At 57.8% G+C, this 57671-nt stretch carries 47 protein-coding genes and 2 pseudogenes (1 of these 49 running past the window's edge); 23 read left to right on the top strand and 26 right to left on the bottom strand.

Annotated elements, in window-relative coordinates:
- The 4 genes from EE949_RS13635 to EE949_RS13620 form a co-directional block, all read left to right on the top strand.
- A protein-coding gene (locus EE949_RS13635) for a methyl-accepting chemotaxis protein (protein WP_122664762.1) crosses the window boundary here: on the top strand, nt 1-530 show its end. 1090 nt of this gene lie to the left of the window's left edge; 530 of the gene's 1620 nt are visible here — the last part of the coding sequence; the start codon falls outside the window, past its left edge; the stop codon is at nt 528-530.
- A 94-nt stretch (nt 531-624) separates the two neighbouring features.
- Nucleotides 625-2676, top strand: a complete 2052-nt coding sequence (locus EE949_RS13630) for a hybrid sensor histidine kinase/response regulator (protein WP_122664761.1) — start codon at nt 625-627, stop codon at nt 2674-2676.
- Between the two features lie 26 nt (nt 2677-2702).
- Nucleotides 2703-3140, top strand: coding sequence for a YqaA family protein (locus tag EE949_RS13625; RefSeq protein ID WP_122664760.1), 438 nt, complete (start codon nt 2703-2705; stop codon nt 3138-3140).
- Between the two features lie 89 nt (nt 3141-3229).
- Complete coding sequence (locus EE949_RS13620) at nt 3230-3361, top strand: YHYH domain-containing protein (protein ID WP_122664759.1); 132 nt, start codon at nt 3230-3232, stop codon at nt 3359-3361.
- 56 nt (nt 3362-3417) lie between these two features.
- Here EE949_RS13620 and EE949_RS13615 read toward each other — a convergent pair whose 3' ends face one another.
- Nucleotides 3418-4269 carry a CAP domain-containing protein gene (locus tag EE949_RS13615; protein ID WP_122664758.1) on the bottom strand — a complete coding sequence of 284 codons (852 nt, stop codon included), beginning with the start codon at nt 4267-4269 and terminating at the stop codon, nt 3418-3420.
- A 125-nt stretch (nt 4270-4394) separates the two neighbouring features.
- Entirely contained in the window at nt 4395-4802 is a 408-nt protein-coding gene (locus EE949_RS13610) for an SRPBCC family protein (RefSeq protein ID WP_122664757.1), read from the bottom strand.
- Between the two features lie 220 nt (nt 4803-5022).
- Here EE949_RS13610 and EE949_RS13605 point away from each other — a divergent pair, with 220 nt between their 5' ends.
- Complete coding sequence (locus EE949_RS13605) at nt 5023-5928, top strand: serine hydrolase domain-containing protein (protein ID WP_122664756.1); 906 nt, start codon at nt 5023-5025, stop codon at nt 5926-5928.
- A 2-nt stretch (nt 5929-5930) separates the two neighbouring features.
- On the opposite strand, the gene EE949_RS13600 is transcribed toward EE949_RS13605, so the two are convergent.
- Together EE949_RS13600 and EE949_RS13595 are read right to left on the bottom strand one after the other, a co-directional pair.
- Nucleotides 5931-6674: an NUDIX hydrolase gene (locus EE949_RS13600; RefSeq protein WP_122664755.1), complete on the bottom strand. Its 744-nt coding sequence runs from the start codon at nt 6672-6674 to the stop codon at nt 5931-5933.
- Nucleotides 6675-6709: 35 nt separating this feature from the next.
- Nucleotides 6710-7518: pseudogene (locus tag EE949_RS13595) on the bottom strand (RNA repair transcriptional activator RtcR family protein); the annotation flags it as partial.
- Nucleotides 7519-7845: 327 nt separating this feature from the next.
- On the opposite strand from EE949_RS13595, the pseudogene EE949_RS13590 reads away from it, so the two are divergent.
- Nucleotides 7846-8109 (top strand): annotated as a pseudogene (locus EE949_RS13590) (RtcB family protein); the annotation flags it as partial.
- A 1603-nt stretch (nt 8110-9712) separates the two neighbouring features.
- Here the strand turns inward: EE949_RS13590 and EE949_RS13575 are convergent.
- Nucleotides 9713-11353, bottom strand: coding sequence for a methyl-accepting chemotaxis protein (locus tag EE949_RS13575; protein WP_122664753.1), 1641 nt, complete (start codon nt 11351-11353; stop codon nt 9713-9715).
- A 628-nt stretch (nt 11354-11981) separates the two neighbouring features.
- On the opposite strand from EE949_RS13575, the gene EE949_RS13570 reads away from it, so the two are divergent.
- The 7 genes from EE949_RS13570 (at nt 11982) to EE949_RS13540 (ending at nt 18590) form a co-directional block, all read left to right on the top strand.
- The gene (locus tag EE949_RS13570; protein WP_240350654.1) at nt 11982-14060 is read left to right on the top strand and encodes a TonB-dependent siderophore receptor; all 2079 of its coding nucleotides are present in this window, start codon (nt 11982-11984) and stop codon (nt 14058-14060) included.
- 115 nt (nt 14061-14175) lie between these two features.
- Nucleotides 14176-14610 (top strand): GNAT family N-acetyltransferase, encoded by a 435-nt coding sequence (locus EE949_RS13565; RefSeq protein ID WP_122664751.1) that lies wholly within the window; start codon nt 14176-14178, stop codon nt 14608-14610.
- A 117-nt stretch (nt 14611-14727) separates the two neighbouring features.
- Complete coding sequence (locus EE949_RS13560; RefSeq protein ID WP_122664750.1) at nt 14728-15351, top strand: hypothetical protein; 624 nt, start codon at nt 14728-14730, stop codon at nt 15349-15351.
- 1 nt (nt 15352) lies between these two features.
- Nucleotides 15353-15931 carry a hypothetical protein gene (locus EE949_RS13555; protein ID WP_122664749.1) on the top strand — a complete coding sequence of 193 codons (579 nt, stop codon included), beginning with the start codon at nt 15353-15355 and terminating at the stop codon, nt 15929-15931.
- 153 nt (nt 15932-16084) lie between these two features.
- Nucleotides 16085-16345, top strand: coding sequence for a hypothetical protein (locus tag EE949_RS13550; RefSeq protein WP_122664748.1), 261 nt, complete (start codon nt 16085-16087; stop codon nt 16343-16345).
- 269 nt (nt 16346-16614) lie between these two features.
- Nucleotides 16615-17352 carry an SDR family oxidoreductase gene (locus tag EE949_RS13545; RefSeq protein ID WP_122664747.1) on the top strand — a complete coding sequence of 246 codons (738 nt, stop codon included), beginning with the start codon at nt 16615-16617 and terminating at the stop codon, nt 17350-17352.
- A 140-nt stretch (nt 17353-17492) separates the two neighbouring features.
- Nucleotides 17493-18590, top strand: coding sequence for an SMP-30/gluconolactonase/LRE family protein (locus EE949_RS13540; protein WP_122664746.1), 1098 nt, complete (start codon nt 17493-17495; stop codon nt 18588-18590).
- 233 nt (nt 18591-18823) lie between these two features.
- On the opposite strand, the gene EE949_RS13535 is transcribed toward EE949_RS13540, so the two are convergent.
- From EE949_RS13535 to EE949_RS13510, 6 genes are all read right to left on the bottom strand, one after another.
- On the bottom strand, nt 18824-21109 hold the full coding sequence (locus EE949_RS13535; RefSeq protein ID WP_122664745.1) for an Orn/Lys/Arg decarboxylase N-terminal domain-containing protein: 2286 nt from the start codon (nt 21107-21109) through the stop codon (nt 18824-18826).
- Nucleotides 21106-22515, bottom strand: coding sequence for a putrescine-ornithine antiporter (gene potE / locus EE949_RS13530; protein WP_122664744.1), 1410 nt, complete (start codon nt 22513-22515; stop codon nt 21106-21108). Before potE ends, EE949_RS13535 begins: the two co-directional genes overlap by 4 nt.
- 321 nt (nt 22516-22836) lie before the next feature.
- Nucleotides 22837-23166, bottom strand: coding sequence for a hypothetical protein (locus EE949_RS13525; RefSeq protein WP_122664743.1), 330 nt, complete (start codon nt 23164-23166; stop codon nt 22837-22839).
- Between the two features lie 111 nt (nt 23167-23277).
- Nucleotides 23278-24108 (bottom strand): DUF1206 domain-containing protein, encoded by an 831-nt coding sequence (locus EE949_RS13520; protein WP_122664742.1) that lies wholly within the window; start codon nt 24106-24108, stop codon nt 23278-23280.
- 94 nt (nt 24109-24202) lie between these two features.
- Nucleotides 24203-25399 carry a GGDEF domain-containing protein gene (locus EE949_RS13515; protein ID WP_122664741.1) on the bottom strand — a complete coding sequence of 399 codons (1197 nt, stop codon included), beginning with the start codon at nt 25397-25399 and terminating at the stop codon, nt 24203-24205.
- A gap of 129 nt (nt 25400-25528) precedes the next feature.
- The gene (locus EE949_RS13510; protein WP_122664740.1) at nt 25529-26614 is read right to left on the bottom strand and encodes a tartrate dehydrogenase; all 1086 of its coding nucleotides are present in this window, start codon (nt 26612-26614) and stop codon (nt 25529-25531) included.
- Nucleotides 26615-26722: 108 nt separating this feature from the next.
- Here EE949_RS13510 and EE949_RS13505 point away from each other — a divergent pair, with 108 nt between their 5' ends.
- The 3 genes from EE949_RS13505 to EE949_RS13495 all read left to right on the top strand — a co-directional run bounded on the left by EE949_RS13505 (nt 26723) and on the right by EE949_RS13495 (nt 30691).
- Complete coding sequence (locus tag EE949_RS13505) at nt 26723-27634, top strand: LysR family transcriptional regulator (protein ID WP_122664739.1); 912 nt, start codon at nt 26723-26725, stop codon at nt 27632-27634.
- Between the two features lie 303 nt (nt 27635-27937).
- Entirely contained in the window at nt 27938-28975 is a 1038-nt protein-coding gene (locus EE949_RS13500) for an ABC transporter substrate-binding protein (RefSeq protein ID WP_122664738.1), read from the top strand.
- Between the two features lie 9 nt (nt 28976-28984).
- Complete coding sequence (locus EE949_RS13495; RefSeq protein ID WP_240350645.1) at nt 28985-30691, top strand: GMC family oxidoreductase; 1707 nt, start codon at nt 28985-28987, stop codon at nt 30689-30691.
- A 370-nt stretch (nt 30692-31061) separates the two neighbouring features.
- On the opposite strand, the gene EE949_RS13490 is transcribed toward EE949_RS13495, so the two are convergent.
- A complete protein-coding gene (locus EE949_RS13490) occupies nt 31062-32489 on the bottom strand; it encodes an aldehyde dehydrogenase family protein (protein ID WP_122664768.1) in 1428 nt (475 codons plus the stop codon).
- Between the two features lie 151 nt (nt 32490-32640).
- Between EE949_RS13490 and EE949_RS13485 the strand changes: the two genes are divergently transcribed.
- The 3 genes from EE949_RS13485 to EE949_RS13475 all read left to right on the top strand — a co-directional run bounded on the left by EE949_RS13485 (nt 32641) and on the right by EE949_RS13475 (nt 35780).
- On the top strand, nt 32641-33576 hold the full coding sequence (locus tag EE949_RS13485; protein WP_122664737.1) for a LysR family transcriptional regulator: 936 nt from the start codon (nt 32641-32643) through the stop codon (nt 33574-33576).
- A gap of 155 nt (nt 33577-33731) precedes the next feature.
- Entirely contained in the window at nt 33732-34436 is a 705-nt protein-coding gene (locus EE949_RS13480; protein ID WP_122664736.1) for an HAD-IA family hydrolase, read from the top strand.
- Between the two features lie 60 nt (nt 34437-34496).
- Nucleotides 34497-35780: an NAD(P)/FAD-dependent oxidoreductase gene (locus tag EE949_RS13475; RefSeq protein ID WP_162874605.1), complete on the top strand. Its 1284-nt coding sequence runs from the start codon at nt 34497-34499 to the stop codon at nt 35778-35780.
- A 57-nt stretch (nt 35781-35837) separates the two neighbouring features.
- On the opposite strand, the gene EE949_RS13470 is transcribed toward EE949_RS13475, so the two are convergent.
- The 14 genes from EE949_RS13470 to EE949_RS13405 all read right to left on the bottom strand — a co-directional run bounded on the left by EE949_RS13470 (nt 35838) and on the right by EE949_RS13405 (nt 52523).
- On the bottom strand, nt 35838-36329 hold the full coding sequence (locus EE949_RS13470) for an Lrp/AsnC family transcriptional regulator (protein ID WP_027900155.1): 492 nt from the start codon (nt 36327-36329) through the stop codon (nt 35838-35840).
- A 40-nt stretch (nt 36330-36369) separates the two neighbouring features.
- Nucleotides 36370-37056, bottom strand: a complete 687-nt coding sequence (locus EE949_RS13465) for a haloacid dehalogenase (RefSeq protein WP_122664735.1) — start codon at nt 37054-37056, stop codon at nt 36370-36372.
- Nucleotides 37057-37164: 108 nt separating this feature from the next.
- Nucleotides 37165-38454 (bottom strand): 4-aminobutyrate--2-oxoglutarate transaminase, encoded by a 1290-nt coding sequence (gabT, locus tag EE949_RS13460; protein ID WP_122664734.1) that lies wholly within the window; start codon nt 38452-38454, stop codon nt 37165-37167.
- A gap of 287 nt (nt 38455-38741) precedes the next feature.
- Nucleotides 38742-39827 (bottom strand): ABC transporter ATP-binding protein, encoded by a 1086-nt coding sequence (locus EE949_RS13455; protein WP_122664733.1) that lies wholly within the window; start codon nt 39825-39827, stop codon nt 38742-38744.
- A 130-nt stretch (nt 39828-39957) separates the two neighbouring features.
- The gene (locus tag EE949_RS13450) at nt 39958-41418 is read right to left on the bottom strand and encodes an NAD-dependent succinate-semialdehyde dehydrogenase (RefSeq protein WP_122664732.1); all 1461 of its coding nucleotides are present in this window, start codon (nt 41416-41418) and stop codon (nt 39958-39960) included.
- Between the two features lie 225 nt (nt 41419-41643).
- Entirely contained in the window at nt 41644-42441 is a 798-nt protein-coding gene (locus tag EE949_RS13445; RefSeq protein ID WP_122664731.1) for an ABC transporter permease, read from the bottom strand.
- Nucleotides 42442-43371 carry an ABC transporter permease gene (locus EE949_RS13440; protein WP_122664730.1) on the bottom strand — a complete coding sequence of 310 codons (930 nt, stop codon included), beginning with the start codon at nt 43369-43371 and terminating at the stop codon, nt 42442-42444. It abuts the gene before it with no gap.
- Between the two features lie 415 nt (nt 43372-43786).
- Entirely contained in the window at nt 43787-44839 is a 1053-nt protein-coding gene (locus EE949_RS13435; RefSeq protein WP_122664729.1) for an ABC transporter substrate-binding protein, read from the bottom strand.
- Between the two features lie 281 nt (nt 44840-45120).
- Nucleotides 45121-45909 (bottom strand): ABC transporter ATP-binding protein, encoded by a 789-nt coding sequence (locus EE949_RS13430; protein WP_122664728.1) that lies wholly within the window; start codon nt 45907-45909, stop codon nt 45121-45123.
- Nucleotides 45906-46991, bottom strand: a complete 1086-nt coding sequence (locus EE949_RS13425) for a FecCD family ABC transporter permease (RefSeq protein ID WP_122664727.1) — start codon at nt 46989-46991, stop codon at nt 45906-45908. Before EE949_RS13425 ends, EE949_RS13430 begins: the two co-directional genes overlap by 4 nt.
- Before the next feature lie 13 nt (nt 46992-47004).
- Nucleotides 47005-48147 (bottom strand): ABC transporter substrate-binding protein, encoded by a 1143-nt coding sequence (locus tag EE949_RS13420; protein WP_122664726.1) that lies wholly within the window; start codon nt 48145-48147, stop codon nt 47005-47007.
- 273 nt (nt 48148-48420) lie between these two features.
- Complete coding sequence (locus EE949_RS13415; protein WP_122664725.1) at nt 48421-50217, bottom strand: methyl-accepting chemotaxis protein; 1797 nt, start codon at nt 50215-50217, stop codon at nt 48421-48423.
- A gap of 107 nt (nt 50218-50324) precedes the next feature.
- Nucleotides 50325-52019, bottom strand: a complete 1695-nt coding sequence (locus EE949_RS13410) for a sensor domain-containing diguanylate cyclase (RefSeq protein WP_122664724.1) — start codon at nt 52017-52019, stop codon at nt 50325-50327.
- 75 nt (nt 52020-52094) lie between these two features.
- Nucleotides 52095-52523, bottom strand: coding sequence for an NUDIX hydrolase (locus EE949_RS13405; protein WP_122664723.1), 429 nt, complete (start codon nt 52521-52523; stop codon nt 52095-52097).
- A gap of 486 nt (nt 52524-53009) precedes the next feature.
- Between EE949_RS13405 and EE949_RS13400 the strand changes: the two genes are divergently transcribed.
- From EE949_RS13400 to EE949_RS13385, 4 genes are all read left to right on the top strand, one after another.
- Entirely contained in the window at nt 53010-53573 is a 564-nt protein-coding gene (locus EE949_RS13400; protein ID WP_122664722.1) for a TRAP transporter small permease, read from the top strand.
- Nucleotides 53570-54850, top strand: coding sequence for a TRAP transporter large permease subunit (locus tag EE949_RS13395; protein WP_122664721.1), 1281 nt, complete (start codon nt 53570-53572; stop codon nt 54848-54850). The genes EE949_RS13400 and EE949_RS13395 overlap by 4 nt, the downstream gene beginning before the upstream one ends.
- A gap of 52 nt (nt 54851-54902) precedes the next feature.
- Entirely contained in the window at nt 54903-55928 is a 1026-nt protein-coding gene (locus EE949_RS13390) for a TRAP transporter substrate-binding protein (RefSeq protein WP_122664720.1), read from the top strand.
- Nucleotides 55929-56102: 174 nt separating this feature from the next.
- Entirely contained in the window at nt 56103-57356 is a 1254-nt protein-coding gene (locus EE949_RS13385; RefSeq protein ID WP_122664719.1) for an OprD family porin, read from the top strand.
- Nucleotides 57357-57671 lie beyond the last annotated feature (315 nt).

Raw genomic sequence — 57671 nt, 5'->3', positions numbered from 1 at the left:
CCGACAGCGTGCGCATCGGTAAGGTGCTCGAAGTGATCCGTGGCATCGCTGATCAGACCAATTTGCTGGCGTTGAACGCGGCCATTGAGGCGGCGCGCGCCGGTGAGGCCGGCCGTGGTTTCGCGGTGGTTGCAGACGAAGTCCGTACACTTGCACAGCGCACTGCGGTGTCTACCGCCGAAATCAACCAGATCATCGATTCGGTGCAGACCGGTGCCAGCGACGCGGTTATTGCGATTCAGGGCGGTCAGGCCCGCAGCGAACAGAGTGTCGAGCAGGTGAACAACGCCAGCGCCACCTTGCACCGGATTACCACGGCGGTGGAGGCGATTCGCGACATGAACCGGCAAATTGCCACGGCGGCTGAGGAGCAGACTTCAGTGGCTGAGGACATCTCGCGCAATCTCACTGAAATTACCGCCATTGCCAGTACCAATCAGGACAACGTGAAACGTACCCAGGCCGCCAGTCATGATCTGCACGGGTTGTCTGTGGGCTTGAACGATGTTATTTCGCGATTGAGCGCCTGACATCGGTCCCGGCTTGTATTACATCGCCCGCACCGGCACCATTCATGGCATTCGGCCGGTCGGGCCTTGGTATTACGATGGACAGTAGCGGGCGATGAGCAGCGATTTTAAGGAGTGGCCGGAGGACAGCGAGCCGCTGGAATTCCCGGCAAAAGATACCGCTGAGCGTTTGCAACTTGCGCTGGATGCCGACGCCATCGTCGGCACTTGGGTGTGGCATGTGCAGGATAACCATGTCATCGGTGACGAGCGCTATGCTGCTGCATTTGGCCTGACGCCACGGGAGGCTGTGGAGGGCCTGCCGCTGGAGAAAGTCACGGCCTCGATTCATCCTGATGACCGTGCGCGTGTCGAAAGCGAAATCGGCATCACCTTGCTGCGCGGTGGCGCATTCAGATGCGAATATCGCGTGCTGCACCGTGATGGCAGCTATCGCTGGCTCGAAGCCAAAGGCCGTGTCGAGTTCGATCAGGACGCCAGGCCCACCCGTTTTCTGGGTGTGCTTATGGACATTGAGTCGCGTCGTGCGGCGGAAGTTGAGCGCGATCGCATTACCGCGTTGCTGCGCACGTTTACTGCCGCAGTTCCTGGTGTTGTGTACGCCAAGGATCGTCAAGGACGCATGCTGGTTGCCAATCACGGCACCACGCAATTGATCGGCAAGCCACCCGGGTTTTACATCGGCAAGACCGACCTCGATTATCTCGAGGACAAGGATCAGGCCCGGGTGATCATGGCGACCGACCAGCGCATCATGAACGGTGGTGTGTCGGAGCAGGTTGAAGAACAGGTCCGGCTGGCGGACGGTTCGGCAGCGACCTGGTTGTCGGTCAAGGCGCCGCTGTTCAGTGAGTCCGGGGAAGTCATCGGGCTGATCGGTTCGTCCATTGATGTCACGGCAAGGAAGCAGGCTGAAGCTGCCGTTCAGGACCTCAATCTGACCCTTGAACAACGCATCCGTGAAGCGATCAGCGAGCGCGAAGTGGTTGAAGAAGCACTGCGCCAGTCACAAAAAATGGAAGCCGTCGGGCAGCTCACCGGTGGCATCGCCCACGACTTCAACAACTTGCTGGCAGGTATTTCCGGCAGCCTCGAATTAATGCAGATGCGCCTTGGGCAAGGCCGGGTCGCGGATGTTGATCGTTATCTGGTGGTTGCTCAGGGAGCGGTGCAGCGGGCGGCGGCGCTGACCCATCGCCTGCTGGCGTTTTCGCGCCGTCAGACCCTTGCGCCGATCCCCACCAACGTCAATGCTTTGATCATGGGGATGGAGGAGTTGATCCGCCGTACCGTAGGTCCTTCCGTTGATATTCAGGTCCGTGCCGCCGCCGATCTCTGGACAGCCTTGATCGACCCCGCCCAGTTGGAAAACTCTCTGCTCAACCTGTGTATCAATGCCCGGGATGCCATGCCTCATGGCGGCAGCATTCTGATCGAGACGCGCAATGAAGTTCTGGATGAGAACAGCGACCTCGATCCTGAAGTGCGCGGCGGTGATTACCTGAGTATTCGCGTGACTGACAGCGGCTGTGGCATGACGGCAGACGTGGCGGCCAAAGCATTCGAGCCGTTCTTTACCACCAAGCCGGTGGGTGAGGGCACGGGGCTGGGTCTGTCGATGATCTATGGTTTCGCCCGGCAATCCGGGGGGCAGATCCGGATTCGCTCCGAGGTCGACCAGGGCACGATGGTGTGTCTGCAGTTGCCACGTCACGAGCGGGAAATCGAGGCTGCACAGTTTCCGGCGCCGGTCAGTAGTGGCGCATTGTCAGGGCAGGGTGAGACTGTTCTGGTGGTCGATGACGAGTCTTCGGTACGCATGCTGGTCACCGAAGTCCTGAGCAGTCTGGGCTATGTGGCCATTGAGGCTGCTGACAGCCTGGCCGGGCTGCGCATTCTGCAATCGGACGTAAGAATCGATCTGCTGGTAACCGATGTCGGTCTGCCAGGCGGTATCAATGGGCGGCAGATGGCTGATGCCGGCCGGGAGTGTCGGCCAGGCCTGCCGGTCTTGTTCATCACCGGTTACGCAGAAACCACAGTGCTCGACAAATGCCACCTTGAGCCGTTGACCGATGTGCTCACCAAGCCCTTCGCCTTGGAGGCCCTGGCTTCCAGAATCAGGGAATTGATCAAGGCTGTTTGATGAGTCATTGATGGGGCTGTGCGCGAGTGTTTGAGTTTTCCAGCTACGCAGGTTTGTTCATTGCCGCATTCGGTGCGGCGACGCTATTGCCGATGCAGTCAGAAGCGGTGCTGGTGGGCATGCTGCTGTCCGGGCATTACGTCGTTGCGACGTTATTGTTGGTCGTGACGGTGGGCAATGTGCTGGGTTCGCTGGTCAACTGGCTACTGGGCCGTTCGGTCGAGCGGTTTCGCCACAAACGCTGGTTTCCGGTCAGCGAGGCTCAGCTGGAAAAAGCGCAAAGATTTTATCTGCGTTACGGACGCTGGTCGCTGCTGTTGAGCTGGGTGCCCATCATCGGTGATCCGCTGACCATGGTTGCTGGCGTGATGCGGGAGCCGCTGTGGAGTTTTCTATTGATCGTGACCTTGGCCAAAGGTGCGCGGTATTTGCTGCTGACAGCGGTGACTCTGGGATGGGCGTGATCAACAGCGCTCTATGCGTGATGATATCAATGAGCCATACTTCGTAACTGGTCTTCCCATTCCCGCTATTTAGCGTAGAGAACCGTTTTATGAAGCTGCTTGCCGTTGTGATCGTCGCACTCCTGTCCATGGCCTCCGTAACCGCGCTGGCGCACAGCGGCGGCACCGACTCCAAAGGTTGCCATCGCAATCACAAGACTGGCGATTATCACTGCCACTGAATACCTTGATCTCGTGGGACGACGCCCGGTCCCACGCCGTTAAATACGGTGACGTGTTACTGCGCCCCGAACACCCCCGTCCAGTAAATCCCGGCATCACTCTTGGGGTCTACCGCGTAGGCGGCGCCCAGTTCGTGGAATGCAGGGTTCATGAGGTTGGCGCAGTGACCAGGGCTTGCCAGCCAGCCATCCACGACTTTGCGCACATTGCCCTGTCCGGCGGCGATGTTTTCGCCGATCTGCTGGCCTGAATAGCCGGCCAGTTCGGCCCGGTCACCCGGCATGCGGCCGTCGCGGTCCATGTGGTCGAAGAAATTATTGTTGGCCATGCCCCGGCTGTGGTTTTCCGCGGCCGATGCCAGGGCTGGGTTCCAGGTCAGCGGGGTGGTCGCGGCAAGGGACTGAGTGCCGCATTGTCGCGGCTGAGCCCTTGCCGAATTGATCAGTGCCAGTAATTTCTGGCCTTCCGCCTGCCAGTCGCCAAGACGGGCAGTGAGCAGTGGCCGGGCCAGCACTATTCGCCAGTCGCGACCTTCGCGGCTGACACCGATATCGACAAACTGCGGGTCGAGCACCACTCTGCAGAAGCTTTCCTGAATCGTGCTCATGGCTGATTGCGCATCACGAGGACCGGACAGGCTGATGGCTTGTACGTTGACCATCGGGTAGGTGGCGCGAGCCATGGCCTGTTGCAGGTCCACCGGGCTGGTAGCGGAAAGCACCAGTCGGGTATCGACGTTCAAAGGTGGCAACTCTTGTGAAACCTGATCGCCGCAACGTTGAGATTGATTGCGGAAGCTGTTGATTGAATCGACCAGTTGTGACTCTTCGGACGCCACGGCGGTGGCGGTGAATACCAATCCCAGTGACAAGGTGGCAAAACGCAAAAAAGATAAAGTAACGCGCATTAATGTCTCCTTGAACTGACCGCGCCCATAATGCGCGATTTTGCGCTGTGCTGCGAAATGCCATTTATCGAAGCAATATTGAGGGTGAAGAGCGCTGTCAGTTCAGTCCCGCTGGTTCACAAGGGTCAGAAATTGGCTTTAAGGGCGTCCAGTCCGCCTTGATAGACCTCTTGGAACAGTGCTTCGGCCTCTGCATCAGAGATCCCGTCGGGGGTGAAACTGCCGGACCAGGTAACGACTGTCTCATGATCGCCATTGCCAGCAACCTGCACCGTAGCGAGGTAGTTAGTCACCGGGAATGGGCCTTTGACGATCGAATAGCTGTAAGTGCGGTTGGCTTCATCGAAGGTTTGCAGCTTTTCGACAATTACTGCGCCGTCAGCGGTAGTCAGCGTGCGTAGCCGCCCACCTTCGCTGGCTTCACTGCTGGCAATGAACGGCAGCCAGTCCGGCAGAGACAGAAAACCGCCGACCAGTTGCCAGACTTTATCGGCAGATACGGGTACGCGAATGTTTGCAGAGGCTGTTGCCATGGTCATTGCTCCAGAAATGAATGAGGGGATAGTAAACGCAATTGCATCGTGACCGACACTGTGGCGGTGGAATCGACCCGTTGAGTCCCAAAGTCTGCACCGCCTGAAATCGGTGACAGGTGGGGTGCTGGATCGGTCCTGCGAGGGCTGTCTGCCGCTGTCGGTTGGCATGCAGCGATGCCGCAGTTTAACCTTGTGCGAAATTTAAGAGCTGTCGCCTATGTCGTTTTCGCTCATCATCAACGGTTTGCCGACTACCTCCGGGCAGTCTCATGCCCCTGCGCCTGAAGTGATAGCCCCCTGGTGGAGCTTCACCAAAACCGTACTGGCCGCTGCCGCGCTGACGTTGGTTCGCGACGGTCAGGTCGGCCTGGACGATCAGGTTGCCGAAGGCTCTTTCACCCTGCGCCAACTGCTGCGTCATCAAGCCGGGCTGGCCGACTACAGCGAGCTGGCTGACTACCACACTGCAGTGGCGAGCGGTGAACCGTCCTGGCCTGCCGACGAGATGCTCCAGCGGCTGGATGCCACTCGTTTGCGGTACACGCCCGGGGAGGGCTGGCGCTATTCGAACGTCGGTTATCTGCTCGTCTCCCGTTTGATCGAGCGGCTTTCCGGTCTCCCGCTTGAAGACGCGCTCGCTCAGCGCGTGCTGTCTCCTTTGGGCGTTACGCGGGCGCGTATTGCGCGGGCGGGCGAAAATCTGCAAGGCGTGTGCGCAGGTGTTGCTCCCGGCTACGACCCCGGCTGGGTCTATCATCGCTTGCTGATGGGGCCGGTGACGGAAGCGGCGCAGCTTCTGGATCGCTTGCTGGCTGGCGAGCTTCTGCCGCAAGGGCTGCTTGAGGAGATGCAAACAGCCCTGGTACTGGGCGGCCCGATAGCGGGGCGCCCGTGGCTTTCCCCAGGATATGCGTTGGGATTGATGCAGGGTGGCGTCGCAGGCGGCCTGACGTTGGCCGGGCACACCGGCGTTGGGCCGGGCAGCGTGGTGGCCGTTTACCGTGGCACTCACGGTGGGGCCACTGCAACGTGCGCGGTGTTTCACGAAGACCAGGCCGAGGCCGTGGTCGAAACGGAAATGGTCAGGCGTGTCACGTCAGCGCTGGGCGTGACAACGTCCTGACATTAAGCTTTCGGCTCCATCGCCATGAACATTTCCTGTTTTTTGAAGCGACCGCTGTTCTGGAAGTCTGCGATCACCAGACCCTGGCGGCCGGCGATCTGGCTGACGATCTCGCGATTGATCTGGCCGTTCTTCTCATCTGCCAGGTAACTCTCAACCGACATCCAGCGGGCCTCGGCGATTTCGTCGGTGTCGATGACGTTGATCGTCTGCGTCAGTGGTTTCAGTCGGCAGATGAAATGGATGTTGGATTTACCGAATTCATAAGGATGACGGGTGGTGAAGCCCAGAATGGATTCGAAGCTGGCCTCGACACCCGTCTCTTCCAGAACCTCACGGACGATGGAGTCCTGAATTCTTTCGCCGTGATCGACATGACCGCCAGGCAAGTTGAAGCCGGTACGGCCCTGGTCTCTCACCACCAGAATTTCGTTGTGCTGATTGATCAGGATGGCCCCGGCACCGACGATATGCGTCGGGGTAAAAGGCACGTAAGTCGATTCCTGTGGTTTTCTGACCAGAGTCAGGGTTTCAGGCAGGCAACTGTGAAACGCAAAACCGTGGGCGACGAACTGCGCGATGCTGCCGGATCGGCTGACAGGCAGAGTAATCCACGCGAGGCCCTTGTTCTCGCGCTCCATGAACACCAGCAAGCCTTTAATGGCGATTTCAAGGTCGGCTTTTTCGTAAGAAAAAGAATCCGGATCGATGATCACGCCGTTGTAATCGTTCAACTCATACTTCATTGAAAATCCTGGAAAGCTGGGGTCCGTGGGGCAGTTTAATCCTGAGCATTGATTTGCTTCCACTCAATGCCAAAACGCGCCAGATATTTTCGCAGGCGATCCGCGTCATTGGGGTTCGCCTTGTTCCTGCGTGACACGCCAAACAGCTTGCGTCCGGCGTCTGACAGGCTCTGAGCGCTGCGGCACACATCAATGACTGCTTCGAGTTGCACGCGATCAAAAAGGTCCAGTTCCAGCTCTTCATCCAGCAGTGGCAATGGGTTGTCCGCTTCCACCGTCAGGGCCCAGGCGTAACGCAGGCGCTGGATTTTCTCTTCAACCTGAGTCTCGTCAATCCGCCCTCGGCAGCGCGTAACAAGCCTTCACGAGCGGACAGGCGCCGGTGAATGCGCCCTTTATATGGCCAAATAACGTCGACATTGCACCGTCACCCCCGCAAGGTTGCGCAGTTGACCTCCACAAAGCGCCCTTCGATCTGATGCCGGCTGCGCTTGAGTTCGTAGATACGTCTCGCCAGGAAAGATTTCCCTGCACCCGTAGGGCCGATCAGCAACATGGGTGCTCTGGAGCGCACCGCGACCTGTTCGATCTGCTCAATCGAGCGGTTGAAGGCGGCATTGCGAGTGGCAATCCCTGACTTGAGGAATGCGAGACCTTCCAGCCGTTTGTGGGTGAACCGCGAGGCAATGCGGTCGTAGCGCGAAAGGTCAAGATCAATCAGGGAGTAGGTGCCGCTCGCTCGCTCTTCGTCGCTATGTCGACGTGCCGGTGAGGTCTGAATCAGTCGGGCGGGCAGGTAACGCGCTTCAGTCAGCAAGAACCAGCAGACATGCTGTTTGTCTGTTATTTGTCTTTAAATACAGGAGTTAAAATTAATAACCAATAAAATCAAATAGATATCGATTGATTTTGTGAGGTTTTTGAGGCTGGCACGCAGCCTGAAGTAACCTGCATAACGCCAGGCAGTCAGGCGTGTAGGCTAGTGACTTGAGCGAAGCATCAAGTCAGCGGCCTTTTAAGTAGCTGCCTTGAACAGCAGGCCTGAGCAGCGGCCATTGAACAGAAGTAGAGATCATGCAGAAGAACACGTTTCAGGTACTGGAAGTCATCAACGGCAAGCCCCTCAAAATGTGGACAGAAGGCGTTCCGGTAGAGAGCGACGCCCGGCAGCATTGTTCGCGGCTTGGGCAATGAAGAGGCGTTCTGCTCTTGCAGTCATGGGGCAGGGCGCATCATGAGCAGGACCAAGGCCAAAAGCACATTCACGATTGAAGATCAGATTCGCGCCACCGCGTATGTTAAATGCCGTAAGGATGCTGCCGTGATTGACGAGATTCCCATGGCTTACAAGGACATTGACAAGGTCATGCACGCCCAGCGTGAGTGGGTGGAAGTGCTGCATACCTTGCGGCAGGTGGTCTGTGTCAAAGGATAGATTTTATGAGCAGTGTGATGACATTTGAGACGTTGCGAGGCTGGAATTATCAGCTGACAGACCACGAAGCCAGGTGTGTCAGGGAGATCCAGGAGACTCATGATGCGGCCAGGGCTTTGGTAGAGCTGAGCCGGTTTGGCAATGGGTTTGTGCGCGAAGCGGCGGTGGAAAGGCTCGCCGGGCAGGCTTCATCAGAGGCGTTGGTCGCGCTACTGGAACGACTCAACGACTGGGTGCCTCAGGTCCGGCTGCAGGCGCAACGGGCGGTTGAGCAGTTTCTGGTGGCCGAACGGGCAGAACTGTTGCTGCAAGCGTTGGCGCCGCTGTTGTCGCTGGGCCACAAGCAGCGTGTCGATCATCGTCAGACGTTGCTCAAAGCGCGCAGTCTGTTGTCGATGCCGCAGATGCGTGAGCAGGTTGAGTCGGCGTTTGGTGGTTGTCGTGGCGAAGCGGGCAGGTTTTTGTTTGACCTGCTGCTTGAGAATGCCCCGGATCGACCTGCTTTCCTGGCCGCTGCGCTGGCTCATGAGGATGTGACCGTGCGGCAGAAGGCGGTCAGTGNCTGTGCCGACTTGTCGACGGCCGACGCGGTGCCATTGCTTGAACGGGTATTGCAGTCTTCGGCGGCAAGTCTGCGGGTTCAGGCGCTGCGAGGATTGTTGACGTTGCTGTCGGACCCGGCAGGGCACGTGAAGGCAGCGCTGCTTGATGGTTCGTCTGCGGTGCGCTGTCTCGCGCGTTGGGCTGCGCCGCGTTACGGAGTCGATAGCCAGCAAGTCCTGCTGGCGAGACTGACCGGGGCGCTCCCGGTCAGCAGGCGCGAATGGCTGGGGCTGTTAGGGCTGGCGAAGGAGTTGAATCATTCGCTACCTGATTCGGTGCTGCGTGCCGCGCTCGACTCGCCGGTGGCTGTTGTGCGGGTGCAGGCCCTGCAATCGCAGGGTGATGCTGGTCTGAGGCAGCAACTCGCGGCGCTGGATGATCATGCCGAGAAGGTTTTCAGGTGCGCAGTGCAGCTCTTGAGTCATCAGCCGTGGTCGCTGTTCGATGTTCAGCTGGAGCAGCGCCTCGACGATGGTTGGCAGGAACTGAGTGATGAGCGTCGCGCCGCGCTACTGGGTCTCAAGCCCGTGTGGCGCCAGTTGGATTACTTGCTGTGCCGTTACGCGCAGGCCTCTGATGAGGCTGATTGCTGGCTGAAGCAAATCGCTGTCTGGTGTGATGCGCAGTATACGCTGGTCGATCCTGTGACGCCAAAAGCACATCGAGAGGTGTTACTGCAGCGTTTGCAGGCCATGGAAGATTCAGATGAATTGAAGTCAGGCACGGTACGTCGCCTGCGTTGAAGGTGAGGGATAGGGTCATGGAAATGGGACATGCGCTTGCGCATCCACTTGGCAGTGCCATGCGTGAGCGGGTTCTTGAGGCCCAGGGCTGATTGCACTGCACACGTTTATCACCGCCGAGCTTGGGCGTCTGGTGCCGGGCTTACCGCGAACCCATGAAGACAATGGGTTGCTGGACGGATCCATCGACGGAGGGCCGAGCGACTTGCATTGTCAGGCAGCGCGGCTTTTTCAAGTCGCGCTGCCTGACGCGCTGTTTACAACCGGAAGCGACTGACCAGATTGTTGAACGAGAGCGCCAGGTTCGACAGTTCCTGTGTCGAAGCATTGGTCTGATGGGCGCCTGCGGCGGTCTGGGTCGACAGGTCCTGGATGTTAACCAGATTGCGGTCCACTTCCCGGGCCACATTGGCCTGTTCTTCCGATGCGCTGGCAATGACCATGTTGCGCTCGTTGATTTGCGAAATGCCTTCAGCAATCTGTTCCAGCGCTTCGCCGCTGGCCTGGGCCAGGCCTTGGGTGTCATTCACCAGCGACTGGCTTTTACCCATCGCACGCACGGCCTGGTCGGCGCTCGTTTGCACCGAGTTGATCATGCCTTCGATTTCCCCGGTGGACGCTTGCGTGCGTGCTGCGAGTGCGCGCACTTCATCAGCTACCACCGCAAAACCCCGGCCTTGCTCGCCAGCGCGGGCGGCTTCGATAGCGGCATTGAGCGCCAGTAGATTGGTCTGTTCGGCGATCCCGCGAATCACATCCAGCACCTTGCCGATGTCCCGGACTTGCACCGCCAGGTCTTCCACCATGGTGGTCGACGCCGCGATTTCGGTGGTGGCGTTGTTGATCGCCGTTACCGCTTCGCGGGCTTTGTTACGCCCTTCAGTGGCTTGCAGGCTGGTCGACCTTGAGGCTTCGGAAGTGGACACTGCGTTACGCGCCACTTCCTCGACGGCTGAGGTCATCTCGGTGACGGCGGTGGCCGCCTGTTGAATCTCGTCGTTCTGACGTACCAGACCGCGGCTGCCGTTGTCGGTCACGGCAGTGAGCTCTTCGGCTGCCGACGCCAGTTGGTCGGAGGCGCTGGCGATTTGCTGGATCGTGGTTTTAAGGCTGGTCTGCATGTCGCTCAGCGCGCCGAGCAACTGGCCTGCTTCATCGCGACCGGTGCTGACGATATGTTGAGTCAGGTCGCCGTTGGCAATGCGCTGGGCGCTGGTCACAGCGGTAGCGATAGGGCGGCTGATCAGGCGGCTGATGAACAGACCCAGTCCAAGAGCTGCGATGAATGCCAGAGTAATGCCGGTGTACAGCGCGGTTTTGGCGGACGTCTCCATCACCTCGGCTTCCACTGCGCCTTCACCGATCTGACGGTTGTTGGAGTCGATCATGATCGTCAGTTCGTCCATGACGACACGATATTTTTTCTGCAGGTCACCAAAAAGCACGGTGCGTGCGCTCTCTACATCTCCAGCCTTTATGAGCGTCAGGTATTTCTGCACGACCTCCTGATAAGCCGGCCAATCCTTATCCATCATGTCGCCTGCTGCGCGTTCATCGTCAGCCAGAGGCGTTTTTCGGTAAGTTGCGAAAGCTTTTTCGCTGGCCAGTTGGTTGGCTTTCATAGAAGCCAGGTATTCGTCTTTTTCGCTTTGAGGTGCATTGGAAACGGTGGCGATGTAAAGACGAAACATGTCGCGCGTTTGCCCGACAGCTTTTGTTTTGGCTTCTGCGGTGTTGGCGACCGATACCAGATTATTGGCGAATACCAGTTTCAGGCTGTCCGACATTTGCGAAACACCACGGGCACCCAATACGCCCACCCCCAGTGTGATAACGGCGCAAAGCCCAAAAGCGGTGAGTAGTTTGGTCGAAAGTTTTGCATCGTGAAGCCAGCTCATCGGCGCGTCCTGCAGAGGTTGTTTTTAGATAACGACGTTGTGAGGTCAGCCCGCTCAATCCTGAAAAGTTGAGCAGGTTGTCATATCTCTATCGGCAGCGCTGTCCAGTTCTGAAGGGTTACTTAATGTTGCGCCGGTTGTTTTTTATTTCTGCGAGTTAGTTGCGTGATTAGCTTGAAGTCTTTGATTTCGGGCCTTTCAGGAGATAAAAAAATTATCGAACAGCACATATGTTCAATAATATTAGTTGATTAAGTGATATGGGATTTACGTCTGTAAGTCTCATGTTGTATGACGATTGTCTGTGTATGGGTCTGTAGGAGCGGCTTCAGCCGGGAGTGCGCAAAAACAGTCACCAAAATTTCTTCGACAGAAATACCGCTCTCCCGGCTAAAGCCGGTCCTACGGGATTGGGCAGGGCCTATGGAGCAATTCCCTTGGCAGGCCAGGCCCGCCGGGAGTTTGTGTTGACGGGGCCTGCGACAATTGCTCACCGAGTATTAGCACCAAGGGAGTACACATTTGGAAATCATTCGTAGATAATAATATTTCCTATTCGTCTCCGGAATTTTCCCAGGTGTTCATCCCAACACGTCGCGCCTATTGCGTCTCTCTTGCTTTCGGCTGTGTGCTGCTACCGGCTTTGTCTCAGGCCGAGGAAGCCGTTACCGAGCTGCCGGCCACTGATATTCAGGCCTCTGGCGATACTGTAAGCAGCCCTTATGTTCGCTCCACCAGCAGTACAGCCAGCAAGTCGGAAGTGCCGATCAGGGATGAAGCACAGTCAGTCAACGTCGTCACTCAACAGACGCTGGACGATTTCCAGGTCAAGTCGCTGGACGATGCAATGAAGTTTGTCAGCGGTGTGTCGCAGTCCAACACGCTGGGTAACTCCAAGGACGCGCTGATCAAGCGTGGTTTCGGTACCAACGACGATGGCAGCATTCTGCGCGACGGGATCCGTTCGGTAGTAGGCCACAATCTGGGCGCTACCACGGATCACGTGGAGGTCTTGAAGGGGCCCGCGTCGCTGCTGTACGGCGCAATCGAACCGGGCGGTTTGATTAACGTTGTCAGCAAGCAACCGGAATACACCCGCAGCACGACCATCACCGGCTCAGGTTACAGCGAAGGTGGCGGGACGTTCAGTGTCGATACCACCGGCCCCATCGAAGACACCGGGCTTGCCTACCGTCTGGTGGCCGAACGTGGCCATGAGGATTACTGGCGCAATTACGGGGTCAACGAGCACACGCTGGTGGCGCCTTCTTTGAGCTGGACCGGCGAGCGCGCCAAGCTGACCCTGGCTTACGAGTACAACGATTACTCCAGCCCGTTTGATCGCGGTACCGTGTTCGCCAACGGCAAGCCTGCAGCAGCAAGCTACAAGGACCGTTTGGACGAGCGCTGGGCCAAAACCGTGGGCATCAGTGAAACTGCCACTGCGAAGTTCGAATATCAGCTCAACGATGACTGGAAGACGCGGGCTACCTATGGCTGGAACAATGATCGTTACAGCTTCGCGATTGCCCAGCCGATGGAGTTAGTGGGCGGCACGCTGAGTCGCCGTGCCAATGGTGCGCACTATGATTACGAAGCGCGCTATGCGAGCCTGGATTTTATTGGGGAGCAGCAGATATTCGGTCAGCGCCATGACATTCTCGTAGGCGTCGACAACGAGACGCTCGACAAGCTTCGTGGCAAAGCTTATCGAAATGCGCTAGGGCTTAACGGTGCGGGGTCGATCAATATCAACAACCCGCAATACGGCGGGCTGGCTGAACCGAGTACTGTCTACAATGTACAAACAGACACCCGTGACCAGCTCAAGTCTACATCCCTGTATTTCAAAGATAACTGGCATCTGAATGACCAGTGGATTCTAGTGTTTGGCGGGCGTCAGCAGCACTATGACCAATATGGCGATCAAGGTACGGGGACTGTTTATACAGTTAATCGCGACGACAACGGCGATGCGTTCATCCCGTTTGCAGGTATCGTCTATCAGCCTACCGAGTCACTTTCGCTTTACGGAAGTTATAGCCGGTCATTTGTGCCCAACGAAACGGCAGCTGATACGTCGGGCAATACCTTTGATCCGACAGAGGGCCGCAGTTACGAACTTGGAGCCAAATACAGTCCTTCGAATAGTCTGAACGTGAATGTCGCGATATTCGATATCGTGAAGAAAAACATAGTAACTACTACTACAGTCGGCGGAGACAGCTTTAGCCAGCTGACCGGCAAGGCCGGTTCCAGAGGTCTGGAGCTCGACGTTACAGGCAGGCTGGCCGAACGTTGGGACATGATCGGCACCTATGCCTATACGCACACTGAAGTACTCGACGATCCGGCGAATGAAGGCAAGCGTCTGAGCAATGCGCCGATGCACACTGCCAGCCTGTATCTGACTCACCACCTGACCTTTCCTGAGCAGACCGGACAATGGCACGTCGGTGGCGGCGCGCGTTATGTCGGTGAGCGTCCAGGCGATAACGCAAACAGTTTCTGGATGGAAAGCTATACCGTAGCCGACGCGTTTCTACGCTGGGACCTCCCCACCAAGGACTATAAAACCCGCTTGCAGTTGAACGTCGATAACCTGTTCGATAAAGAGTATTACCCGTCTGGCACGGGTAGCAGCGACTTGCAGATCAACGTTGGTGCATCGCGCACAGCGCGCCTGACTGCGAGCGTTACGTTCTAACCGAGGCTGGAACATGAAGCACTGCCGGATTAATCCGGCAGTGCTTCAAACGTCTTAAGCTCTAACGCTTCTGGTAGCCTGCCGAACTCATCATCAATGATTTCAGGCACTCCCCATGTTCACCCTTCGCATCATGACCCTGGACGATTACGACGCGGTCATTACCCTGATGAAAAACACTCCCGGCGTTTCGGTCAGAGACGCTGACTCTCGCGAATCGACTTCAAGGTATTTGCAACGCAATCCCGGCATGAGTTTCGTCGCCGAAATGGATTCCACCATCGTTGGCTGCGTCATGTGTGGTCATGATGGGCGAAGGGGCTACCTGCAGCATTTGTTGGTACTGGAAAACTATCGTCGGCAGGGCATTGCCAATGCATTGGTAGAGCGGTGTCTTTCAACCCTTGAAAGCCAAGGGATACTCAAATGTCATCTTGATGTACTTAAAACCAATCACGCCGCCGCCCATTACTGGAGTACACAAGGCTGGCAACTTAGAACGGACATTGACCGGTACTCTTTCATTCGTTCCGGCGGCATCAACGTTTGATGCACGAGGGGCGTGCTAGAGCAGTTGGCACTTAACTGATAATCTGCGCCGCCCTTCAGATCGGCCAGCAATGGCCGATGCAGTAGCCTTCGTTAAAAATAGATAAGGATGTTGTCTGTGAAACGTGCAGTGATGTTGCTGGCTCTGAGTTTGAGCCTATCGTTGACCGGTTGTATTTCGTTCACCCCCAGTGGTCCGATTGGTGATCCGGTTAGCCCGGCAAAGGTGACCTCCACACGTTCGGCGCAAATGGCCGATGTGGTGATCAGTTCGCCAGACCTCAAAGATGAGCAGCGCCAGAACATCAGCCGCCAGTTGACCGAACAGATCAGCCGTTACGTGGAAAAGGGTGGTTACTACCAGAGCGTCATCGCGTTCCCGGCGCGCATGGGCGAGCAGGATGTACAACTCAAGTTCAACCTGACCTCCCTCAAAGGCAAGCGCACGCCGCACCCGGCCTATATCCCTGGCGCTCTGCTGACCCTGACCATCTGGATCTGGGTCAATGGCCCTGTCTATGTCGACAGCTACGACCTTGCTGGCGAACTGGTGGTTGAAGACCGCAATGGCAAAGTCCTTGCGCGCTCGGAGGAGAAGGTCAACGAGAAGAAAAATCTGGGTATTTATAACGGCGAATACTGGGCGCCTAGCCTAGGCCGTTTCCAGCTGCGTGACATGATTGGCAGACTGCTGGACAAGACCAGCGCGCAGTTGCCTGCCGCGAAAACGGGAGCGCAATAATATGCTGCGTTCCTTTTTGTTATTGGTGACCGTGTGCCTGTCGCTGACAGGATGCCTGAGCTATTCCCATCACGATCTGGCACAGGTAAAGCAGTGGCCACTCACAGCCCCTGCCGCTGATGCCAAGCCTTCTGTTTACGTGAGACTCAACAGCGAATACCTGCTCAATAACCGACCACGGGCTGGCGGTGTTGATACGGCTCGCTGGGAGAAAATCCTCGTAGACAGTTACGCCGCCTCGGGTGCTGTCGCCTCGGCGACGGCCACGAAAACCCAGTCCGATGTCTATGTGTCTGCGACACTGACCAATCATGAGAAGGGCAGCATGCCCCTCGCATTCATTTCCGGTTTTACCTTTACGCTGATCCCGACCACCTTCGACAACACGCTGACGTTGAAGACCGTCTACAAGGACCGGGATGGCAAGGTACTGGGGCAGGTCGAGAAGAGCGAGACCATCACGACCTGGATCCAGCTGGTATTGATTTTTGCGACCCCGTTCAATGCCTCGCTGGATGACACCATCAAGCACCTGAGTCAAAGCTCCATTGAGGAAGCGGTGCGACTCAAGCTGCTTTGAGCTGGCTGTAGCGACAAGCAAGTCTCTGAAAGCGGCGATGCCGGCTGGTCATTCTGATGAGTCGCTATCGCCGCTTTTGCGTTTGAAAGCAGGGAACCAACGCTCTAGCCTGCGGTTCGAACCCATACATTCTCAATCAGGGACATCAACCCCATGCTTAAAACTCTTGCCTACAGCCTGATGCTGGCTTCCACCCTTGGCCTCGCTGCCTGCGATCCGAAATCTGAAGACAAGGCGCAGGAAGCTCAGCAACACGCTGAGAAAGCACAGGACAAAGCCGCCGATGCGGCGAAGGAAAATGCCAAGGCGGAGCAAGCACAGGCCGAGTCTAAAGAAGCCAAGGCAGAAGAAGACAAGACCTTCGTGCCAACCACCCAGGTTCCGGAATCACTCAAGACGCCTGAGAAAAACTGATAATCGCTCCATCAGACAGCGGCTGTCTGTAGGAGCCGAGCTTGCTCGCGATGAACGATAACGCGGCCTGATCGAACCAGTGCCGTGCGTCCATCGCGGGCAAGCACCGCTTCAAAGCCAGGCCGCGTTTTTTATCGCCTGCCTCCACCAATACCTCCGCAGAATCAGGCAATCACTCCGAAGGATCGGACTAATTCACCGCTGGCAGATCGTCCTACTCTGAACGTGCATCGAGCCACCGGCTCATCACTCGGACAAGGACAAAAATCATGTCGAACATCAAAGACAAAGTGGTTGTTATCACTGGTGCAAGCAGCGGTATTGGCGAAGCCACGGCCAGGCTGTTGGCAGAGAAGGGCGCACGTGTCGTGCTTGGCGCGCGGCGTACCGAGCGGCTCGAAGAACTGTGCAAAGAGATCGTGGCCGCAGGCGGCAGTGCGCAGTATCAGGCAGTCGATGTCACCGACCGGAGCAGCGTGCAGGCCTTCGTCGACCAGGCCGTTAACACGTTCGGGCGCGTCGATGTGATCGTCAACAATGCCGGGGTCATGCCGTTGTCCAGGCTGGATGCGTTGAAAGTCTCGGAATGGGACCGGATGATCGACGTCAATATTCGTGGCGTGCTGCACGGTATTGCGGCGGGGTTGCCGCTGATGCAGAAACAGCAATCCGGGCAATTCATCAACATTGCGTCCATTGGTGCCTACACCGTCAGCCCGACTGCTGCCGTCTACTGCGCAACCAAATTTGCTGTACGGGCGATTTCCGAAGGCTTGCGTCAGGAGGCGGGCGCAGACATTCGCGTCACGGTGATTTCGCCAGGCGTTACGGAGTCGGAGTTGGCGGACAGTATTTCCGATGAAGGCGGACGAGCCGAAATGCGCGAGTTTCGCAAGATTGCCATCCCTGCACTGGCCATCGCCCGGGCAATTGCCTATGCAGTTGAGCAGCCCGCCGACGTCGACGTTAGTGAGTTGATTGTTCGCCCAACCGCCAGCCCATACTGATTCGCCTGGTCTGCGTCCCGCCATCAAGGGTTCGCTGGACTATGTTTATCCTGCAAACCCTTGTTCTTAAAACTTGTACGATGACTTAAGCCGAGGTACAACGAGCGTCCCGTCCAACAATAAAACAACGGAGATGCACGATGGATTCATCGCAACGGGATACAAGTGCCGACCATGGCCGTAGAAACTTCCTCAAAACTTCACTGGCGGTATCGGCCGGTGTGGCTGCCCTTGGCAGCGCTGCGTTGCCTCGTCTGGCGAGCGCGGAGCCACTGAGTCAGCGTTATCCGGATCCACTGGTCAATATCCTTGATGACAGCTTCATGGAGTTGCGCATCTTCAATGCCAGCGTTGAGCGCCTGGCCACCGGCTTGCGTTGGGTAGAAGGTCCGGTGTGGGTCGGTGACGGCCGCTACCTGCTGGTCAGCGACATCCCCAACAATCGCATCATGCGCTGGGACGAAGTGACCGGAGGCTTGTCGGTTTATCGCGATAACGCCAATTTCTCCAATGGCATGTGCCGTGATCGCCAGGGCCGCCTGTTGGTCTGCGAGGGTTCGACGACCTCTAAAGAAGGCCGCCGCGTCACTCGCACCGAGTACAACGGCAGCATCACCGTGCTGGCCGATAACTACGAGGGCAAGCCGTTCAATTCGCCTAACGATATCGTCTGCAAACGTGACGGGTCGGTCTGGTTCACCGATCCGCCATTCCAGACCGGCAATAACTATGAAGGCCACAAAGTCACCCCGGAACTGCCTCACGCGGTGTATCGCATCGACGGCGCTAACGGCAAGGTCACTCGGGTGATTGACGATCTGGCAGGTCCGAACGGCCTGTGTTTTTCGCCAGATGAAAAAATCCTTTATGTCGTTGAGGGGCGGGCCAAGCCCAATCGCATCATCTGGGCAATTGCCGTGAATGAGGACGGCACACTGGGCCTGCGTCGCAAGCACATCGAAGGTCTGGAGTTCGCCGGCATCGACGGTATCAAGTGCGATGAGAGCGGCAATCTGTGGTGTGGCTGGGGCAGCAACAGTGACCCGAAAGCAGATCCGGAAAAACTCGATGGTGTGCGTGTATTCAACCCGGATGGCAAAGCCATCGGGCATATCTCCCTGCCCGAGCGTTGCCCGAATCTGTGCTTTGGCGGTCGTGAAGGCAATCGACTGTTCATGGCTGGCAGCCACTCGATCTACTCATTGTTCGTGAACACCCGCGGCGCGACCTTCGCTTGACGGGATAGAAGCTGCTGCGCCTTCGCGCAGCAAACAGCGACCCGTAGGACCGGACAGTCCTACGCAACGCCTGTTTATCCAGTGGGTTATGTTTTGTTTGATGAGAGCTGCCGAAGGCTGCGAAGCAAGCGTCCTGACACAACGCCATCGCAGCCTTCGGCAGCTCCTACAGGCAATGCATTCCAAATTGGACGGATTGACTGCTGTTCGACAGCCCCCCGTTCAACCCCTCATCACTTCAACACCAGCAACCGGTAAACCCCCGCGTCACTTTCGATGCCGTGGGTGTCATGGGTGAAGCCCGGAAAGGACGTATCAAAACTCTCCAGCGCTTTCAGGTAGGCCAACAATGGCCCATCGGCAGGCCCTGCGTTTTCGCCGGGCATCAGCAGGGGAATACCTGGTGGATAGGGCACGATGCCGGTCGCCACGACACGCCCCGCAGCCTGCTCCAGGGTCACCAGTTCAACCTGGTTCTTGACCAGTTTCTCGTACGCCTGCACCGGGCTGAATTCCGCTTGTGGCAACATGCCGAAGGCCTGCGCCATGGTTGCGGTGGTGCGATGTTTCTTCATGGCGGCGAAGATTTCTTCGGCCAGATCTCTGAGGCCCATGCCGGTGTAGCGTTGCTGGTTGGCCGCCAGCAAATCGGGCAGGCACAGTTCCAGTTCGAGATTGCTGTCGTAGTCGCGTTTGAAATCCAGCAGCGCATTGACCAGCGTTCCCCATTTACCTTTGGTGATGCCAATGGAGAACAGGAACAGGATGGTGAAGTCGGTGGTTTTTTCCACCACGATGCCCTGGCGGCCCAGGTACGCACTCAGCACGCAGGCCGGTATGCCGAATTCGAGTAACTGGCCATCGTCGCCCATGCCCGGGCTGAGTACCGAGACCTTGATCGGGTCGAGCATGCAGTAGCCATCCTCGATGTCGCCAAAGCCATGCCAGACTTCGTCAGGGTGCAACACCCAGCAATCAGGATCGCTCTTGAGTACGACCGGGTCGACCTGGTGAAACGGTACGGCGGTACCCTTCACGCGAACGCTAGGTGGCTGCCAGCACGAGAAGAACCAGTCATCCTCCTTGAGCATCTCGCTTTTCATCCTCGAAATGACCTGGCGGAAAGCGATTGCCTCCTCGATGGATTCAGTGGTCAGGATCTCGCCGCTGGGCGCTTCCATCATGGCCGAGCTGACGTCGCAGGAGGCCATGATCGCGTAATTGGGCGACGTCGAGGCGTGCATCATGAATGACTCATTGAAGCGCCCATGAGGTATCGGATTGCGTCCGTTGCGCACATGGATCATTGAGGCTTGCGAGAGTGCTGCCAGCAGTTTGTGCGTGGACTGCGTCGCAAATACCGTCGGCCTCGATTCATCATGATCGTCAGGGCTACCGTGCATGGCGAAGCGGTCACGGTACAGTGGGTTGAAGCGCGCGTAGCCGTACCAGGCTTCATCGAAGTGCAGGCGGTCGACACTTTGCCCCAGCAATTCCTCAACCCGGGTCACGTTGTACGTCAGGCCGTCGTAAGTCGAGTTGGTGACGATGGCGTGGATCGGCGTCGGGTCGATGCCTTCGCGGACCAGCGGGTTATTGGCGATTGCTGCCTGCACGCCCTCACGACTCAGGGTCTGCGGCAGGATCGGGCCAATGATCCCGTAGCGATTGCGGGTTGGCACCAGATAGGTTGGAATCGCGCCAGACAAGGTCATCGCATGCTCGGCGGACTTGTGACAATTGCGGTCGCACAGGGCAATCTGGTCACGGGTCACGCTGGCCATGAGGATGACCCGGTTGGAGGTCGATGAGCCGTTGGTCACGTAATAGGTGCGATGGGCGCCAAAGACCTTCGCCGCGTAACGCTCGCCCTGACCGATGGGGCCGCTGTGGTCGAGCAGCGAACCCAGCTCGCCGACTGAAATCGACAGGTCGGAGCGCAGCAGGTTTTCCCCGAAAAACTCATAAAAGGCGCGGCCCGCAGTACTCTTCAGAAAGGCGGTGCCGCCCGCATGGCCCGGGGTGTGCCACGAATATTCATAGCTGCGGGCAAACTTCAGCAGGGCGCCGAACATCGGTGGCAATACCGCCTGGCGATATCGTTCGATGGCGGCGAGGATCCGCCCGCTGAGAAAGCGACTGGTGTCTTCAGGCAACCAGATGAAATCGTCGGCATGCTGCATCACCACCAGCGGAATATTCGAAGCGGTGCTGCGATCGCTGATCAGAAACACCGGGACCCGCGTGTTGCGTTCGCGCAGATTGGTCAGCAGTTTGATGCATTCTTCATGGTTGTCGCTTTTGTCCATTTCCCAACTGAGCAATACACATTGAACAGCCGGGTCAGAGCGCAGAATCGAGTTGGCATCGGCCAGACTCTCGGAAACCAGCACGCTGATCGAGCGCTCCTCGACGTCACTGAGCAGTTGATTCAAGGCACGGCCAAACACCGTGCGTTTGTCGGGTGCGCTGCTGACCAACAGCGCAAGCATGCCGAGCAGATGGCGGTATTCGGTCATGGTCTTGCCTCCAATGGCGTGGAATTCAGGCTGTTCACAGGGATGGGTTCTGCGTTGAGGTGCTGAGCGCTCACGGTCTGTACCGGCACGCTGTTGTTGATCGCTTCCAGACGAATCAACCGATTGTTGACGAAGCCGAACAAGGTGTAACCGAAGATGGTGGCCACGCCGCCGAGCATCAGTGCTTGCGCGCCGGAGCTGTACAACGCCAGGTAGCTGTAAGCGGCCGCAATGGTTGCCACGATGTTGGTGATCAGCGCTGTGTTGGGCGGCACGTTGGAGACTTTCTGCATCGTCAGCAATGCCGCCATCGAGAGGATGTACGGCACCAGATTGGTCACCACTGCCAGATTGACCAGCGTGTCGAACTGTTTACTCAGGTCCGGGCTTATCGTCAGGAAACCGAGTGCCGTCTGCGCCGCCAGTAATATCAGCATGCCGATAATCGGGGTGCCAGCCTTGTTGGCCTTGGAAAAAATGGGGATGAAGTAGCCGGTGTCTGCCGAGCTTTTGAATACTTGGGCGATGGTGAATTGCCAACCCAGCAAGGAGCCAATGCAGGCCAGCACCATCAGGCCCATGACAATGCTGCCAATCATGGGGTTGAACATCTTGGCGAATACTAGACCGAATGGCGCGGTAGAGGCCGCCAGTTCCGGGTTATCGACAATACCGGCGATCACGTTGGTGGAGACGATATAGATCACAGCGGCCCCCAACGTACCGCCCAGGACCGCAATCGGGACGTTTTTTTCCGGATTTTCCACTGCGTCGGTGTTGGCGCAGGCCGACTCCAAACCCAGAAATGCCCAAAGGGTAATCGCCACTGAGGCACCCGCGGCTTCAAACCATCCTTTGTCGTGAGGGTTCCAGCCCGCGGCGTAGATACTGCTGTCGAACCAGAACCAGCCAATAGTCGATACCAATACAACGGGTGCAATAACTCCCCAGACAGTCACGGCGCCTATCTTGCCGGTGATGCTGGCGCCGCCAAAATTGGCAAAGGTGGTGATCCATAACAAGGCAATAGTTGCCAGCCCGACTTGCATCGAATCAAGTTGCACATTGAACAGCACCTGGATGTAGCCAACAGCGGTGATACTGATCGCCACATTAGCAATAAGTAGCGATAGGCCATAGGTGTAGTTGGTCAGATAGTTACCCGCTTTGCCGAAAGTATATTCAGCGTAACCACCCATGCCGCCGGTCTTTCGACTGAGCATGCCGCAACGGGCGAATGCATAGGCCAAGGCCAGAGAACCAGTGGCGGTGACAAGCCAGGAGAGAATCGATATTGCGCCAACTTCTGCAAGTTTGGAGGGGAGTAACACAATGCCAGAGCCTAACATGTTGACGGCAGTCAACATTGTTAGTTGGCTAACGCTCATTTTCTTCGCGGCTGACATTCCATTGCCTCTATGAGAGAAAAACGGGAAGTCTTAGCTATAGCAGAGCATTGACGCGGTGCAAGTAATTAGTCGGTTAGTGGGAGAGGGGTCTTATTAAATAACGACAATCTGGAAGTTAACCCAAACCGCCTGGGAACGCCCCCGACGTCCAGACGCGGCGCGGATTTCCTGTCAAATAAAATGCAAATCACCGAATTGAAACGCGCTTTCTGTAGGCGCTGCCGAAGGCTGCGAAGCATTTAACCTGACATGCCGCCATCGCAGCCTTCGGCAGCTCCTACAGGGCCCGTGTTCGCAGTTGGTGCCACGGTTGATAGATCAGCGTTTCGCCAGTTCGTGCTTGATGCATTGCTCGTAGTAAGTCTGTTTGATGGCCGCAGGTTTTAGCCGTGAGGCGCTTTTGTAGGTCTGTTCGGTAATGCCCATGGCCGTCATGCGCATCCAGGGCTGGTTGAACTTGCGGCCCTGAAGTTTCTTGCGTGCACCGTAAAGGGTGATGCCGGCCAGTTTCGATTCCTGAGCGCCTGCCGCGATACCCGAACCCCATGTGCATATCGAACGGCCGCTTGAGGTGACGTCTTTGGCGTGGGCCACCCAGGAAACGCTGGCCAGCGCAAACGTCGCTACGGTTAATACAAGAATCCGCATAAATGCCAGCCCCTAAGCTTCTGAAAAGAAAGCAAGTTTGCCAAGCTCGGCTGGAGGCGAGGGGCCAGCAATTGGTTTTATTTAGGGGCTAAATCAGCCAGGGCTTTTATGTCAGTTGAAATGCCTGGTGATGGCATGCGGCGCATCGGGTACGTCCATATTGATCTTGCGCCACGCGGCTTCGGCAAAGCTGTAAACCGAAAATGCGATCAGACCCAAGGCCACGATCATCAGGACTATGCCGCCTGCGGGTAGATCCTGCAGGCCGTTGAGCGCATCTTTCAGGCCGGGCGGGTGCATGGCCTGGTAGCTGGAACCGCTGATGGCCAGCAATGCAGCAATTTCGATAAACGCCACGCCACGGGCAATCAGGCCAAAGCGCGATACCGGGCGCACGTAACGCATGACGTCTTCGTCGGCGTCGAAGTACTTTTCAAAGCTGGCTTTCCAGCCCTTGATGATATGGGTGATACCCACGCCGAGCGGTATCAGCGCGGCCAGGTACACAAGGATATTCGAATGGTCCCAGGACAGAATGGACGCCAGCAGGTCCTGGGTTTTGCCACCTGAATCGCCAGAGCTCTTGAGTGCGCTGATTAACAGTCCCAGCGCGAAGAACGCCAGTGCGCCATAGGTCACGCCACCCACCAGCAACCCCGTGCGGATCACCAGGCCTTTGACTTCCGTCCCGTGGTGGTCCACATCACGTGTGGCTTGCAGGACTCGCCATGCAGCAAAGGCCAGCAGGCCGACCACCACAATCGCGACCATGACATTGCCAAAGGGCTGGCGCAACAAGGCTTCGAGGCTACTGTGACTGTCTTTTGGCTGTGACGACCCTTGGGCGGCAAGCAGGGCGAAGATACCAATGATCAGATACACGACACCGCGAGCGGCATAGCCGCTTCGGGCGAGAAGAGTGAGGCTGCGTTGCGGGGACATAAAGGGTTTCTTCCTGAAAAAGTGATACAGGAGCAGACCGGCTCCAGCGTCAGGCGTTCGCTCTTTTATCGTCTGTTACGAGGCGCGCCATGACTCAAAGGTCTGCCAGCTCCACCACTTCGACCCGGTCCCGGTGCACCTTGGCGCGATACAAGGCTTTATCTACCGAGCGCAGCACTTTTTCAAAGTCGTTCTGGTTGTCCAGTGCCCGGGTATATGCCAGACCTGCGCTGAATCTGATAGGGAACGGCAAGCCGGTGTCGACCTCAAGCGCTTCGCGCAAACGGCTCATGAAATGCTGAGCGTCCTCGATGCTGGAGCCCGGGAATGCCAGTAGAAACTCTTCACCGCCCCAGCGTGCGAACACGTCAGTCTTGCGCTTGAGTCGTGAGACCGTACTGGCGAACAGGCGCAAACCGGCATCACCCGCCGCATGCCCGTGGTGATCGTTGATCTTCTTGAAGTGGTCCAGGTCAATCATGGCGATTGCCAACGGATAAAGCCGGGGCGAGCGTGACAGGCCGTTCTCGTCGAAAATCGTCGAGACCACACCCCGTCGATTCAACGCTCCGGTCAGAATGTCGGTAATGCTCATGTTAACGATGTGCTGACGTAACTGTTCCTGAAGCATCAGCGCAAAGCACAGGGTGAACAGGAACGAGACCATGAAATCCATGGCCAATGCCATCAACGAAAACATGTCGGGTTCATCGAAAGCCAGTGGCGGCATCGGCTCAACCAGCAGTGCCACCGTGTTGTAACCGTGAAACGCCAACAGCGCGACGTGTCCGGCCAGCAGGCCCCATGCCCCGCGAAAGCGCTTTCTCAGAGGCAGTGTCACGGTCATCTGAATGCCGATGGTGATAAAAACCAGAAACAGAAACCAGGGCACGATCCAGGACGTGTGCAACAGCACGCTGGTACCGAGGCCGTACGCCAGCGGCGGGGCTATGAAAAGACAGGCCTGGCGCCGGATGCTCCCAGGGCTTTCAGCCAGTTGATACAGGGCCAGGCTGTGAGCGCCAATCGCAAACAGCAGCAGGATGGTGTTCAGCAGAAAAGCCGCAACAGGGCTAAGTACGCCAAGCCAGGCGTAGTCACCACTGACAACACCCGGTTGCAAAAGGGAGACGATCCGGTACGCCGCCAGCAGCAGGTCGCCTGCTATCCACCAGAGCAATGGTGTATGCCGCTCGCCGACGCCGAACCATGACAGGCAGAGCATCAGCGTGGTCATCAACCCGAACGGGATAATGATGAGCAGCAACGTGACAGGATCATTCAGAAGCATGGACTGCAGCTTTCAGTTGCCAGAGGGTCAGGTCGGCATGATCGCATATCCACAAAACCAGAGGGCAGTGCGGTTCCCGGCAGGGTGCCGAGAACCGACGAAGGTCCGGCGTATCAACGGTGCTTCAACCTAACGGCTACACGCAGCCGCAATGGCTTTACCCAGCGCCTCGGTATTGCCCTTGCCGCCGATATCAGCCGTCAGCGGTGCATTTTCCGGCCCCATGGCCAACACGGTTTCAATGGCATTGAGCACCGCTGCTCCCGCTTCCGGGTGGCCGAGGTGTTCGAGCATCATCGCCCCGCACCAGATCTGGCCGATCGGATTGGCAATGCCTTTGCCTGCGATGTCCGGAGCTGAGCCATGCACAGGCTCGAACAGGCTCGGGAAGTTGCGTTCAGGGTTGATGTTGGCCGAAGGGGCGATGCCAATAGTGCCCGTGCAGGCCGGACCCAGGTCAGAAAGAATATCGCCGAACAGGTTGCTGGCCACGACGACGTCGAACCAGTCCGGGTGCAGCACGAAATTCGCCGTGAGAATGTCGATGTGATACTTGTCGACGTTCACCTCCGGGTATTTCTTGCCCATCTCCACGACGCGCTCGTCCCAATACGGCATGGTGATCGCAATGCCGTTGGATTTGGTCGCGGAGGTCAGGTGCTTTTTCGGCCGGCTCTGGGCCAGCTCATAGGCAAACTTGAGGATACGGTCGACGCCCACCCGGGTCATGACGGTTTCCTGCAGGACGATTTCCCGGTCGGTGCCAGGGAACATCTTGCCGCCGACACTGGAATACTCACCCTCAGTGTTTTCGCGGACGACCCAGAAATCGATATCACCCGGTTTGCGATTGGCCAGCGGCGCTTTAACGCCCGGCATCAAACGGCAAGGGCGCAGGTTCACATACTGGTCAAACTCGCGACGGAACTGCAGCAGTGAATCCCACAGGGAAATATGATCGGGCACGACGTCCGGCCAGCCCACCGCGCCGAAGTAAATCGCATCGTAGCCTTTAAGAATCTCGAACCAGTTGTCGGGCATCATTTTGCCGTGGGCTAGATAGTAATCGGCACTGGCAAAGTCGAACCAGTCCCACTGCAACTCCAGATTATGCTGTGCGGCCACCACATCCAGCACGCGTACGCCTTCGGGCATGACTTCCTTGCCTATGCCATCGCCAGGGATGACGGCAATTTTGTAATGGGGCTTGCTCATGAGTTTCGACTCCAGGGTTGATGGTGGACGAAGCTCAGTGTATGCAGTGTCTCTGACTTAATAATTAGTCATTTGCGAAAGCCATTCTTAGATTCAAGGAAACAATCGATGAGCATGATCGATGACCTGAGCTTCTTCCAGCAGGTTGCGACGCGGGGCAGCCTGACTGAGGTGGCGCGGCAACTGGGGTTGTCGTTGCCAGCGGTAAGCAAGCGCCTGAGCCAGCTGGAAGCGCGCCTTGGCGTGCAGTTGCTGCAACGCACGACGCGCCGGTTATCGTTGACTCCCGAAGGTGTGCTTTATCTGGAAGGCGGACGGCCGATCCTGCGTCAGCTCGACGAACTGGAAAGCGCACTCAACAATCGCCAGCCGACCTTGCAGGGACGCTTGCGAATCAACGGCACACTGGGTTTCGGGCGACGGCATCTGGCCCCGGTTGTGTCGAGCTTCGCCCGGTTGCATCCGGCGCTGGAGATTTCTCTGGAGCTGACCAGTCAGCCGGTGAGTCTGCTGGATGATCAGTTCGATATCGGTGTCTTCATGGGCGAGCCTCCCGATTCGCGGCTGATCGGCATTCGCCTGCTGGAAAATCCACGGATCCTCTGTGCGTCACCCAATTATCTGGAGGGCAGGCCACCATTGAACCGGGTGGCTGATCTGGCTGAACACAACTGCATCTTGCTGCGTCAGTTCGGCAGTGACTACGCGATCTGGCGCTTTCGCAAGGAGGGTCAGGATTACGCCCATAAAGTCAGCGGCACGCTGTCGAGTAACGATGGCGAGGTGGCGTTGAATCTCGCGCTCGACGGGCATGGCCTGATCCTGCGTTCGCGTTGGGATGTGCAGGCGCATCTGGAAAGCGGACGGCTACAGGCGGTGCTGGAGGATTATCAGCCGCCACGGGGCGATATCTTTGCGGTCTACCAACACCGACGGCATATCCCGCAGCGCATCTCGCTGTTCACCCAATACCTGGCTCAGGAACTGGCCCGGCGCCTGCCGTTTGCCGATCCAGGGTGAATGGCGCACCTTGGCCGACTGTAGGAGCCGAGCTTGCTCGCGATGAACGATGATGCGGTCTTGCCTGAAGCTGCGGTGTTCTTATCGCGAGCAAGCTCGGCTCCCACAGATTTACCATAACCGCAGATCATGTCAGTAATGATTATTCGTGCATTGCCGGATTGCCCCGGGCTCTTGTAACGTCCAGCCGACCCGCTCGGTCACTATAAAAATTCAAACCTGAGCATGCATGAGGGCTTTTACAGGGTGTTCAGGAAAGGTTTTTGAAGCTGCCGATCATTTCTACGTTCAGGAAGATTTGCCATGAAAACCGTTTCATTGGGTTCAGTCTTATCCCTGTTGTGCATGTCGGTGTCGTTCGCGATGTCAGTCTCGGCAGAAGAAATCACCTTTGTTTCCCAAGGCGGGGTGTACCAGGAGGCCCAGACCAAGGCGATCCTCGACCCGGCAGCCAAACGCCTGAACATCACCATCAAGCAAGATAGCGTTCCCGATGCCTTACCCATGGTCAAAGCCCAGGGTTCAGCAGGCAAGCCGGTCTGGGACGTCATCGATACACCGCCTTCCAACTGCATTCGTGGCGGCAACGAAGGGCTGATCGAGAAACTCGACCTGAGCAAAATGCCCAATGTTCAGGCGATGCCGGAAGCCTATCGGACGCCTTACTCCGTCGCCTATGAGTTCTATTCGTCGGTGCTGGGCTATAACACCAAAACATTGACGAAGCTGCCGCAGAGCTGGGCCGACTTCTGGAACGTGAAAGAATTTCCGGGCACTCGTTCATTGCGCAATGACCCGATGGGGACCCTCGAAGCAGCACTGTTATCGGACGGTGTGCCTCGCGACAAGTTGTACCCGCTGGATGTCGACCGTGCCTACAAGCGCCTTGAGCAGATCAAGCCGGATATCGCTGTCTGGTGGAGTTCGGGCGGGCAGTCGGCACAGCTGCTCAATGATGGTGAAGTCGACATGCTGATGATCTGGAACGGCCGCGCCAGTGCGGTGCGCAAGGACAATCCTGACGTCGCGTTCACTTATAACGACGGCATCCTGCAAAACACCCAGTTGTGCATCCTGAAGGGCGCTCCGAATTACGCCACAGCGGTCAAGTTCGTCAACGAAGCGCTGTCGCCGGATCTGCAAGCTAACCTGCCGTTATACATCGACTATGGCCCAGGCAATCCAGCGGCGTTCAGTACCGGGAAACTCAGCGCAGAACGGGCCAAAGAGCTGCCGAGTTCGCCGGATAACGCTGCGAAGCAGGCATTGATGTCCGAAGAGTGGTGGTCATCGCCTGCGGGTATCGCGGCCAAGGATCGCTGGCTCAAGTTTGTTCAGTAGGCTGACCTCGTGAAGGCGATCGACTATCTGATTCTTGGCGGCGGTTCTGCAGGCTGCGTGCTGGCGGCGCGGCTGTCCGAAGACCCTGGCAAGCACGTATGCCTGATTGAGGCGGGGCGTGATATCTCGGCGGGCAATATGCCTGCCGAAATTCGCAGCCGTTACCCAGGACGCGCTTATCTGGACACGCGCAACATCTGGAATCAGTTGACGGCGCTGATGGGCAAGCGTTCCAGCGAGCGCCGATACGAACAGGCACGTTTGTTGGGCGGTGGCTCGGCTATCAATGCGCTGATGACCAACCGCGGTGCTCCCGACGATTACGATGAGTGGGAGCGACTCGGCGCCAGCGGCTGGAACTGGGACAGCTGTCTGCCGTACTTTCGCAAACTGGAAACGGATACCGATTTCGACGGACCGTTGCACGGCAATCAGGGGCCAGTGAGGATTCGTCGCACAGCTCAGGCTTTTCTTTCACCCTTCGTCAAGGCCGTCATGAGTGTGTTGGGCGAGGGTGGGCTGGCGACAAAGCCGGATCAGAACGGACCTTGGGAGCCCGGCGTGTTTGTCGGCGCGATTGGCGTCAGCCCTGAAGGCGAGCGAATTCCCACCTCCGTGTGTTATCTCACCGATGAGGTACGCCAGCGCAGCAATCTGAATCTGCGCACTGAATGCCTGGTCGACCGTGTGCTGTTCAAGTCTCATCGGGCTGTGGGGGCAAGGATTGTCGATGCCGATGGCAGCACAAGTGATGTTTTTGCCAAGGAGGTTATTGTCTGTTCCGGGGCAATCCACAGCCCTGCGGTGTTGATGCGCAGCGGTATTGGCCCCGCCGATGAGCTGATTCAACTGGGGATTTTTGTCGTGGCGGATCGTCCAGGTGTCGGCGGCAATCTCATGGAGCACCCGTCGATTGCGGTCTCAGCCTTGCTCAACAAAGCGGGCCGCACTGCGTTCGTCAATGAACATCACGAGCAGGCTATCGTGCGTTTTTCCTCGGGCCTGCCGGACACCGTGCCGTGCGACATGCACGGCGCGATTCTGTCACGCTCCGGTTGGCATTCACTGGGCTATCGCCTGGGGACGATGTTCTTCTGGGTCAACAAATCGTTTTCCAGAGGTCGCCTGCGTTTGCGGTCCAGTGATCCGGCTGAGGAACCTGAGGTGAGCTTCAACATGCTCTCCGATACCCGGGACCTGGAGCGCCTTAAACAGGCAGTGAAGTTTGGTGCTGCGACGTTGTCAGCGTCTTCGCTCAAGACCCAATGCAGCGTGGTTTTTCCGTCCAGCTATTCGCCTCGAGTGGCCAAAGTTGCGCAGCCAGGTGTGCTCAATGGCGTGCTGCGCGGTGCCTTGAGCTTGCTGCTGGATGTGGCGGGCCCGCTCCGGGCGTGGCTGATTCACCGCTTGGTCACCCAAGGGATCACGCTGAAGAAACTGGTTACCAATGACGCGGCATTGACTGAGTTCGTGCGGCGCAATCTCGGCGGTACCTGGCATCCTTCCGGCACCTGCCGTATGGGTCGCGTCGATGACCCGCAGGCCGTTACCGACAGCGATGGACGAGTGATCGGTGTCAGCGGGCTGCGTGTGTGTGACGCTTCGTTGATGCCTTCGATTCCGTGCGCCAACACCAACGTGCCGACGATCATGATCGCCGAACGCATGGCTGATTTGATCAAGGCTGAAAGCGCGCAGCAAACATTGCACTTGTAGGTGCGACGTTGGACCTGCTTCAGCCGGGAAGGCGATGTGTCTGACGATACAGGTTTGTCTGCAGCACCGGCCCGGTTGCGAATGAATTCGCTCTCATCAAACGATATGCAAGCTACTGGGTTGAAATGCATGTTCTGTAGGAGCTGCCGAAGGCTGCGAAGCATTTCTCCTGACACACCGCGATCGCAGCCTTCGGCAGCTCCTACAGGTCATATGTTTGCCGCGAGACAGCGGCACCCAGGTGCTCCCACAGAAATGGAGCTGATGGGCGACGTGGGACCGGCTTTAGCCGGGAAAAGGCCAGTACAGAAGACACATATGCAGTGTCAGGAGTGGAGCCTTCCCGGCTGGAGCCGATCCCACTCGAGTTTTACCGGTGGAAGCCCACGATCGCCTTGGTCTCCAAAAACGCTTCCAGCCCCCATTCGGCATATTCCCGGCCATTGCCCGATTGTTTGTAGCCGCCAAAAGGCGCTCCGGGGTTCCAGTCGGGATGGTTGATGTACACGCCGCCGACCCGCAGTTGCAGGGCTATGCCCCGCGCCCGCTGCAGGTTGGAAGACTGCACGTAGCCGGCCAGACCAAACACGCTGTCGTTGGCCAGCGCTACCGCATGTTCATCGTCGTCATAGGCCTGAATCACCAGCACCGGGCCGAAGATTTCCTCACGCGCGATGGTCATGTCCGGCGTTACCCCGGCGAATACCGTGGGTTTCACGTAATAACCACGTTCCAGACCTTCAGGCCTGCCCAGACCGCCACAGACCAGTTGCGCACCTTCTTCAATGCCAATCGCGATCATGCGCTGAATGGCCTGAAACTGTCGTTCGCTGATCACTGGCCCCATTGTCGATTGCTCATCCGTAGGCGCGCCGACGTGATGGGCGAGGGCGGCGCGACGCGCAATTTGCACGGCTTGATCATGCAGCGTGGCGGGCACCAGCATGCGGGTGGGGGCGTTGCACGACTGGCCACTGTTGCCAAAGCAGCCGTTGACGCCGGAGGTCACAGCTTTCTCCAGATCCACATCATCAAGGAGGATGTTGGCCGACTTGCCGCCCAGTTCCTGATGCACGCGTTTGACCGTTGGCGCTGCCAGGCGCGCGACTTCAATGCCCGCGCGGGTCGAACCGGTGAATGACACCATGTCCACGTCGGGATGGGCTGCCAACGCTGCGCCTACGGTAGGGCCGTCGCCATTGATCAGATTGAACACCCCGGCCGGGACGCCCGCTTCGTGCATGACTTCAGCAAACAGCAGTGCATTCAGTGGTGCAATTTCGCTGGGTTTGAGGACCATGGTGCAGCCCGCGGCCAGTGCCGGTGCGACCTTGCACACGATCTGATTGATCGGCCAGTTCCATGGCGTGATCAGCGCAACGACACCCACGGGTTCCAGATTGATCAGGGTGTTGCCGTTGGTTTTTTGAAAGGCAAACGTGTCCAGCGTGCGCAGTAACTGTTGCAGGTGACGTTTGCCGATGCCCGCCTGCCAGTCATAAGCCAAGGCTTTGGGTGCGCCGACTTCGGCCATGATCGCCTCGGCAATCTCGTCATAACGCTGCATGAACACGTCCAGCACCTGTTCGAGCAATGTGATTCTCTCGGCCGGTGAAGTGCTGGCGAACGCTGGAAATGCACGCCGTGCAGCTGTGACGGCAGCCTCCACATCGGCCTGATTACCCATGGCAATCTGGCTGAACGACTGTTCAGTCGACGGATTGATCACCGGCAACTGGAGGTCGCTCGCCGGGCTGACCCAGCGGCCATCGATATAAAACTTCAGGGTGTTTTCGATCATCTGGCACGGTCTCATCAAGGCGAGCGATAAAGGGGGCGAGCAGCGGGTTCACGGCTTCTGAAAACTGCACCCGGTCGCTCGCAAGAATAAGCACCTGTTTACGCATCCGGCAATTTACTAATAGTTGTTTCAGGCATAAGCTCAGGTCATGTCTAATCTTCGTCGAAAGCTCCCCAGTTCCAGTTCTCTATTCGTCTTCGAGGCGGCTGCGCGGTGTGGCAGCTTTACACGGGCGGCGGATGAGTTGTGCGTCAGCCAGCCAGCGGTCAGCCGCATGTTGTCCCGACTCGAAGAGCATCTCGGCGTACAGCTTTTCGAACGCACTCGCGGTGGCGCGAGACTGACCGAAAGCGGCAGCATTTTGTACCGCAGGGTGCAGGAAGGCTTCAGCACTATCGAGTCGGCGATCAGCGAAATTGAATCCCGTGCCACTGGCATAGAAACGGTGACACTGTCCGTTTCAACCGCATTTACCACCCATTGGTTGATGCCGCGCATGAGCCGTTTCAGTCAACGCTTTCCCAGTGTGGACATGCGTTTTCAGTTGATGTCCGGGCGGATTGGCGGCCCGTTGGTGGACGTGGATCTGGGCATGCGTTACATCGATGCAGGCAGCCTGAAAGCCACGGATACACTGGTTCTACCTGAAATAACCTTACCTGTCTGCAACCCGCTTTACCTCAAGCAAGTGCTGCGTGATGAGGCTAAAAAGCAGTCCCCCACGCTGATCTGCATGGACAATCAGGATCGCGACTGGACGCTGGAATTCGGTTCGTCAGGGCGCACGGAAAATGCCTTGATATTCTCTGACTATGCGGTGGTCGTGCAGGCTGCCTTGTTGGGGCAGGGGATGGCGCTGGGCTGGTTGACGGTGGTCTCGAACAGCCTGGTAAAAGGTGAGTTGGTGCCCGCCACCGAACAGATCCGTATCTCGAATCGGCGCTGTTGTCTGGTCACTCCGGCGAATCGTCCGGTGCGTCCGGTGGTGGAAAATATCCGCGACTGGATCATCGAAGAGATGCGTTCCGATATCGCTCAAGTGCACGAGCTTTACCCGGATTTAGGCCTGGAAAAGCTGCTCTGATCAAGGGTCTTATTCAAGGTGTGCCGCGCATCCTGAAAAAACCGTAGGTTATGCTTCGAGGCGCGCTCAAAACGGAATATTTCACGAGAAGTCAGGGCAGATAATACCTCTGGCCAGACAGCTTTCCCCTCATGAATAATCTTGCGGAGCGCCTTATGTCATTCAAGCAGTTCAAAGCCCTGACGTTCGATGTCGTCGGCACCCTCATTGATTTTGAAGCCGGCATTCTTGCTCATGTGCGTGAAGTCGCGGGCGAAGCGGGTAAAAACCACAGTGACGACGACATTCTCAAGGCGTATCGCGAAGCGCGTGCCTCGACTGATTCGGGGTGGTGGCCGGATGACCTCGAACGCTGCTACCACGTCATCGCTTCGAAGCTGAATCTGCCGGATAACGATGACTACGCCAAAGGCCTCAGCCTGGCGGTGAAGAACTTCCCGGCGTTCCCGGATTCGGTTGAGGCACTGAAACGCCTGCGCAAGCATTTCAAGTTGGTGGCTACCACCAACTCGCGGATCTGGGCACTGGATTTCATGGCCAAGACTCTGGATGAGCCGTTTGATGTTCGCGTAACCGTGGACGATGTTCGCTTCGAAAAACCCGACCCGCAGTTTTTTGCCTACACCCGTGGTGTTCTGGCAACTCAGGGCATCCTGTTTGAAAACATCCTGCATGTCGCGCAAAGCCAGTACCACGATATCGGCGTAGCAATGCGTCTGGGGTATCAGACCTGCTGGATCGAGCGTCGCTTCGCACAGAAGGGCACCGGCGGCACGCTGGAGTCCGAACGAGTAGAACCGCATTATCACTTCACTTCGCTGGCGCAACTGGCCGACGCAGTCGAGAAAGAACTGGGTTGATGACCTGGACGCCCAGGCTTCTGCGCGGGCGTCGTCTCTCTTTTTAGCCGGATGCTGGTCATGACTGTACAGAGCTTGTGGGCGGCAACCGCCCAACCTTGTCCCGCCCTGCAATCCCTTGAAGGCGACCGTCAGTGTGATGTGGTGATCATCGGTGCAGGCTATACCGGTCTGTCGGCGGCACACCATATCGCCCTGAGCGGTCGCGAGCCGTTGATTGTCGAGGCCAACACCCTGGCCTGGGGCGCCAGCGGGCGTAATGGCGGTGTCGTCTCGCCTAAATTCCGGGTAGGTTTCCCGACCCTTATGGAGCGCTTTGGGCGCGACATTGCGTTACAGATGTATCGCACGGGTTATGCGGCGGTAGACAGCCTGATCGAGATGGTCGACACCCTCGGGCTGACTGGCGCTCAGCTCAACATGGGTGGGCATATCGCTGCTGCACATAATGTTCACGCCCTCAGCGGGCTGGAATCCACTGCGAACTGGATCAAGCGCGAAACCGGTGGCGCGTCCTCGGTCATGATCAGCGCCGCACAGGTGCAGGAAATGACCGGTTCCACGCTCTTTGCCGGTGGTCTGCTGACACCAAAGGCAGGCGGGATTCATCCCATGAATTACGCACGTGGCATTGCGCAAAGTCTGACGGAGCGGGGTGTCAGGTTGTTTATCAATAGCCCGGCCGAAAACGTGCGTCATGAGGCCGGTCGTGTGATTGTGCAAACGCCTCAAGGTCGGGTCAGTGCCCGTCAGATTATCTATGCCACCAACGGGTATTCCGATCAGACGCACGTCACCGATACCTTGCATCGACGTCTTATTCCGTTTCGCAGCGCAATCATTGCCACCGAGCCGTTATCGCCTGATGTGCTCGCGCAGATCATGCCCGGCGGGCAGGTGTGTGGTGACACCAAACGCATGTTGCGCTGGTTTCGGGTAGTCGGTGACAGGTTGATCTTTGGCGGGCGCGGGGCGTTCGGCAAGAACGATTCGCAGAGTGCTTTCCGGACCCTGCAACGCAGCATGGGCGAGGTCTTTCCCGTTCTGCGGGACTGCAAGGTCGAGTTCCGCTGGTCCGGTCTGGTTGCCATGACGCTGGATTATCTGCCCCATGCCGGACAGCTGGATGAGCGCAGTTTTTACGCCATCGGCTACAACGGTGGTGGTGTCGCCATGTCAACCTGGATGGGCACTCAGTTGGCGAAGATGACCGCAGGTGAGAAGGTCGAGCTGGGCTTGCTCAGCGGTGACAAATTCAACCCCATTCCCCTGCATGCCTTCCGTGCGCCCGGTGTTCGCCTGGCGGCGGGATGGCAGCAGTTTCTGGACGTTATTGGCCGGTGAATGGCCGCAGAAAGGATCTGCTCCTACAGATCCAGTGTTGTTACAGATCCAGTGTTGTCAAACCGCCCTGACCAAGCTGCGCAACGGCACGGTGCTTTTCACTACCGGTGACTTGATCACGATGTAGCTGAAGTATTTTTCGATGCCGATATTCTTGTCCAGGATCGACTCCATCAGCTCCTGATAATGCTGGATGCTGCTGCACAGGAAGCGCACCAGATAGTCGTAGCCGCCGCTGATCAAATGGCATTCGAGCACTTCATCGATGTTGCGGATGCTGGATTCGAACTTCACGAAGTCGCCGCGCTTGTGGTCCGAGAGGGTGACTTCGGTGAAGACGGTGACAGAATTGGCAAACTTGGCCAGGTTGACGTGCGCTTCGTAGCCGCTGATGTAGCCTGCCGACTCAAGACGCTTGACCCGCTGCAAGCAAGGACTGGGAGACAGGCCGACGGCTTCGGCGAGGCTGACGTTCGTCATTCGCCCGTCTTTCTGCAGTTGGACCAGGATGTTGATGTCGATACGATCGAGCTTGGTTGCTGCGTCCATGGTTCAGTCCTCGCAATTTCAAAATCCTGGCTGTCACGCCTCAGGCATGCAGCGCTTTTTGATGCGCATGAACGAGGTCTGCCAGGCTGGCGTATTCACAGCGCTTGCCGTCCAGAGCCTGCGGTGAATGATTCCACGGCTGGCTATGACCCCGTTGCAATGTACATACCGGAAAATCCACCCGCTCATTCCAGGGATCATCCGTTTCCGTACTGCGCACCGGTAACAGTTCTGATCGCTCCAGCTCCAGCTGGAGTAACGCGGCATCCAGACTCATGTGCCAGTCGTTGCTGCTGGGTTCGATAACCGCATCGAACGTCACCGGCAGTCGGCTGGTCAGCGAGCTCACATCGATACCGTGTGGTGGGGCAATCAGTATCAAACGGTAGAACTTGCTCAGGTACTGCAAAGCACCCGGAACATCTTCAAATATGGGCCAGTGGTCAGAAGAGCTACTGAAAGCAACACTCTGATCCCAGTCAGGAATGGTATGCAATTGGTGAGCCAGACGTTGGTACAACTGACCGTGGAAAGCCCTTGGGCTGACGCCTGAGGTACTGGTGATCAGCTCTTGGGCTGCGTGTCGATAGGCCTGTAGCAGTTGCTCGTCACTCGGGGTGTGGGTGCTCTGCACCGCCAGCGGTCGAAGTCCTTCCAGGATGCCCCGTTCTCGATCAACCAGTGTCCCAAAGGAAAAACCAAATGCCTTGTACTGGGTGACTTTCATGATTCGCTCCTGAGTTACAGCTGTCGGTTCCGTCATGGTTCAGCCCGGCTCTGGTCCGGGTCCCGGCGCTGCAAGGGCAGGCCGGGCCAGGTTGCGTACCGCGTCATTTCAGCAGGCGGCAGCCAGTGCGGTGTCGAGCATCTGCAAGGCTTCTGCCACTTGTTCAGGTGTCGTCACGAGGGGGGCGAGGAAGCGCACCACGTTGCGGTGCACGCCGCACTTGATCACCAACAACCCAGCGTTGCGGGCTTCGTCGATGACTTTCTGCGCCAGCGCGGCATCCGGACTCTGCTTGCTGTCGGCGGCAACCATTTCGATGGCTTGCATGAAGCCCAGACCGCGTACATCACCAATGCGCGGGTAGCGGGCTTGCAGGGCCAACAGGCCTTCGCGTAACTGTGCTGCCAGTTTCTCGCCCTGGCTCAGCAGATCCTGCTCTTCGAACAGATCCAGCACCGCCAGTGCCGCAGCACACGCCACCGCGTTACCGCCATACGTGCCGCCCAGGCCGCCGGGTGTCGGCGCATCCATGATCTCGGCGCGGCCCGTGACCGCAGACAAAGGCATGCCGCCCGCCAGGCTCTTGGCGACCGTTACCAGATCAGGTTTGATGCCTGCGTGCTGAAAGCCGAACATGGTGCCGGTACGCCCGAAGCCAGCCTGGATTTCATCGAGGATCAACACAATGCCGTGCTGGGTGCAGCGCGCTCGCAAGGCCTGCAGGAATTCATTGGACGCGGCGATGAAACCGCCGTCGCCCTGAACCGGCTCGATGATGATTGCGGCCACACGATCAGGTGCTACATCAGTGGCGAACAGCTCGTCCAGTTCGGCCAGTGCGTCATCGCTGCTGATGCCGCGATACGGGTTCGGGTAGGTGGCGTGGTAGATCTCGGCCGGAAAAGGCCCGAAGTTCTGTTTGTAGGGCTGGCTCATGCCGGTCAGGGTCACACCCAGCAACGTCCGGCCATGGAAGCCGCCACGGAAGGAGATCACCGCAGTGCGATTGGTATGGCCACGGGCAATCTTGATCGCGTTCTCGACTGCTTCGGCGCCCGAGGTGAACAGCACGCTTTTGTAGTGTTCATCGCCGCCAATCAGTTTGTTAAGGCGGGCAGCGACCTCGATGTAGTTGGGGTAGGCCACGACCTGAAAACTGGCATGTGAAATCTCGCCCACCTGACGACGCACCGCCTCAACCACCCGGGGATGGTTGTGACCCACGTTGAGCACGCCAATGCCGCCGACGAAGTCCAGGTAGCGCTTGCCGTCTACGTCCCACAGTTGCGCACCTTCAGCGCGAGCTGCCACAACCGGATGAGCCGTAATGATGCCGCGCGGGACGTGTTGCTCACGCAGGGCGAGCAGGCGTTGGTTTTCAGTCAGTGCAGAATTCATCTCAATCTCCGTGAACGCCGGGGTGGCAGGTGATGTGTTCAGGATAAGCACTGGCCAGAACCACAAGCACTGAAGTTGCCCGGGCCAGCGCTGTGATCGACTGTTTTAGGGGGAGGTTGCGAAATATTTCACTGTGGGGTGTTGCCGGGGATCCTGTGTGAAGCTCAACCCCCTGTGGGAGCGAATTCATTCGCGAAGAGGGTGGTGCATACGGCAGACATTTATCTGCTGGAATGCCGCTTTCGCGAATGAATTCGCTCCCACAGTTCCTTGACGAAGGTGATTTCTCAACTCGTAGCCCGCGGCACCACAATAGTGTCTTCCGGGTGCAAACGCATCAGCAGCGGAGAGCCAATGGGCGGAAGGCTCAGGTTGCCTTCGTGATGGCTGGGCTGACGCAGGCTCACGGTCGGGCCGCCTTCAAGATCGACGAACACCTTGAGGCTTTCGCCCTGGAACACGATGTCCGAAACACGTCCGCGCAGGTGATTCCACTCGGGGCCTGAACTGTCGTTGTCCAGTAACAGTTTTTCCGACTGTAAGGCGAGGAACACATCCCCGGACGGCGGGATTGGACGGGTCGTGCGCAGCGCCGTCGCGCCCAGGTTCAGGCCGCTTTCACTGCGTTGCAACGGGATCAGCGTGCTTTCGCCAATGAAGCTGGCGACGAAATCATCGGATGGATGATCGTGCAAGCGACGCGGCGTATCGACCTGAACCAACTGGCCGCCGCGCATGATCGCAATGCGGTCGCTCATGGTCAGGGCTTCACGCTGATCGTGGGTCACGTAAATCATCGTCGCACCGAGGCGTTTGTGCAGGGCGCGCAATTCGATCTGCATGGTTTCGCGCAGTTGTTTATCGAGCGCGGAAAGCGGTTCGTCCATCAGGATCAGCTTGGGTTCGAAGACAATGGCGCGGGCCAGTGCTACCCGCTGGCGCTGACCACCCGAGAGTGCCGCAATCGAGCGGTTTTCGTAGCCGGTCAGCTCAACCGTTGCCAGCGCCTGCTTGACTCGCCCCAGGCTTTTTGACGCGCTTTCACCTCGGGCACGTAGCGGGAAGGCAACGTTCTCGCCCACGGTCATGTGCGGAAACAGGGCGTAGTTCTGAAACACCACACCGATCTCGCGCTTGTGCGGCGGCATCAACGTCACGTCGCGCTCGCCAAATAAAATGCTGCCGGAGCTGACCCTGATGAATCCGCCGAGAATGCTCAGCAACGTAGTTTTGCCCGAACCGGAGGGGCCCAGCAGGGACATGAACTCTCCCGCTTCGACCTTCAGATTCACATTGTTCAACGCCTTGAGGCTGCCGTAATCCTTGCAGACCTGATTGACGCTGACCGATTCAAAACCTTCGTTGAAATTCATGAAGCGTCCTCCCGTGCAGAGCGAGTGTCTGCATCCATCTGAACACAGGCGCTGGCCGTGTTCGTGCCGTTTTGAGCCGCCGGGAAAACAGGATCTGCTGCCCGGCAGTATCTGTCGCTAACGCTGGCCGTCAGTCCAGGCCGCCGATATGCCAGGCTTTGACTTCGAGGAACTCGTCGAGGCCGTACTTGGATCCTTCGCGGCCGGTACCTGACTGCTTCATGCCGCCAAAAGGGGCGACTTCCATGGAAATGATCCCGGTATTCAAACCGACCATGCCGAACTCCAGGCGCTCGCCCACACGCCAGGCGCGGCGCATGTCCTGGGTAAAGTAATAGGCGCCGAGCCCATAAGGAGTTGCATTGGCCAATGCCAGTGCTTCGGCTTCGTCCTTGAAACGGAACAGGGGCGCAACAGGGCCAAAGGTCTCTTCGCTGGCCAGCAGCATGTCGGCCTTGGCGTCGCGCAGAACGGTCGGCTGGACATACAGACCGTCGCCCTGAGGTGCGCCGCCGATCACCACGCTTGCGCCTTTTTCCAGCGCATCGCCGATATGACGGGCCACTTTGTCGACTGCTGCGGCGTTGATCAGCGGACCAATCGTGACGCCGGTTTGCAGGCCGTCACCGACTTTCAGCTCGGCGACTGCTGCGCTCAGACGTTCTGCGAAGCGGTCATAAATACCGTCCTGAACCAGAATGCGGTTGGCGCAGACACAGGTTTGCCCGGCGTTGCGGAATTTGCTTTGCATGACGCCGGCGATCGCCAGGTCCAGGTCGGCATCATCGAAAACGATGAAAGGGGCATTGCCACCCAGCTCCAGGCTCAGGCGTTTGATCGTGCTCGCGCATTGGCTCATCAGCAGTTGCCCGACCCGAGTCGAGCCTGTGAATGACAGTTTGCGCACTGCGGGGTTACTGGTCATTTCACCGCCAACCCCGGCAGGCAGCCCCGTCAATACGTTAAACACACCTGCGGGAATACCGGCGCGCTCCGCCAGTACCGCCAGCGCCAGAGCCGACAGCGGCGTCATTTCCGAAGGTTTGACCAGTACCGGACAGCCCGCCGCCAGCGCAGGCGCGCATTTGCGGGTGATCATCGCGTTGGGGAAGTTCCACGGCGTAATGGCGGCCACCACACCAATCGGCTGCTTGAGCACAATGATGCGTCGGTCAGCCACCGGCGAAGGAATGGTGTCGCCGTAGATGCGCCGTGCCTCTTCGGCAAACCATTTGACGAAACTGGCACCGTAGGCAATTTCGCCTCGGGACTCCGCCAGCGGTTTACCTTGTTCTGCGGTCATGATCAGCGCCAGGTCTTCCTGATTGTCCATGATCAGCTTGAACCAGGCCTCCAGCAGCTTTGCACGCTCGGCAGCGGGGACCTCGCGCCAGGTCACGAAGCGCGCTTCAGCGGCGGCGATGGCGCGGCGGGTTTCAGCGGCTTGCAGCGCGGGAACCCGGGCAATCACGCTACCGTCGGCGGGATTGGTAACGTCCAGCGTCGCGCCGTCATCGGCATCGATCCACTCGCCATTGACGTAGGCGCGCTCGACAAAAAGAGAAGGGTCACGCAGGGTATTTTTCAACATGATCAATGTGCCTTGAAGGTCCGAACGGTGGACTCATTGTAAAAATGTCTGCCCAGCGACCGATGCCGAGATGGCCACTGGAACGGGCGATAGATGCTGAATTCGAGGTGCTGGCGGCAGATGTTGCTCTTGGCCGATCCCCTGTAGGAGCTGCCGAAGGCTGCAAGGCGGTCTGTGAGACAAATTGCCTTCGCAGCCTTCGGCAGCTCCTACAAGATGGTGTTGTCAGCTTGGCTTGTTGCGCCCGGCAATCACCACCAGCAACAGCGAAGCCAGAATCAGGATCGAGCTGATCGCCGCAATTGTCGGGTCGATTTCATCGCGCAGGGCCGTGAACATCCGTTTGGTCAGGGTCTGGTTGTCACCCCCGGAAATGAACAGTGCGACCACTGTTTCATCCAGCGAAGTGATAAAAGCGAACAGCGTGGCGGAAACCAGGCTCGGTTTGATCTGCGGCAGGGTCACCGCCATGAATGCGCGGAAGCGATTCATGCCCAGGCTGCGGGCGACCATCTCCTGCGACATGTCGAAATTACGCAGGCCAGCCAGCAATGCGATGATCACGTACGGCAGCGCCAGCATGATGTGCGCCAGAATCAGGCCGGTCATGGAACTGATCAGGCCTACTCGGGCGTAGACGAAAAACACGCCGGCTGCGATCAGAATGATCGGCACCATCATCGGCAGCAGCAGGATGATTTGCAGTGTGCGCACCACCTTCAGGCTGGAGCTGTTGATGGCGTAGGCCGCGGCCATGCCAATCGGCAGGCTGACCAGCGTAGTGACCGCCGCGGTGATCAGACTGACGCGTGCCGCCGACATCCATTCGGCGCTCTGGAAAAACGCCGCGTACCAGCGCAGCGACCACTCTTTGGGCGGGAACTGCAGGAAGCGTGCTTCGGAGAACGACATCGGCACCACGATCAGCACCGGCAGGATCAGGTACAGCAGAATGGCTGCCACCAGCACCGTGAAGAGCAGGTGGGAGAGACGGACCTGACGCAAATAGGCAACCAGTTTCATTTAGCGCGCTCCCAGGATGCGTTCAATCGGGATGAACTTGTTGATACCCCAGAAAATCAGGAACACCACAAATAGCAGCACCAGACCCACGGCGCTTGCGGCCCCCCAGGCGTGGTAAAGCTCGACGTTACGCTGTACCAGCATCGACACCAGGATGGTGCGTCCGCCACCGAGCAGTTCGGGGGTGATGAAGAAGCCCAGACAAATCACGAAAACCAGAATCGAACCGGCCATGATGCCGGGTGCGGCCATGGGCAAAAACACCCGGCGGAAGGTGTAAAACGGTTTGGCCCCAAGGCTTTCCGAGGCTTGCATCAAGTCTTGCGGGATTTTTTTCATCACCGAATACAGCGGTAAGACCATGAACGGCAACATCACGTGCAAGGTGCCGATGACCGTACCGGTGGTGTTGTGCATCAGGTTCAGCGGTTGATCGATGATGCCCATGTCCATCAGCGTCTGGTTGACCAGCCCGCGACGTTGCAGCAGGACCAGCCAGGCATAGGAGCGCACCAGCACGCTGGTCCAGAACGGGATGATCACGCAGATCAGAATAAGGTTTGCCCAGAAGCCGTGCAGGCGCGATGCGGCGTAGGCGATGGGGAAGCCCAACAGAATCGACAGAACGGTCACGATGAAGCTGATCTTGAAAGTCAGCACGAACGTGTCCCAGTAAATCCGCTCTTCGAAGATACGAAAGTAGTTGGCGAGAGAGAAGCCTTCTTCGGTCTGCACCGACTGAAAGGCCAGCCAGCACATCGGCAGAATCAGCAGTACCGCCACCATCAACAGCGCGGGGGTGAGCAGCAGCATCATCGAGGTGTTTTCCTTGCGCTCTTCACGGGCAAGGGCATCGGCGCTGGTCAGCGGTGGCTGTTGGTTGTCGTTATCGGATTCTGGCAGGGACTTGGCGAGATAAGCATTGGACATGTCTTTCTCCCGTCACTGGCTGAAGCGCTGAAAGGCGCAATGCTTGAGTGTTGGCATGTGAACGACTCCCGAAGGGTGGGGGCAGATGCTGAAAGCAAGCGTGTTTCATGTCCGGTCGCTCTGCGGGACCGTGCAATTTCTAATGTACCCAGATGCGGGCAAATGAAGCCGCTGAAATGACCTGCGCCGAAGTGCTTTATTGCGTAATGGAGGGCGCTGGCGGCATCTCCTGCGTCGAGGCTTCTGGCACGGGATTGGTACGGTGGCTCAGACGCTGCCGCGTGCCAGGTTTGACGCGGTGGTTCAGACCTGCCGCGGACCAGCCAGGAGGCAACTTGTTGGCGAGGGGTTGACGCGGTGGTCGTGCCAGCCGCCTCGCGAACAAGTTCGCTCCTACCGGTTGAGCGTTCCGGCGTTATTTCTTCTGCACAAACGACAACCAGCGCTCTTCAGCCTTGATGCCATCTGCAGACGCCCACCATTTGGCTGACAGCAAGGCCTGGCGGGAGATGTTTTCCGGCGCTGAAGGCAGCTTGGCGGCACGTTCTGCCGGGATCGTTCCGGTCTTGAATGCTTCAGGGTTGAGCGGGCCGTAATCGATGATCATCGGCAGCGCGGCCTGCAGTTTGGCGTCAATGGCTTCGTTGACGAACTTCATGGCCGCAACCTTGTGCGGTGAGCCTTTGAGTACGCAGAGCGAGTTGGTTTCGAGTATGCCCTGGTTGTAGTCGAACGCGACCGGTGCGCCGTCAGCCTGTACTGCGGTGATGCGGCCATTCCACGCCTGGATCATGTCCACCTCGCCGTCGCTGATCAGTTGTGCGGACTGCCCACCTGATGTCCACCATGTGGCAATGTGCGGTTTGATTTCTTCGAGCTTCCTGAAGGCCCGCTCTACATCCAATGGGTACAGTTTGTCGGGCGCGACACCGTCGGCCAGCAGGGCGATTTCCAGGGTAGGGCGCGGCAGGTTGCGCAATGAACGCTGCCCCGGGAATTTCTTTGTGTCCCAGAAATCCGCCCAGGTCTTCGGCGCCTTGTCGCCCTTGAATGCGTCAGTGCGATAGGCGAGTACCGTGGAGTAGCTGATGTAGCCGACGCTGTAGTCATCCTTGAGGTCCGCAGGCAATTGCGCTGCGTTAGGGATCATTGCCAGGTCGAGCTTCTCGAACAGGCCTTCCTGCTGGCCACGAACACAGTCGCCAGTCGGCAGGTCAACCACGTCCCAGGTGACTTTGCCGCTTTCGACCTGGGTCTTGATGATCGGATAGGCTTTGGGTGAGCTGTCCTGTTTGAGGGTCAGGCCGAGTTTCTTCGCAGCGGGTTCCAGGATCGCTTTGCTCTGGGCTTCCTGATAGGCACCGCCCTGAGACACGAATGTGATGTCCTCTGCGAACGCCATGCTGGCGCAGCCGGTAAGAATCGCCAGGCTCGCCAGCTTGAAGGTACGGATACTGGAAACTGTCATGTAAAGGACTCCCGATGGTTGGCAGATTTCGTAAGCGAGCTGGGGATTTTTGTTGCAGGTCGCTCTGCGGGACCGTCCAGTTAATGTACTGGCATGTCGGGAAATGAAGCGGGCACAAATGCGCTGCGCAAAAGTGCTTTATTGCGAAAAAGGCAGGGAGTGCGGCATGTCGTGCGCTGTGCAGAGGTAGGAGCCGACCCTGTAGGAGCTGCCGAAGGCTGCGATGGCGGTGTGTCAGAACAAATGCTATCGCAGCCTTCGGCAGCTCCTACAGAGAGGTGTCAGCCTGCAGCTTTAAGCACCGACACCGGATAAATCGCCGTAAAGGCGCCGTCATCAACACTGATCGCCCGGCAATCAACCCCATACACATGAGCCAGGTTTTCCGGAGTCAGGGTGCTGCGGGTCGGGCCGCTGCAGTGCACATGGCCGTGATGCAACATCAGGGTATCGTCGGCGTAGCGACTGGCCAGATTCATGTCATGGAAAATCGCCAGAGTGACGATGTTCTCTTTGCGGGTATAGGTGCTGACCGCATCCAGAATCTGCAGTTGATTGGCCAGATCCAGTGCCGAAGTGGGTTCATCGAGCAGCAGCAGGCGCGGGCTGCGCACCAGCGCCAGCGCCAGAGAAATCATCTGCCGCTCACCGCCGGACAATTGCCCCGGCTGACATTCGGCAAAACGCTGCAAACCCAGCAGCTCAAGCATCTCGCTGGCTTTGCGCTGGGCATCCTTGCCGGTTGCCCAGCCGCGTGAGCTGCCGTGCTGAGCGAGCAGCAGCAGTTCGTAGGTAGACAGGCGTACATCCAGATGCGCCAGGTCCTGGGCGACATAGCCGATCAGTTGGGCGCGTACCGCAGGCGATGAACCCAGCAGATCGATGCCGTCGATGGTTGCCGAGCCGTGCGCCTTGGTCAGCCCGCACAAGCCCTTCATGAACGTCGACTTGCCTGCGCCGTTGGCACCCAGTAGCGCCAGTGTGCGGCCGGCTTCGGCTTGTACGGCCAGCCCGTCGAGAATGGTCCTGCCGTGAATGGTGACGCGGTAGTCAGCAGTGGCGAAGCTCATCGGGATGTCAGTCTCCGGTCACGCAGGATAAGAATAATGAAGAACGGCAAGCCAATCAGCGAGGTAACCATGCCGATGGGCAGTACCGCGCCCGGCACGATCAGCTTGCTGGCCAGCGAGGCGAGGGTGACGAAGATGATCCCGCAGGCGATGGTCACGCCAATGGTAAAACGCTGGTCTTCACCGACCAGCAGGCGCGCCACGTGCGGCGCCACGAGACCGACAAAACCGATGATACCCACCACTGAGGTCACGGCGCCGGCCAGCAACGCTGCCAGCATCAGCATCACGGTGCGAATACGCCGTACCGGTATGCCGAACACCACAGCCTGTTCGCCAAAGCTGCGCAGCGCCGTCAATGCCCACGCCTGAACGAGCACCACGGGAATGGCGATCAGCGCGATGATGGCGCACAGCGTGACCTTGTTCCACGTCGCATGCAGCAGCGAACCCATGAGCCAGAACACAATGCTTTGCAACTGATCGACGCTCGCCACGTACTGCACCAGACCCAGCAACGAGCTGAACACGAAGTGCACCGCGATACCCAGCAGGGTGATGGCTTGCAAGCCAACGTGACCACGGGTCAGCAGCAGGATGATGCCCACTGTCAGCAACGAAAACAGAAAGGCATTGCCCGTAACCAGCAAGTCGGCACCAAACCCCGGCAATGCGTTGCCCAGCGAAAAGTTGAAGGCCAGCGCCAGTGAGGCGCCGAATCCCGCTGCCGATGAGATACCCAGGGTAAAGGGCTCGGCCAGCGGGTTATCGAGTACCGTCTGCATCATCAGCCCTGCCAGAGCCAGGCAGGTGCCCGCGAGCACTGCCATGAGCGTCATGGGCATGCGCAGTTCCCAAAGGATGACGCGGGTGCTGGCATCGACACTGTCGGGCTGCAGCAACCCGCTCATGGCCTGGCCGAACGTCAGCGTTCCGGAACCGACGATCAGGTCGGCAATAAAAGCCACCACAGCAATCACCAACAGGCTGATCAGCAATACCGTGCGTTTCCACACGGTATGGGTGTAGCGGGTCTGATAGCTGCTGGCGTCAGATGAAGCGTTACCGATAGAGGTCGTCATGAGTGCGGGTCATTTACCGGTTGGCAGGCGCAGGCGCGTACAGAATCGCAGGGACTGCCTTGATACCGGTCAGCCCGAACAGCGCTTTGAGGCTGGCAGCGGCGTCGAGCTGTTTGGCACTGTCCGGATAGAACGCCTGATTGAGGTTTTCTACCGCCAGGATGTTCCAGCTGCTGGCGTAGAACTGGTGGTAGACACCATAAACCCGACCGTTCTGGCTGGCCTTGAGCTGGGCGAAACCAGGGCGTTGCTCCAGCAGTTTCAATTGGCGCTCGATCGCGTCGAGTTTGACGCTTTCACCGAAACCGAAGGGTGGCGACACCGAGGTGTTGCCCGGGAACTGGGTGCCGGTCATGACATACACATCAGGCTGTTTGCCCAATACGGTTTCCAGGGTTACGTCACCTGTGGCGCCCGGCAGCAGTTGCGAGCCGAGGTTCACACCACCTGCGGCCTGTACCAGCTTGCCCCAGTAGACGTCGCCGTGCGTAAAGCAGCATGCCGATGCGCCGCCCTGGCCAGCTTTGGCTTCCACGAACACCAGCGGCTTCTTGTTGTGCTCCTGGGTGATGGCTTCGACTTTGGCCAGTCGGGATTTGTAGAAGTCGATGTAGGCTTTGGCTTCTTCTTCGCGGTTCAACACCTGACCAAGCAGGGTCACGGTTTTCTGGCTGTTGACCACTGGGTCCAGATCGCTGTCGACGAACAGTACCGGGATCTTCAGAGCGGCCAGTTTCTGTGCCACACCGGCATTTTCCAGCGAGGCGCGTGCGCGGGTCTGGAACACCAGCAGGTCCGGGCGGGCCGCCACAACAGCTTCGAGGTTGAGATCGCCGTCGTCACCGAACTTCATGTCGGTGGCCTGATTGGCGGTTTTTGGCCATTGGCTTTCGAAGACCTTCCAGGTGTTGGGGTCGGAGCGCTTGACGATGTTGTTCCAGGCAACGATGCGCTGGAACGGATCGGCGCGGTCGAGCAGGGCCAGGGTGAACAGATCACGGCCATCCTGTAGCACAATGCGTTTGGGTTCGGCAGGGATGTCGACCTGACGGTTGGCGAGGTCGGTTACGGTGACTGGATAGGTGGTTGCGAAGGCCAGGGTTTGACCGGCTAGCAGCAGGCTGACACCGGCCGCGAGATGTTTGAACAGGCGCATTGAATTACCCATACCGAGAGGTGAGGACGAATCAGCCGCAGGCAGCACGACATATCCGCCGTAAAAAAGTGCGCACAGGGTAACGGAATTGTTCTCATTCGTCAGGTTTTAGCATTCACGCTGGGCAATGAGCCTCTGCCAATTTGAAATGCATTTCCTGTAGGAGCTGCAGAAGGCTGCGAAGCATTTCTCCTGATACACCGCGATCGCAGCCTTGCAGCTCCTACAAGATCAAGCTTGCAGGCAATATGGATTCAGCCAGCATGCCCTCAATCACTCCGCCAGCAACACCGCCGCATCAAACCCCATCCGCAAGTTGCCCCAATGACGTCCGTCAAAGAAGAGCGGAACATCAATCTCGGTCATGATCTCCCCGGTATCGCGCAGGTACGTCTGCAGCAGGAAACGCTGGGTGTTGCCCGCTGCACGCAGGCCGATCGGGTCCGCGAACATGCGCTTGTTGCGGCACACAGGCAAGTCAATGGCGCGATCACCCGTTGGCTGCTTCGATACCCAGCTGTTATTCACCGGGCAGTAACCCTTGGTGTCGACAATGAACGAAACCTTGCCGCCTTTTGTACCCTTGGTCAGCTTGTCGCATTCCTCCTGGCAGGCCTGGGCGAAGCGCTCGGTATAGCTCGTCATGTACTGTTTGGGATCAGTGCCGGGGATCAGCTTGTAATTCTGATCAAACAGATTCAGCCCGCCACGGTGCAGCTCGGCAAGGCGCTCCTGCAGCAGATCACGGCACTGACTGGCGCGGGTAATCGCCGCATCCAGGGCGCCATGCCCCAGCACAAACTTGCCGAGCATGGTTTGCACTCGCTCCGCGACGCCTGACAGGTCCCGGGTTGCCGTGGCGGAGTGTTGCATGCGCTGATCAATAGACTGGCTGTCGGCGTAGATCTGCGTCACACGATCATTGATGCCGTTGTTGCTCTCCGCGAACTGCAGGATATGTTCGGCGATGTCGGCAAGCTTGCCGTTGGTGGACTCGAAGTCGCCAATCATCGTCTCGAAATGCCCGGACGCGCGCTCAACGACTTTTTGCGTCTCCCGCGCGCTGTGGCTGATCTGGGTGGTCTGCTCATGAGTGGAACTGACTTCTCTGAGCATTGCGTCAATGTTCTGCGAAATATCGTCGGTGGCTTTGCTGACGTTCTGCGCCAGTGTGCGAACCTCATCGGCGACGACCGCAAAGCCTCGACCACTTTCTCCGGCACGGGCCGCTTCGATAGCCGCATTGAGCGCGAGCAGGTTGGTCTGCGAGGAAATCTGCTGGATCAGGCCAACGATGGACTTGATGCTCGACGAGCGCTGATTGAGTGCAGAAACCAGCGTGCCGAACTCGTTAAGGCTGCTGGAGATTTCGCTGATGTTGCCGGTGACTTCCAGCAGCTCGGCGTACGAGTCGCGGGCCATGCTCAGGTTTTGTGCGGTGGTGCTGGAGATGCCTTGGGTTTGCTGGGAAACCTCCTGGATATTGCCCACCGCCATGTTGCTTTGATCCATCACTTCCTTGGCAAAACGTGCCTGATGGGTTGCGCTGTCGCTGGAGTCACTGATGTTTTTCAGCGAGCGTGCCGACTCTACGGCGATGTGCACCGTCAGCGCCTGCACGTTGCTGATGATTTCCCGTTGTTTGCCCAGAAAGCGGTTGCAGGTGCTGGCCAGTACGCGTATCTCGTCGTGGGTCAGCAGTGGCAGATCTCTGGACAGGTCGCCTTCACCGTTGGCGATCTCTGCGAGGGCATTGGTCATGTGAGTCACCGGACGCACGATCAGGTGGCGGAAATACCAGACCATGAAGCTGACCATGAAAAGGGTGAACAGCGTACTGAACAGAATCGCATTGCTCAGCCCGCTCAGGCTGCCCTCTACCTGGCTCAGCACGGCGGCATCCAGTTGCGCGCCGCGCAGTTGCTGAACAATGTCTGCGCGAATGCTCAGGGCTATCCAGTACAGCAGACCGCTGACGGCGACCAGCAGAAAAAGGCTTGAGAGCTTTTTGGTCAACGAATCGAAAAATTGCATTTCGATGGACTCATACAAGGCCTTGAACATCCGCATGCCGCTGCTCCTCTGCAAGTTTATAAATTATTCTTTAATAGGTAGTCGTCGACCGCCGGGGGCAAAGCTTTAACGTGACCTGACCGGGCGCGATCTATGCGCGATTCTTATGTGTCGACGATAGCCTTGCTGGCCACTCGGTTTCGGCCTGATGCCTTCGCCTGATAAAGCTGCTGATCGGCCCGCTTGATGAGCGCCGTGGTATTGGCATCCGTGGCATCAGCCACGCCGATACCAATGCTGACGGTGACTTGCCCAACGAGGTCAAAAGTCGACTCGGCGACGGCCTTGCGAATTCTTTCGGCGACAACTTCCGGGCTTTCGTCGCCGTCCGCTTCAGGCAATAAAACGGCGAACTCTTCTCCGCCATAACGGGCCACGAAATCAGTGGCGCGGGTGTTTTCCTCGATCAACTGTGCCAATTGGTGCAGCACGTCATCACCGGTGGCATGGCCGTAGGTGTCGTTGACGTGTTTGAAGTGGTCGGCGTCAATGAACAGCAGGGCAAAAGGCCGTTTTGTACGCTCGAACAGTTGGCTGTACTCAACCAGCTTTTCGTCGAACCGGCGTCGGTTGTAGACCCCGGTCAGCGCATCGTGGGTCGCCATTTTCAGCAGGTCGGCGTTGGCCTGGGTAAGTGCCGCGGTGCGTTGTTTGACGGTGGCCTCAAGCGAGGCATTGGTGTCTTTCAGCTCGCGTTCCTTGTCCAGAAGCGATTCGGTCATGCTCTGGATGGACTGGCCCAGTTGGGCAATTTCCCGTACTGAATGTTCTTGAGGAAATTCAGCGCCAGGCTGTTTGGCCTGTATCCGTTTGGCTGCTCTGGCCAGTTGCTCGATCGGGCGGCTCATGTGCTGGGCCAGATAGTAGGCCACCACGCCAAAGGCCAATGCAGCGAGAACACCGAGTATCAGCAGTTTGTAGAGCAGGATTCGCGCAGGCTGCAGCGCTGTATCCAGAGGCTGGCGAACCACGATATACCACGCCAGATTGGCGGAGGGTGGAGTAGGGACCTTCAAGACGCTGGACAGGTAGTTAGCGTCTTCAGACCATTCCGGCGCGCCAGCGGCTTTTCCCGGAGCTGAAGGTTGTTGTGTCGCGAGCAGTTCGGGGCGCTTTTGTCCTGTCAGTTGCTGGGGGTAGAGCACCGTCCCGTCGCCATTGACGATGAGCACTTCAAGGTCAGCGGTGACTCCCTCACGCAAAATGGCCGATTCCACGATCCGGGTCATCCAGTTCCAGTGCACATGGGCACTGAGGACTCCGACCACCGTGCCGTCAGCGGTGCGTATTGGCGCAGCAAAGTCGATGAAGCGCAGCAACTCACCACTGGCGTCGGCGGGCAACAGCTTGGCCAGCAAGACCGCTTCATGAGGGTCGCCGGTATACGGGCCTTGCAGGCCGGCCTTGAACCAGGGCCGCTCAAGCACTGACTGATTGAGCAGCAGGCCTTTTACGCCTTGCCGGACTTTACCGCTGGTATCGGCAACGCCCATCCAGGCGTATTCGGAATGGGACTGGGTGCGCAGTTCCATCGACGGCAATATGTCCGGGTCATCCAGGTTGCCGCGCACCAGATGCGGTTCGCGGCTGAGCAGAAATATCTCCAGCTGACGCTCACGCAACTGCGTGCCCAGCATTGTGGCGGCTGACTTCGCAGTGCTGAGCAGTGAGCTGCCGCTGGCTTGCTTGATTTGCTCGGTAGCGATATGGCCAACATAGAAACCCACGCTCAGTAAGGCGAGCAGCGACAGTCCGGCGAACCAGAGTGTCAGGTGGCTGCGCAAGCTGGCTATTATCATGGGTGATATCTGGCTATATGGAATCACGGCATGTTATGCGCAACTTGCATCAGCCGCCAGTATCACTTTAGTCCGTTAAAAGCTGACTTGAAGCAGGTACTCCCTTAGTCGCTGCTGAAAGTGCTTTATGACGCTGCTATTAGATAGAAACGCTTGCACTGTCGTGACCTCCCAGCGCTGGCCTTCATCGCCAAAACGCACAGTAGCGAAGGTGTCAGACGGGACTTCGGCCACAAAGAACCAGGTGTCCAGGCCATTCAACCCCTGGCCGGGGTAAACCTGCGTCCAGACCACGCTGGCGGGGTCAATCGTTAATCCGAACTCTTCCTCTGTTTCGCGTATTGCGCACTCCAGCGGCGTTTCATCGCCTTCGCGACCTCCGCCGGGAAGGTCCCAAAGGCCGGGCCAGGGAATGTCGGGTTTTTCATCCCGCTGGTAGATCAATATCTGACCTTCGCAGAGAAGGGCGATTTTGGCTCCGGAAAACGGTGCATGTTCGGGCATGGACAACCTCCTGAACGAGGGCAGTGACAACAGTAGAGGACTGAATTAATCAGAAAATAATCGATAATCGCACGCTTTTGTTTTTCATGGCCGATCGTTTAGATCAGGAATTTATCCATGGTTTTGCTGTTGATAGCGCGTGATGGCTTCTTTTTCGAAGATTTTGACGATAAATACACGTGAGCTCTGTCGTGCAAATGCCCTATCAGGTTAATTTTTTGATATTGACCGAATTAACCGGTTAGTACATTTTCCATCTCATAAACCTTGGCCATCAGTGCCGAGGGACAATAAAAACAATGGAGACACCCTCATGCGGCCGCAATTGTTCATCCTCGAATTTCCTGGCGCTTCGACATCGTTTGCACGGTCGATGTTGTGCGATGCACGCGTGTGCACCACGTCTCAGTCAGCGCCAAACCGGTAGTTGCCTTCGCCGCGCTACGCTCATTGCGTCGGGTTCAGGGTTTCTGCGAGGTATCAATAATGAAAAGAATAGTCGGCCTGTACTTCAAACTGCTCAAGCTGCTGATTGTGTTGTGCATGATCGCCATGCTCTTGCTGGTGTTCGGTAATGTCGTGCTGCGCTATGCCTTCAATTCGGGCATCAGCGTGTCGGAAGAACTGTCGCGCTGGTTGTTCGTCTGGATGATCTTTCTCGGCGCGCTGGTAGCGCTCAAAGACCGTGCCCATATGGGCTTCGACAGCCTGGTCCGGCGTTTACCTGCTGGCGGCAAGCGTTTCTGTCTGGTGGTGGGGCACCTGATGATGCTTTACATCTGCTGGCTGGTGTTCATCGGCAGTTGGCAGCAGGCGGTCATCAACCTGGACGTGGTCGCACCCGCGTCAGGTTTATCCATGGCGTTGTTCTACGCAGCGGGTCTGGTGTTTGGCGCCAGCGCTGCGGCGATTCTGGTGTACGAGTTGTACCTGGTGCTGACCGGCAAGCTGGCGGATGACGAGTTGGTAATGGTCACGGACAGCGACGCCGCCGAGGAAATCAAGCAGATCCATAGCCAGCAATCGCCTGTTGAGAGAACCCACCCATGACTCTGGTTATTTTTCTTGGTTCGTTGATCGGCACCATGGCGCTGGGCATTCCGATCGCGTTCGCTTTACTGCTGGTCAGTGTCGCGCTGATGGTGCAACTCGACCTGTTCGACGCACAGATCATTGCGCAAAACCTGCTCAATGGCGCTGACAGCTTTCCCTTGATGGCCGTCCCGTTTTTCATGCTGGCGGGTGAAATCATGAATGCGGGTGGTCTGTCCAAACGGATCGTCAACATTGCCATGGCGCTGGTGGGGCACAAGCGCGGTGGTCTGGGGTACGTGGCCATTCTTGCCTCGTGCCTGCTGGCATCGCTGTCGGGGTCCGCAGTGGCCGACGCGGCAGCGCTTGCAGCGTTGCTGGTGCCGATGATGGTGCGTGCCGGGCACAACCGTGCGCATTCGGCGGGTTTGATCGCGGCTGGCGGCATTATCGCGCCGGTGATTCCGCCGAGTATTGGTTTCATTGTGTTTGGTGTCGCGTCCGGCGTTTCGATCTCCAAGCTGTTTCTGGCCGGGATCGTGCCAGGGCTGATGCTCGGTGCATCGTTGGCAGTGGCGTGGTGGTTCGTTTCCCGCAAGGAAAATATCCAGCCGCCTCCAAAACAAAGCGCCGCGCAAATCATGCGTGCGCTGATCGAAGGTTTGTGGGCGCTCGGCTTGCCGCTGATCATTATTTTCGGCCTGAAGTTCGGCATCTTCACGCCGACCGAGGCGGCCGTAGTCGCAGCTGTGTACTCGCTGTTTGTGGCGTTGGTCATTTACAAGGAGTTGAAGATCAATCAGCTGTACGACCTGATTCTGTCGTCCGCCAAAACCACCTCTGTAGTGATGTTCCTCGTCGCCGCCGCCATGGTCTCGGGGTGGCTGGTGACGATTGCCGAGCTGCCTGATCAACTGGCTGGCGTGCTTGAGCCGTTCATGGACAACCAGACGATATTGCTGATCGTCATCATGCTGCTGGTGATTCTGGTCGGCACGGCCATGGACATGACCCCGACCATCCTGCTGCTGACCCCGGTGCTGATGCCAGCTGTGGTGATGGCCGGTATCGACCCGGTGTATTTCGGCGTGCTGTTCATGATCAATTGCGCCATCGGGCTGATCACGCCTCCCGTAGGCACGGTGTTGAACGTGGTCTGTGGTGTTTCCAAAATCAGCATGGATGAGATCATTCGGGGCGTCTGGCCGTTCATGCTGGCGCAGTTTGTTGTGCTGTTTCTGCTTGTGCTGTTCCCTTCGCTGGTGCTTGTACCGTTGAAGTTTTTCACCGGCTGATACCGGTGTGCATTCCCGTAACTCGACTTCTAAAAACAATATGGAGAGTGACATGCAAAAACTGATGAAAACCCTGTTGGCCGGGGCCTGCGCCACAGGTCTGCTGCTGGGCAGCATGGCCAGCCACGCGGCTGAAATTCGTGAGCGCACGCTGCGCTTCGCGTTCCAGAACGTACAGGAACATCCACAGGGGCAGGGGGCTCAGAAGTTCGCCGAGCTGCTGGCAGAAAGTAGCGGTGGCAAAATCAAGGTCAAGCTGTTTCCGGGGGGCACGCTGGGCGGTGATGTGGTGACGGTTTCTGCATTGCAGGGCGGCACACTGGACCTGACCGTGCTCAACTCCGGCATTCTGGCTGCTCAGGCACCGGACTTTGCCATGCTCGACTTCCCGTTCCTGTTCAATAACATCGAGGAGGCCCACGCCGTTATCGATGGCCCGGTCGGTCAGAAGCTCGCCGCGCAACTGGACAGCAAAGGGCTGGTCAGCCTCGGCTACTGGGACCTAGGCTTTCGCAACGTGACCAACAGCAAGCACCCGATCAACAAGCTGGAAGACATGCAGGGTCTGAAGATCCGCGTGATCCAGTCGCCGATCTATCTGGACACCTTCAACGCGCTGGGCGCAAACCCGGTAGCCATGGCGTTCCCTGAGGTCTACACCGGTCTGGAGCAGGGCGTTATCGATGGTCAGGAGAACCCGTTGACGGTGATTCAGGGCAGCAAGTTCTACGAGGTGCAGAAGTACATCTCGACGACCGGGCATATCTTCAATCCGCAGTCTTTCATCATTGGCCAGAAAACCTGGAGCAAGCTGAATGACGATGAAAAGAAACTGGTGAAAGACGCTGCGGTAAAAGCTCAGCAGTATCAACGTGAAGTGACTGCAAGCAGCATGGACAAGGCTCGCGGTTATCTTGAACAGCAGAAAAACGTAGCCGTGAACGACATTTCTGCCGAAGAGAAAGATCGTTTCCGTGAGCGCGTTCAGCCGGTCATCAAGAAATACTCGGAAAAACTTGATGGCGGGCTGGTGAAGTTGATGTACGACGAAATCGCCAAGGTGCGTGCCGGGCAATAAATCCTGGCGGATGAGCCATAAGCCGGCAACGTCGCTTATGGCCGCCGCTTGAAGTGAATTACGCATAATCCCGTCACGCGATTCCCGTGACGGTTAACCATGTTGAACCGGTAATGCGGGCCTTTTCAGGTCGCGCATGACTGTGCTCGTCCAACTGAAATGGGGATAACAAAAATGGCTAAATTAAATACCCTGGCAGCGAACGTTCTCGGTTTCACCACCACGGCATTGGGGCTGTCGTTGATCGCGCCGGGTGGCGCAATGGCCGCGGGTTTCGCTGAAGATGCCAAGGTCACTCTCGGCCTGCGCAACTTCTATATCAATCGCAACTTCGTTGACCCGACTAACCCGCAAAGCAAAGCCGAAGAATGGACACAGAGTTTCATTCTTGATGCCAAGTCCGGTTTTACTCAGGGCGTGGTGGGTTTTGGCGTTGATGTGCTGGGCATGTGGTCGGTGAAGCTGGACGGCGGTGGCGGCACTTACGGTACAGCGTTGTTGCCACGCCACAGTGACGGGCGCCCGGCAGATGATTTCGGCCGGCTGGCGGTGGCGGGCAAGGCGCGGATCTCGAAAACCGAATTGAAGGTCGGGGAGTGGATGCCGGTGTTGCCGATCCTGCGTTCGGATGACGGCCGCTCACTGCCTCAAACCTTCCAGGGCGCGCAGATCACCTCCAATGAAATCGATGGCCTGACCCTTTACGGCGGCCAGTTTCAGGGCAACAGCCCACGTAACGATGCGAGCATGGAGGACATGAACTTCGGTGGTGGTGTGTCTGATCGATTCAACTTCGTCGGCGGCGAGTACAAGTTCAACCAGAATCGCACCATGGTCGGCGTGTGGGGCGCGGAACTTAAAGACGTCTATAACCAGCAATACCTGCAATTGGTGCACAGCCAGCCGTTGGGCGACTGGACGCTGGGGGCGAATCTGGGGTTCTTCAAAGGCGGGGAAGACGGGCGCGAGTTGGCCGGTAATCTGGATAACAAGACGTATTCGGGGTTGTTCTCTGCCAAGTATGGCGCTCATGTGTTCTACGTGGGTCTGCAAAAAGTCAGTGGCGACACCTGGATGCGGGTCAACGGCACCAGTGGCGGCACGCTGGCTAACGACAGCTACAACGCTAGCTTCGATAACGCCGAAGAGCGCTCCTGGCAAGTTCGCCACGATTATGACTTCGTCGGGCTTGGCGTCCCGGGCCTGACCTTGATGAACCGCTACATTAGCGGCGACAACGTCAGAACGTCGGCCACCAACGACGGCAAGGAATGGGCGCGGGAAACCGAGCTGGCCTATACCATTCAAAGCGGTGTCCTGAAGAAGCTCAACCTCAAGTGGCGCAACTCCACTATGCGCCGTGATTTCAGCAACAACGAGTTCGACGAAAACCGCCTGATCATCAACTACCCGTTGTCGATTTTGTAACGCTACAAATATCAGATTGGAATGCAAACCTTCTGTGGGAGCGCGGCTTGGTTTGAGCGGCTCCCACAGGGTTTTACGTCTGGCTCAGGTCACTGGTAGGAGCGAATTCATTCGCGAAGAGGGCGGTTCATCCGCAGCGTTTGTCTCGCCTGAAACACCGCCTTCCCGAATGAATTCGGTCCCACAGGGTTTTGCGTCTGGCTCAGGTCACTGGTAGGAGCGAATTCATTCGCGAAGAGGGCGGTTCATCCGCAGCGTTTGTCTCGCCTGAAACACCGCCTTCCCGAATGAATTCGGTCCCACGGGGTTTTGCGT

It is taken from the genome of Pseudomonas viridiflava (assembly GCF_900602065.1).
Taxonomy (GTDB): Bacteria; Pseudomonadota; Gammaproteobacteria; order Pseudomonadales; family Pseudomonadaceae; genus Aquipseudomonas.
This window is presented reverse-complemented; position numbering and strand designations above follow the sequence as displayed.

What these genes read in the sequence shown, in the direction of transcription:
- EE949_RS13520 (WP_122664742.1), bottom strand. Translation starts at nt 24,108, where the DNA reads ATGTCCCCGCAACGCAGCCTCACTCTTCTCGCCCGAAGCGGCTATGCC.
- EE949_RS13575 (WP_122664753.1), bottom strand. Translation starts at nt 11,353, where the DNA reads ATGAGCTGGCTTCACGATGCAAAACTTTCGACCAAACTACTCACCGCT.
- EE949_RS13470 (WP_027900155.1), bottom strand. Translation starts at nt 36,329, where the DNA reads ATGGACGCAGCAACCAAGCTCGATCGTATCGACATCAACATCCTGGTC.
- EE949_RS13395 (WP_122664721.1), top strand. Translation starts at nt 53,570, where the DNA reads ATGACTCTGGTTATTTTTCTTGGTTCGTTGATCGGCACCATGGCGCTG.
- EE949_RS13630 (WP_122664761.1), top strand. Translation starts at nt 625, where the DNA reads ATGAGCAGCGATTTTAAGGAGTGGCCGGAGGACAGCGAGCCGCTGGAA.
- EE949_RS13620 (WP_122664759.1), top strand. Translation starts at nt 3,230, where the DNA reads ATGAAGCTGCTTGCCGTTGTGATCGTCGCACTCCTGTCCATGGCCTCC.
- EE949_RS13385 (WP_122664719.1), top strand. Translation starts at nt 56,103, where the DNA reads ATGGCTAAATTAAATACCCTGGCAGCGAACGTTCTCGGTTTCACCACC.
- EE949_RS13475 (WP_162874605.1), top strand. Translation starts at nt 34,497, where the DNA reads ATGACTGTACAGAGCTTGTGGGCGGCAACCGCCCAACCTTGTCCCGCC.
- EE949_RS13505 (WP_122664739.1), top strand. Translation starts at nt 26,723, where the DNA reads ATGAGCATGATCGATGACCTGAGCTTCTTCCAGCAGGTTGCGACGCGG.
- EE949_RS13500 (WP_122664738.1), top strand. Translation starts at nt 27,938, where the DNA reads ATGAAAACCGTTTCATTGGGTTCAGTCTTATCCCTGTTGTGCATGTCG.
- EE949_RS13410 (WP_122664724.1), bottom strand. Translation starts at nt 52,019, where the DNA reads ATGATAATAGCCAGCTTGCGCAGCCACCTGACACTCTGGTTCGCCGGA.
- EE949_RS13465 (WP_122664735.1), bottom strand. Translation starts at nt 37,056, where the DNA reads ATGAAAGTCACCCAGTACAAGGCATTTGGTTTTTCCTTTGGGACACTG.
- EE949_RS13515 (WP_122664741.1), bottom strand. Translation starts at nt 25,399, where the DNA reads ATGCTTCTGAATGATCCTGTCACGTTGCTGCTCATCATTATCCCGTTC.
- EE949_RS13600 (WP_122664755.1), bottom strand. Translation starts at nt 6,674, where the DNA reads ATGAAGTATGAGTTGAACGATTACAACGGCGTGATCATCGATCCGGAT.
- EE949_RS13435 (WP_122664729.1), bottom strand. Translation starts at nt 44,839, where the DNA reads ATGACAGTTTCCAGTATCCGTACCTTCAAGCTGGCGAGCCTGGCGATT.
- EE949_RS13455 (WP_122664733.1), bottom strand. Translation starts at nt 39,827, where the DNA reads ATGAATTTCAACGAAGGTTTTGAATCGGTCAGCGTCAATCAGGTCTGC.
- EE949_RS13480 (WP_122664736.1), top strand. Translation starts at nt 33,732, where the DNA reads ATGTCATTCAAGCAGTTCAAAGCCCTGACGTTCGATGTCGTCGGCACC.
- EE949_RS13615 (WP_122664758.1), bottom strand. Translation starts at nt 4,269, where the DNA reads ATGCGCGTTACTTTATCTTTTTTGCGTTTTGCCACCTTGTCACTGGGA.
- EE949_RS13390 (WP_122664720.1), top strand. Translation starts at nt 54,903, where the DNA reads ATGCAAAAACTGATGAAAACCCTGTTGGCCGGGGCCTGCGCCACAGGT.
- EE949_RS13610 (WP_122664757.1), bottom strand. Translation starts at nt 4,802, where the DNA reads ATGGCAACAGCCTCTGCAAACATTCGCGTACCCGTATCTGCCGATAAA.
- EE949_RS13535 (WP_122664745.1), bottom strand. Translation starts at nt 21,109, where the DNA reads ATGACCGAATACCGCCATCTGCTCGGCATGCTTGCGCTGTTGGTCAGC.
- EE949_RS13425 (WP_122664727.1), bottom strand. Translation starts at nt 46,991, where the DNA reads ATGACGACCTCTATCGGTAACGCTTCATCTGACGCCAGCAGCTATCAG.
- EE949_RS13420 (WP_122664726.1), bottom strand. Translation starts at nt 48,147, where the DNA reads ATGCGCCTGTTCAAACATCTCGCGGCCGGTGTCAGCCTGCTGCTAGCC.
- potE (WP_122664744.1), bottom strand. Translation starts at nt 22,515, where the DNA reads ATGTCAGCCGCGAAGAAAATGAGCGTTAGCCAACTAACAATGTTGACT.
- EE949_RS13545 (WP_122664747.1), top strand. Translation starts at nt 16,615, where the DNA reads ATGTCGAACATCAAAGACAAAGTGGTTGTTATCACTGGTGCAAGCAGC.
- EE949_RS13450 (WP_122664732.1), bottom strand. Translation starts at nt 41,418, where the DNA reads ATGTTGAAAAATACCCTGCGTGACCCTTCTCTTTTTGTCGAGCGCGCC.
- EE949_RS13430 (WP_122664728.1), bottom strand. Translation starts at nt 45,909, where the DNA reads ATGAGCTTCGCCACTGCTGACTACCGCGTCACCATTCACGGCAGGACC.
- EE949_RS13555 (WP_122664749.1), top strand. Translation starts at nt 15,353, where the DNA reads ATGCTGCGTTCCTTTTTGTTATTGGTGACCGTGTGCCTGTCGCTGACA.
- EE949_RS13510 (WP_122664740.1), bottom strand. Translation starts at nt 26,614, where the DNA reads ATGAGCAAGCCCCATTACAAAATTGCCGTCATCCCTGGCGATGGCATA.
- EE949_RS13525 (WP_122664743.1), bottom strand. Translation starts at nt 23,166, where the DNA reads ATGCGGATTCTTGTATTAACCGTAGCGACGTTTGCGCTGGCCAGCGTT.
- EE949_RS13445 (WP_122664731.1), bottom strand. Translation starts at nt 42,441, where the DNA reads ATGAAACTGGTTGCCTATTTGCGTCAGGTCCGTCTCTCCCACCTGCTC.
- EE949_RS13540 (WP_122664746.1), top strand. Translation starts at nt 17,493, where the DNA reads ATGGATTCATCGCAACGGGATACAAGTGCCGACCATGGCCGTAGAAAC.
- EE949_RS13440 (WP_122664730.1), bottom strand. Translation starts at nt 43,371, where the DNA reads ATGTCCAATGCTTATCTCGCCAAGTCCCTGCCAGAATCCGATAACGAC.
- EE949_RS13605 (WP_122664756.1), top strand. Translation starts at nt 5,023, where the DNA reads ATGTCGTTTTCGCTCATCATCAACGGTTTGCCGACTACCTCCGGGCAG.
- gabT (WP_122664734.1), bottom strand. Translation starts at nt 38,454, where the DNA reads ATGAATTCTGCACTGACTGAAAACCAACGCCTGCTCGCCCTGCGTGAG.
- EE949_RS13550 (WP_122664748.1), top strand. Translation starts at nt 16,085, where the DNA reads ATGCTTAAAACTCTTGCCTACAGCCTGATGCTGGCTTCCACCCTTGGC.
- EE949_RS13405 (WP_122664723.1), bottom strand. Translation starts at nt 52,523, where the DNA reads ATGCCCGAACATGCACCGTTTTCCGGAGCCAAAATCGCCCTTCTCTGC.
- EE949_RS13485 (WP_122664737.1), top strand. Translation starts at nt 32,641, where the DNA reads ATGTCTAATCTTCGTCGAAAGCTCCCCAGTTCCAGTTCTCTATTCGTC.
- EE949_RS13400 (WP_122664722.1), top strand. Translation starts at nt 53,010, where the DNA reads ATGAAAAGAATAGTCGGCCTGTACTTCAAACTGCTCAAGCTGCTGATT.
- EE949_RS13415 (WP_122664725.1), bottom strand. Translation starts at nt 50,217, where the DNA reads ATGCGGATGTTCAAGGCCTTGTATGAGTCCATCGAAATGCAATTTTTC.
- EE949_RS13565 (WP_122664751.1), top strand. Translation starts at nt 14,176, where the DNA reads ATGTTCACCCTTCGCATCATGACCCTGGACGATTACGACGCGGTCATT.